Source organism: Truepera sp. (genome assembly GCA_032027045.1).
Lineage (GTDB): Bacteria > Deinococcota > Deinococci > Deinococcales > Trueperaceae > JAAYYF01.
In genome coordinates this window covers 1,716,461-1,773,634 of record JAVSMU010000001.1, presented here as the reverse complement: position 1 = coordinate 1,773,634, position 57,174 = coordinate 1,716,461, and the positions used below count along the sequence as shown (strand labels likewise).

Sequence of the window (57,174 nt, the reverse complement as noted above, 5' to 3'; positions counted from 1 at the left end):
TGCCTGTACGCGGTGCCTAGCTGCGTTATGCGCTCCTCTATGTTGCGTTCGGCGGCGTCCATGGCCGCCAGCCTGGCGGCGTTCTCGCTGGCCTGTGAGGCCGCGAAGGCCAGCACCAGCGCGTGGGCTATGAACTGCCGCACGAGGCCCTGAAGCAGGGCGTAGCCGTCGCCCAGGGCCATCGGCAGGCGGCGTGACGGCCAGGGCCGCGCCCGGAGGCGCTCCAGCCACTGCCTGTCCACCGGCAGTATGCGCACCGCCACCGGCTGGTAGGCGGCGCCGCGCGTTGGGAGGTTGTAGGCCAGGTAGAGCCGGCCCGCCAGGCCCTGGGAGCGCCAGCGGTCCACGTGTGCCAGCACCTCGACAACGGACTTGTCTATGGCGCCCACGTTGCCGGGCGGCGCCACGCGCGCGGCGGGCGCGTAACCGGCGGCGTTCAGCCGCGAATCCACGCGCCGGCCCACGGCCAGCACCGTCGGCGCCTCGCCCTCGGGGGTCCGCGCCTTGAGGAGGCCGGTGGCGTGGCGGATGATGCGCTCGTTGAAGGGGCCGCACAGGCCGCGGTCCGAGCCGAGTATCACGGCCGCCACCGAGCGGCCCGTGGGAGCCGCCTCCACCTCGAGCAGTTCCGGGTGCAGCGTCAGCAGCGCCTGCACGGCCAGCTCGAGCGTCTTGGTGGAAGCCTCCAGCGCCGTCACCGAGCGGCGGTACTGCACTATCCGCACCGAGGAGAGCGTCTTCATGGTCGTAACCACGCTTTGCAGCGTCTCGGCGCTCTTGAGCTGCCGGCGGGTGGTCAGCATGCTGCTCATGGCGTTCCCTCAGCCGGCTCGTCATGAGTCTCGCGCGCGGTCTCCGCATCCGAAGCCTCCGGCCGCGAGGTCCCTGCCTCCGTCGCCTCGACCAGCGTCTCGGCCACGGCCTCACGTGCCGTACCCAGTAGGGCATTGCGATCGGCGTCGGACATCTCCGCCCCGCCCTCCAGGCGGCCCAGCAACTCGGCGTGGCGCTGCTTCGCAAGCGCCGCCAGCCGCCTCTCCACGCGCGCCACGTCCGTGGCCGGCACTTCGTCCAGCAGCCCCTCGCCAACTGCCAGCATGAGCGCCACCTGCTGGCCTGCCGGAACGGCGTCGAGCGCGCCCTGGGCGAACGAGGCCCGCACGCGGCGGCCGCGGCGCAGCGTCTGCTGCGTGGCCTTGTCCACGTCGGCGCCGAAGCGCGCGAACCGTTCGAGTTCCTCGAACTGCGCGTACGCCAGGCGCAGCCTGCCCGCCACGGCGCGCAGCGCGGGGAGCTGCGCCTTGCTGCCCACGCGCGAGACGGAGAAGCCGATGTCGACCGCAGGCAAGATCCCGCGGGCCGCCAGGTCGGGCGACATGACTATCTGCCCGTCGGTGATCGAGATGAGGTTGGTGGGGATGTAAGCCGACAGGTTGCGCTCCTGCGTCTCTACTATCGGCAGCGCCGTCAGCGAGCCGCCGCCGCGCTTCGCGGAGAGCTGCGTGGCGCGCTCGAGCAGGCGCGCGTGCAGGTAGAAGACGTCGCCCGGGTACGCCTCGCGGCCCGGCGGGCGCCGCAGCAGTAGCGAGAGCTCGCGGTACGTGCGCGCGTGTTGCGTGAGGTCGTCGTACACCACCAGCACGTCGTGGCCGGTCTCCATGAACGCCTCGGCCATGCTGGTGGCGGCGAAGGGCGCCACCTGGCGCAGGCCCGGCGGCTCGTGGCTGCTGGCGACCACCAAGGTGGTGTACTCCAACGCGCCCGCAGCCCGCAACGCCTCCACCGTGCGCGCCACTTGCGAACCGCGCTGCCCGATGCTGCAGAACACGCACCTCACGCCCGTGCCCCGTTGCGCCAACACGGACGCCAGCGCCACCGACGACTTGCCCGTCTGGCGGTCGCCCACGATCAGCTCGCGCTGGCCGCGGCCGATGGGGAAGAGCGCGTCTATCACCTTGACGCCCGTCTGCAGCGGCCGCGAGACGGGGGCGCGCTCGAAGATAGGGGTGGCGGGGCGCTCCACCGGTAGGCGCTCGTCGCCGGCCAGGGGCCCCAGCCCGTCCAGCGGCACGCCCAGCGGGTTGATCACGCGGCCGAGGAGCGCCTCGCCCACGGGGACGTCCAGCACGCGGCCGGTGCGCGTGACGCGCATGCCCGCGACTATGCCCTCGGAGCTGTCCAGCAGGGTCACGCCCACCTCGGCGTGCCCGAGGTCGGCGGCGAGGCCCACCTGGCCGCCCTCGAAGCGCACCACCTCGTCCACGGCCACGCCCGGCAGCCCGCTCAGCCGAGCTATGCCGCTCTCGGCCGAGGTGACCGTTCCCACCTCGCCGACGCTCAGCGTGCTGCCCAGCAGCTTGCGCGAGGCGTCCAGCGCCTCGAGCCCGTCCACCAGCGCGCGCGTGAGGTCGTCGGTGCCCTCAGGCTTCACCGCTACCGCCTGCCCTGAGCCTGGCCTCGAGGTCGGCGAGGGCCTGGTCGAAGCCTGCCTCCAGCGCCGCCAGCCGCTCGTCGCCCGAGACCGCCACCCGCACGGCGCCTACGGTCAGCTCGACCCCGAAGAGCAAGCGGTCGTCGATTACGAAGCTCGGCGGCGTGGTGGTGCTCGTGACGTCGTTCACGAGCTCGGCAAGCTCGCGCCGCTGAGGCTCGCCCAGTTCGAACGCGGTGGCGATCACCGGCGCGGCGTCCAGCGCCGCCGCTCGCAGTTCGGCCACGTGCTCCGGCTCCAGCTCGCGCAGCCGCCTGGCGAACACTGCGGTCGTGCGCTGCTCGAGGTCGTCGTCTGCCAGGTCGTCGAGCGTGGCGCGCAGCTCGCTGAGCAGCAGCTCCGCGCTGCGGTCTTGAAGCGCTGCCACCGCCTTCTTCCGACCCTCCTCCAGCGCCTCGCCCTGGCTGACGCGGAAGGCGGCGGTCTCCACCTCCACCTCGCGCAGGCGGCCTGCCCGCAGTCGCTCGGCCTCGGCCTCGACCAGCTCCAGGCGCCGGCGGCGCTCGCGGTCCATGCCGGCGCGCGCCTCGGCCAGCTCGGCGGCCTCCGCCTTGGCCTCCGCCTGCACCCGCTCCGCCTCGGACCACACCAGCGCCAGGTGCTCCTCGCGCTGCTCCATGACGTTCAGGACGGGCTTGTAGAGGAACACCCGCAGCAGCACGAGCAGCAGGGCGAAGTTGATGAGCTGCGCCGCAAGCAAGAACCAGTCGACGGTCACTTCAGCACCTATCCTCCCGTCACGGCGCCCCAGAACGGGTTGGCGAAGATCAGGATGAGCGCGATCACGAAGCAGTAGATGGCGGTCGACTCGACCATGGCCAGGCCCACGAAGAGCGTGCGCGTTATCGAGTTCGTCTCGTCGGGCTGTTGGGCGATGCTCTGCAGCGCCTGCGCTATGGCGCGCGCCTGGCCCATGGCCGGGGCAATGGAGCCGATGGCCATGGTGATCCCGGCCGTAAACACCGAGACCATGCCGATGATTCCTAGGTCGGTCATGCGTTACCTCCTTCTGCTGCGCGGTCGGCGGGGGCGCCGTTCGCCGCGCCGTCCTTGGCGAGTCGCTTCTCGGTCTCGCTGGTGCCGGAAGCTATGTAGACGATGGCGAGCACCGCGAAGATGTACGCCTGAATTACGCCGATCAGCAGCCCGAACGCCTGCATGATCACGGGGAAGAAGAGCGGCGTGATGGCCAGCAGGATCGAGACGATGACGGTTCCGCTCATTATGTTGCCGAAGAGCCGCATGGCCAGCGCCAGCGTGCGGGTGAACTCGCCGATGATCGTGAAGGGCAGCATGAACGGCGAGGGCTCGAGGTAGCCGCGCAGGTAGCCGCGCACACCCACCCGCGCGATCCCGAACCCTGGCACCGCCAGGAACACGGCGACGGCCAACGCGCCGGTGGTCATGAGCGAGCCCGTGGGCGGCTCGAAGCCCGGGACGATGCTAAGCACGTTGGAGGTCACGATGAACAAGAAGAGCGTGCCCACGAACGGGAGGTACCGCTTCGGGTCCTGGCCCGTGACGGCCTCGATCTCGCCGAGCAGGAACGTCACCAGCGCCTCGAAAGCGTGCTGGCCGCGCCCGATGGGCGGCATCACCTTGAGGCCGCGCGTTACCAGCACGCTGACGATGATCAGCAGGAGCATGGTCACCCAGGTGAAGACGAGGGTGGCGCTGACGTTCAGGGGCCCTAGCGTGAAGTAGACGATCTCGTCAGGAGACAGGGTCATTGCGCGCCTCCTTCCCGCGGCCCAGCAGCCGCGTCAGGAGGAAGCGGGCCGTGAGGAAGCCGAGCAGCGCGGCGATCAGGCCGGTGGCTCCCAGGCCGAGCAGGCCGTAGAGGGCCAGCAGCAGCGCCAGCGCCCGCAGCGCGAAGCTGATGAGGATCAGCGACTGGTTGCCCGTGCGGGCGGCGCGCCCCACCGTCCACCACAGCCCCAGCAGGTACAGGGTGCCCAGCACGGCGCCGGCGCCGTAACCCAGTAAGAGGTGCCCCACGTTCATGGCGCCCACCCCCGCCCCTCGAGGCCGCGGCTACTCATCGCCGGTCTCCTTGCGCACCCAGTACCAGGCGTTGAACAGGCCCACCATGAGCCCCGCGATCATGAGCATGAGCGTCCACGAGTAGGGGCTGGGGTAGCGTTTGTCGATCCAGACGCCCAGGCCGATGCCGAGCAGGGTGGGGAGCGCAACCGACCAGCCCACCAGGCCGAAGACGCCGAAGCCGTACGCCAGCCCACGCCTGCCCTCGGCGCGGGAGCGCTCCTTGCGGGCCTGCTTGCGCGCCACCACGTCGACCAGGTCGTCGGCCAGGTCGTCGGCCTTGGCGTGGGCGGCCAGGTCGTCGGCCTTGGCGTTGGAGGCCAGGTCGTCGGCCTTGGCGTTGGCTGCCGGCTCGGCCGCCGCGCCGGCCTTGTCGGGCTCGGGCCTGGGCACGCCGGAGCGGCGGGTCGGATCGCGCTGCTCGTCCGCCACGTCAACGCCTCAACTCCCCGACCCGCTTGAGGATGTCGGCCTCCAAGCGGATGAGGGCCGTGCGGGCGCGCTTCTCCCGCTCGCTCTGCACTTCGAAGCGTTCGAGTACCATCTCCTGCGCGTTCGCCAGGTCGACGGTCACCACCGCCCGCTGGCACGCCACGCGCACCTGCTCGCCGGCCTTCACCAGCACGCCGTGGTCCACGGCGACGAACACCTCGCGGCCGTCTTCCAGGTAGTAGGAGAGGAGCCCCGGCACCAGCAGCACCGCCGTGTCGCCGTGGCGCGGCAGCATCACGAACGCGCCGAAGTCCGACTCGGCCGCTATCTTGACCACGCTCTCGTCGACCAGCACGCCGGAGGGAACCGTGAGGAGGAGTTTCATAGGCCCGCCTCGGCCAGCGTCCCGATCATGTAGAGCTCGCTCTCGGGAACCTCGCCCAGCTCGTCGTTCAATATGCGTTGGCAGTCGCTCAACGCGTCCTCCAGGCCCACGGCGCGCCCCTCCTGGCCGGTGAAGGCGCCCGTGACGTGGAACGGCTGCGTGAGGTAGCGCTCGAGGCGCCGCGCGCGCGACACCGCGCGCTGGTCCTCCTCGGAGAGCTCCTCGAAGCCGAGCATGGCGATGATGTCCTTGAGGTCGTCGTAGACGGCCAGCGTCGCGCGGACCTCGCGGGCTATGCGCGCGTGCCGCTCGCCGACGATGGCGGGGGTGAGCAGCGACGAGGTGGAGCCCAGCGGGTCGATGGCGGGGTAGAGCCCCTGGCTGGCGCGCTCGCGCGAGAGCACCACCGAGGCCGAGAGGTGGCCGAAGATGTGGACTACGGCGGGGTCGGTGAAGTCGTCGGCCGGCACGTAGATGGCCTGCACCGAGGTGATGGAGGCCCCCCGGGTGCTGGTGATGCGCTCCTGCAGCTCGCCAAGCTCGGTGGCCATGGTGGGCTGGTAACCCATCCGGGAGGAAAGCCGGCCCATGAGGCCCGACACCTCGGAGCCGGCCTGCACGAAGCGGAAGACGTTGTCCATCAGCAGCAGCACGTCGCGCCGCTCGTCGTCGCGGAAGTACTCGGCCATGGTGAGCGCCGTGTGCGGCACGCGGAAGCGGGCGCCGGGGGGCTCGCTCATCTGCCCGAACACCAGAACGGTGTCTTGCAGCACGCCGGCGTCTTTCACCTCGCGAACCAGCTCCTCCGCCTCCCGGGAGCGTTCCCCTATGCCGCAGAAGAGGCTGACGCCCTTGTGGCGCGTGGCCATGTTGCGGATGAGCTCGGTGATCAGCACCGTCTTGCCCACCCCTGCGCCGCCGAACAGCCCGGCCTTGCCGCCGCGTTCGATGGGTGCCAGCACGTCGATCGCCTTGATGCCGGTGGGGAGGATCTCCGAGGTGACCGCCTGGTCCTGCAGCGCCACGGGCGCCTGCAGTAGGGGGCGCAGCTGGCTGCCTGGAAGGGCCCCCAGGCCGTCGATGGGCTCCCCGAACACGTCGAACACGCGGCCCTTCAGTTCCGGGCCGACGGGGATCATGAGCTCGCTGCCCGTCGCGCGCGCCACTTCGCCGCGCGCCAGGCCGCTGGTGGACGTGTAGGCCAGGCACCTTACGGTGCGGTCGCCGACCTGCGACATCACCTCTAAGCGCACGTTGCGCGCGGCGCCCGCCATGAGCATCTCGCGGTTCTCCGGCAACGCTTCCTCGAAGCGCACGTCGACGACGCCCCCACGCACGGCGACCACGGTTCCGAGGTTCTCGTGCTTGTGGTCCACCTTCTGGCTCCGTTCCTGGCTCGCGGGGTAGGCGAGGGCGCCTCGGGCGTGGCTGCCTGGGGCGCGGGTGCCTGGGGCATGGTTGCCTCGGGCGTGGGCGCCTCGGGCGTGGTTGCCGAAGCTGCCCGGGCTTCTAGTGCAGCGTAACGCGTGCGGGGCAAAGGCCGGTTGCCCGGAGCCGGCCAGCCTCCTCGACTATCTCCCGCGGGGGAGGCACGCACAACGGTCGAACGCCCCTCGCGAGACTCGGGCTTGCGGTTTTCGGAAGTAGCATCGGCGCGTGAAGGGACGTATCTTCTGATGGATTCACAAGCGAGCAGTACCCCCACCTTGAGCCGCGGCACGCGCTGGATCGTGGGGGCCGTGGTGGCCGCCGGCCTCTTCGCCGGCGGTTACTTCCTGGGCAGGTCGAGCGTGGCGCCGGCCGCTGCCACCTCCGTTCGCGAGACGTCTGGGCCCCTGGGCGAGCAGTCGCGCCGCTCGCCGGGCGACCCGTTCGCGCTCGGCGACCCCGACGCGCCGGTGACGATGGTCGTCTTCTCCGACTACCGCTGCCCCTTCTGCGCCCGGTACGCCAACACCACGGAACCCGCCATCGTGGAACGCTTCGTGAACACCGGGAAGGTGCGGCTAGAGTGGCGCGACTTTCCGATCTTCGGCGACGCCTCCATGCTCGCAGCCCGCGCCGGCCGCGCCGCGGCGGCGCAGGGCAAGTTCTGGGAGTTCAACGCCGCCGTCTACGGCGCCGCGCCGGAGATCGGCCACCACGACCTCACGCCCGCGAAGCTCGTGGCGTTCGCGGCACAGGTCGGTGTGCCCGACCTCGAGCGCTTCGAGAGCGACATGAACAGCGAGCAGTTCGACGCCAGCATAGCCATCGACGCCATCCAGGCGCGCAACCTGGGCATAACCGGCACACCCTCGTTCGTCATCGACGGCAACCCGATCGTCGGCGCGCAGCCCACGTCGGTGTTCGTGGGCCTCATAGAACAGGCGCTCGCCGGCAAATGATCGATATCGGGCTGGCCGGGGCGTTCCTCGGCGGCCTGTTTGCGCTCGTCAGCCCGTGCTCGGCGCTGCTGCTGCCGTCGTTCTTCGCCTACGCCTTCGACGGCTGGGGGAGGCTGATGGGCCGCACCGCGCTCTTCTACCTGGGCCTCGCGCTGGTGCTGGTGCCGCTGGGCGCCGGAGTCGGCGCCATGGGCAGCCTCGTGACGCAGTACCGCGGGACCGTCACGACCATTGGCGGCGTGCTGCTGATCGTCTTCGGGCTGCTCGCGATCACCGGGCGCGGCTTCTCCTTCATCCCCGGCGGCCGCAGCGGCAAGGCGGTCGGCGGGGGAGGCGGGTTCTCGGTACTGGCGCTGGGCGCCGTCTACGGCTTCGCCGGCTTCTGCTCGGGCCCCCTCCTGGGCGCCGTGCTGACGTTCGCCATCGCCGGCGGCGACCCGGTGTACGGCGGCATGCTCATGGCCGTCTATGCCCTCGGGATGGCGCTGCCCCTCTTCGCGCTGGCGCTGGTTTGGAACAATCTCGAACTTGGCCGCCGGCGCTGGTTGCGGGGCAAGGAGCTGGTGATCGGTCCTCTGCGGACGCACACCACCTCGCTCGTCTCCGGCCTCGTCTTCGTGGGCATCGGCCTGCTCTTCATCCTCACCGAGGGCACCGCCAACTTGGGCGGCATCGTGGCCGTCGAGCGGCAGTTCGCGCTGCAGGAGTGGGGCTCCAACCTCGCCAGGCGCGTGCCCGACTTCGTGGTGCCGCTGCTGGTGGTGGCGGTCGTGCTGCTTGCCACCTGGCGCGCCGCAGTGGCGCCCAGGCGTGGTGAGGCCGCCGGGCCGGGGCGCAACCCGAGTGAGGGTGAGCTTCCCGACTGAGCCCGCCATGCGCCGCGCTGCGTAACCGTGTGCGTGCGTTGTGGTGCGTTACGGGCGCCCGGCTACCTCCCACGGGTGCGGAAGCTGTCATGCTGGGGCCGATGTTCGCCATGCTCATCTTCCGCGCCACCGCCGCCTTCGCCGCGTTGCAGATCTTCTTGCTCGTCGTCGTTTGGCCGGACGCGGGTTTGGTCGTCGCTCTGCTCGTAGGCCTCGTCAACGCCGCGGCGATCTTGGCGGTGGGCCGGGTGGTCCTTCGTGACGCTCAAGCCCCTCCGGCGGTCGAGCTGCCGTTCCGTCCCGGGTTCTACCTCATTGTCGTCGCGATCAGCGCGCTGCTGGTCCAGTTCTGGTTGGGCAGTTTATTTCCGGGCTCGGGTGGTGGTCGCAGTACGGCCACGATCGTCATCAACGGCTTTGGCATGCTCTTGGCGCTCTACCTGCTGGTCAGCAACGCGCTCCACTTGAACAAGTTCAGCGGTTCGGGTGACGCGCCTCCATAGGCAGGCGCAGAAAGCTGGACGGCGTCGAGAGGACCGCCGCGTGTGGCATGAGCTCGGGAGAACTTGCGGCGCCGGCGGCGAAGATCGCGCTACTAGGCGGCCATCATGCTGCCGAGCACTACCAGCACCAGGCTGAGCACGCCCAAGAGCGCGCGCAACGCGGTGGCTGCTCGACCGTCCGATGAAGCCTTCATCTGCAGGCGTTCGTCGTCCGGCGCAGCGCCGATCTGCTGCCGCAGCCTGGTCATCCTCCTCGCTTGGGCCACCGCTACCCCCAGACAAACCACCAGGAGAACGGCTATGAGTACGGCCGCGATGGAGAGTACGTCGACGGGACGTTGCCGCAGGAGCACCCCGCCGCTGATGAACCCAACGGCCAGCGCCGCGGCGCCCACGGGCAAGTAGGCGCGGCCGAGCGCGCGGAAGAACGCCACCCTGACGGCCGGCTCCAGGCTCTTGGCCGAGGCGCGGGCCACCACCGCCATGGCCACGTAACCGCCAAGCCAGATGCTGGTAGTCACCACCAGCAGAGCGAGCCAGAACGTATGGGCGGCCACCGGCATCAGCCCTCGCCCTCGCCGAGGTAGGAAGCTCGCGCCCGGCCAGGTGCGAGCAGCTCAGAGGTAGTTGGCGTGCTCACCCGACCAGCCTAACTTCGTTCCCCCGCAACGGCCACCGGCAACGGCACGTAAGCGCCTGGACCGCTCCTCCGGACCTGGTCGGTGATGCGTTGGACATGGGAGCCCGTAAGGTCCAGTGCCTGCAGTGAAGGCGGAGACAATCTGGCTGGGACCCTCAACTGGTTTCCGTGGGCCCCCGCCCCAGCACGTCGTACTCCAGCAGCACGATGCCGCTGTGCTGGTAAACGCGGTGGCGCCTGAGCTCGAGCCTTCGCGCGATGGCCGGGGCCGATAGCAGCGGGCGGCCGGCGCCCAGCACGACCGGCACCACCGCGGGTTCGACCGTGTCGACACGGTCCAGGTCCAGGAAGGCGCGGAACAGCTCGCCGCCGCCGAAGAGCCAGATATCCTTGCCCGGCTCCGCCCGCAGCTCGTCGATCCAATCCCTGCTCAGCTCCCGCAGGATGGTCACGCCCGGATGGTCCTTCTGCCGCAAAGTGCGGGAGAAGACGATGATCCGTTGCTCCCCGAACGCTTCGGTGCCTACCGGCAAGTCTTCGTAGGTGCGCCGGCCCATGAGCAGAGTGTCAAACTGCGCGAAGAGCTCGGCGAAGTCGATCTCGGGTTCATGCGGGATCCAGTCGATCTCGCCGTTGGGGCCGGCGATGAAGCCATCCAGACTGCTAGCGACCTGGTACCTGATACGCCTCATTGACATTCTCCCGTTAAAGCCGCGTCTGCCGGGGTGCCAAGAAATTAGCACGTCCAACGAGCTTCTGGCGCGTGACGGTGGCGTCGTCGAGTGCGACCCACTACCTGCGTCGGGCGAGCGGCGGGTAATGGTGTCGGGAGATGGCCGGCAGACTCGATTTCCCGACAGCGGCGGCACCCGATGCCGCCCCGACTGCGGCCGCATGCAATGAGCGAGGAGAGGCGACGTAGGTGACGCAACCCAACCCGAACACCACGCCGCGGGTGGTGTTGCCAGAAGCGGTGACCTCCAGAACGGAGTACAAGCGCAGGTTCGGAGCGTGGCAGATGTACCGGGCCTTCGCAGCATTGCCCTGGGCCGCCACCAAGCTGATGGCGAACAAGAGGCGCGCTCTGGTAGACGAAGACCTTGTGAGGCGTTTGCAGTTGGCGGTAACCGCAGTCAACGGTTGCCCGGCCTGCTCGTACCAGCACGCAAAGATGGCGCTGGCGCAGGGCATGAGCAACGAGGAGATAAACAGTTTCCTGAGCGGGAGCGGCGACTACATCGAGCCGGAGGAGGCGAAGGCGATATTGTTCGCGCAGCACTTCGCCGAGCACACCGGACGGCCCGACAAGGCCGCTTTCGACCTGATCGCGCAAGAGTACGGCGACGAAGAGGCGCACGTCATGCTCGCCGCCGTTCAATTCATGTTGGCGGGCAACGTTTACGGGATCCCTTACAGCGCGTTCCGGTCGCGCCGCAAGGGGAGACCCTTCAAGGGCAGCTCGCTTGGTTACGAGGTCGGCATGCTTATAGCGGGCATCGTCATGCTGCCCGCGGCCATGGTGCACGGTTCGCTGCGTGGCCTGTTCGGCTCACCCGTAACGTGGGCGCCTTCGGACGCCGATATTCCGCCCGGACCCAACCCAGACGGCGCCGCCCGCACCGGCGTGCCGCAAGCCCAACGGCCCTGAACCGCCCGTCGGCCGGCACTCCCACCTGAAGGCCCGCGCAAGGTTTCCAACTCACCCCCGCGGGTCCCACCAGTCCCGCAAGCCGTCGCCCAACAGGCTCCACCCCAGCACCGTCCAGACGATGGCCAGGCCGGGCACCAGGGCGGGGTAGGGGCTCATGCTCATGAAGCCCTGCGCCTCGCGCAGCATGTTGCCCCAACTCGGCACGTCGGGTGGGGTGCCCAGGCCGAGGAACGAGAGGGCGGCCTCGGCAAGCACGGCCACCGCGAGGCTCAGGCTGGCCTGCACCACCAGCGGCCCCACGGCGCCGGGCAGTATGTGCCTGAAGAGCAGCCGGCCGGGGCGCACGCCCAGGGCGCGGCCGGCCTCCACGTAGTCGCGGCCCTTGAGGCTCAGCACGCTGGCGCGCGCAATGCGCGCGAAGATGGGCACGGTGGCTATCCCGATGGCGATCATGGCCGTCAGCGTCCCCGGCTTGTAGACGGCGGCCAGCAGCAGCGCCATGAGGATGGCCGGGAAGGCGTACGCCACGTCTACCACGCGCATTATCACCTCGTCAGCCACGTTGCCCAGGAAGCCCGCCAGCGCTCCGAGGAGGCTGCCGATCGAGAGGGCGAGGCCGACCGCGATGAAGCCGACGTAGAGGGTGGAGCGCGCGCCCACCAGCACGCGCGAGAGCAGGTCGCGGCCGAAGTGGTCGGTGCCCAGCGGGTACGCCCCCGACGGCGGCTTGAGCTGGCTGGCGAAGTTCATCTTCAGCGGGTCGGTTGGCAGCCACACGAAGCTGAGGAGCGCCGCCAGCGCCACCACGCCCACCAGCACGGCGCCGGTTATCAGGTTGGCGCGCTTGGCGAGCTTGCTGCGCCGCGCCATCAGGCGTACCTGATTCGCGGGTCGAGCAGCCCGTAGGAGAGGTCCACCAAGAACCCGAGCGCCACGATGGTGGCGGCGTACACGAGGATCTCGCCCTGCAGCAGGGGGAAGTCGCGCGTGCCGATGGCCTTGAGGGCCAGGGCCCCCATGCCGGGTAGGGCGAACACCTGCTCTATGACGATGGAACCGATGAACACGTTGGTGAGAGACAGTCCCAAGATGGTGACGATGGTGACCATGGCGTTGCGCAGCGCGTGCTTGAGCACCAGCTTGCCCGTGCCTACGCCCTTGGCCCGGGCCGTGCGCACGAAGTCCTGGTCCAGCACGTCGAGCATGGCGGCGCGCGTCATGCGCGTCATGACGGCCGCCTGGCCGAGGCCAAGCGCCAGGACGGGCAGCACCAGGCTGCGGAACCACTTGGCCGGGTCGGTTTCGAACGGTGTGAAGCCGCCCGCGGGCAACACCCTGAGCTGCACCGCGAAATAGAGGATGAAGATAAGCCCCAGCCAGAAGCTCGGGACGGCCGCGCCCACCTGCGAGAGGGTGGTGATGAGCGGGTCTAACAACGTGCCCCGCCTCATGGCCGCGAAGATGCCCAAGGGGATGGCTAGCAGCGTGGCCACCAGCGCCGCGCCGATGGAGAGGGGTACGGACACCTGCAGCCGGGCGGCGATCAGCTTGCCGACGGGCTGCTGGTAGTTGATGCTCTCGCCCAGGTCGCCGCGGACCGCCTTGGCAAGCCACGTTACGTAGCGTTGCGGCGCCGGCACGTCGAGGCCCAGCTTGGCGCGCAGAGCGTCGCGGGCCTGCGGGCTGGCGTTGAGGCCGAGGATTATCTCGGCCGGGTCGCCGGGCACCGCGATGATGGCCGAGAAGACCACGAGACTGGCGAGCCACACGCTGATCAGGGCGGTGAAGAAGCGCCTAACGGTGAACGCCAGCATTCCGCTCGTGTTTCCTTTCACATGCCCGGATCGGTGGCCGGGTGGCTATCAACCTAGTGTCACTGGAGCGGGGCGGCGCACGACCTGCGCGCGCCGCCCCGCGTAAGCGCCGGCCGGACCCCGAAGGGCCCGACCCGCGGCGCTCAGTTGGTCTTGAACACCTCGGTCACGTCGATGGCCGGGGTCGGCTGGTCCTGCCAGAAGCCGTACACGTTCTGGCGGGCGGCCACCAGGTAAGGCGGCGAGAAGAGCCAGACGTTCACGGCGTCCTCGGCTATCACCATGGCGATCTCGCGGTACGCCGCCGTCTCCGCCTCACTGCTCGTGGCGGCCTCGGCCCGGGCCAGCAGGTCGCCGATGGCGGGGTTGTCGTAGTGGTAGTAGTACCCGGGGTTGGCGTACACGTTTATGTCGCGCGGCTCGGAGTGGCCGATGATCGTCATGTCGTAATCGCCACCCAGGAAGATCCGCTGGATCCAGGTGCCCCACTCCACCACGCTCAGCTCCACGTTGATGCCCACCTCGCGCAGCATCTGGGCCACCACTTCGCCGCTGCGGCGCTCGATGTTGTACGGCTCGGGCAGCTCGAAGTGGATGGTGAAGCCGTCGGCGTAGCCGGCCTCGGCGAGGAGCTCCTTGGCGCGGACCGGGTCGTAGGGGTAGGTGTTCGAGAGGTCGATGTAGTAGGGCTCGGAGGGGCTCATGTGCGAGCCGATGACCGTGCCGAGGCCGAAGAAGGCCCCCTGCACGATGGTGTCCTTGTCGATGGCGAGGTTGATGGCCTGGCGCACGCGGATGTCGTTGAACGGCGCCCGCGCGTTGTTCATGGCCACCGTGATCTCGGTGGTCGCGGTGCCCTCGGTGCCCTTGAGCTCCGGGTTGTCGGCCAGCTGCAGGTACTGCTCGGGCGAGAGGGCCACGCCGATCATGTCGATGTCGCCGGCCTGCAGCGCCGCGAAGCGCGTGTTCGGGTCGCCGATGATTTTGAAGACGGCCTTGTCCAGGTACGGCACGCCCTCGCGGTAGTAGTCGGGGTTGCGCTCGAGGACGACCTCACTGCCCTCCGTGTACGACGCGAACTTGAAGGGGCCCGTGCCGATCGGCTCGGAGCGCTGCGTCTCGGCCTTCTCCGGCGGGTAGATGATCGAGTCGGGGCGCGCCAGGTTGTAGAGCAGGCCGCGGCTCGGTTGGCTGAGCGTGAAGACGACCGTGTAGGCGTCGGGCGCCGCTATCTCGCTGATGGCCGAGTAGTACTCGGGGTGCGTGTGCCCTGACTCCTTGTCGCGCGCGCGCTCGAACGTCGCCACCACGTCGGCCGAGTCGAAGTCGCTGCCGTCGTGGAACTTCACGCCCTGGCGGAGGTGGAACGTCCAGGTAAGGCCGTCCTCGCTCAGGTCGTAAGACTCGGCGAGGGCCGGCACGATGGCGCCGGTGCGGTCGAAGCTGACGAGGCCCTCGTAGACGTTGTTGTACATGACGCGGGGGATCTCTTGTGAGGTGGAGACGGTGGGGTCCCATCCCGGCGGGTCGGCGGTGATCGCCACGGTGAAGGTTCCGCCCTTGACGGGTGCGGGGTCCTCGGCGAAGGCGCTACCCACCAGGAGCGCCAACGTGAGCGCCAGTGCGCCGAAGAGGGCGCCGGCGAAGCGGGTTCGAGGGGAACTGGTCATGTGTACTCCTCCTGTAGGCCGTGACCGCGAAGCCGGTTCACGAGCAGCCGGGCGGCGCGAGGGCGCCCCGGCACTACCTGTCTGACGAGAGATAAGTTACCGCAGCCGCGGCGTAGAGGCGAGCGCTGGCCACCACCTCGCTGAGGCGCACGAACTCGTTCACCTGATGCGGGATGGTGCGGTCGCCGGGCCCGACCGTGACGATGGGGACGTCCTTCCACGCCCATAAGAAGGTGCCGTCGGTGGCGCCCGGCACGCCGCCGTAGCGCGGCGGCGTGCCGAACACGCCCTCGTACACGGCCTCCAGGGCACCAACCAGCGGGTCGTCGGCCCGCGTTTGCGTCCATGGCCTCGACTCGAAGACGTCGAGGTGGACGTGCAGCCGGTCGGTGGCTCGCTCGATGTCGGCGGCGATGCGCCTCAGCTCGGCCTCTATCTCGGCGTGGTCTTGGCCCGGCACCGTGCGGATGTCGAGCGCGGCGTAGGCCTCCTCGGGCATGACGTTCAGTTGCGCCTCACCGGTTGCCGGCGAGCGGATCACCGTGGGCGTAATCCAGGGCAGGCCGAGGAACTCGTGCGGCCCCAGCCGCTCCTGCTCGCGCCGCTCGAAATCGCGCAGCGCCACGATCAGGTCGGCCAGCCCCAGGTTGGGGTTCACGCCTGCGTACGGCATGGCGCCGTGGCTCATGACGCCCACCACCCTCACGTTCACGCGCATGGCGCCCTTCTGGAACAGGCACAGCTCGTTCTCCTCCGGCTCGGCGATGATGGCGCCGCTGACGTCGTCGGCCCACCCCTGCCTGATGAAGTGCTTGATGCCCAGCATCATGCCCTCCTCGTCGGCAACGATCCCGAACCGTATGCGGCCGGTGAGGTCGGGCGCCACGGCCCTGACGGCCTCCAGGGCGGCCAGGCTGGCGGCCACGCCGGCCTTCATGTCGGCGCTGCCGCGGCCGTGAAGCACGTCGCCGTCGACTACCCCCTCGAAGGGAGGAACCGCCCACTTGGCGGGGTCGCCCTCCGTGACCACGTCGGTGTGGCCCTCGAACATGAGGGTGCGGTGCCTGGCCGGGTCGAAGCCCGTGCCCTGCCAGTCGCACACCACGTTCGGGCGGCCCGGCGCCGCCTCCTCGACCACCGGAACAAGCCCGACCGAGCGGAAGTGGTTCGCCACGTAGGACGCCGCGGCGGCCTCGGTGGTGCCGAGTTCGGCGTCGTACACGCTGCGGATGCGCACCAGGTCGTGCGCCAGCCGCGCCACCAGCTCGGGATCCACCGCCTCCGCAGCGCGGCGCGCCAGCTCCGACGGGTAAGCGCTCACAGCGGCGGCGTGAAGCGGCCGTCCTGCGCGGTCCAGCCGCCGTCCACGAACAGCAGCGAGCCGGTCACGAACGACGCGGCGTCGGACACCAGGAAGACGACGGCGCCCACCAGCTCGCTGGGCTGCGACCAGCGGCCCAGGGCGCTCTTCTCGGCGTACGCGCGGTACCACTCCGGTTGGTCCTTGATCTGCTGCGTGAGGGGCGTCTCGACCACGCCCGGCGCCACGGCGTTGGCGCGCACGCCCTGCGGGCCCAGCTCCGACGCCAGCGCGCGGATCATCTGCAGCGTGCCCGCCTTGGTGGCGGCGTACACGCCCTGGCCCGGCTCCACGACCTGGCTGCGGATGCTGGAGAAGAACACCAGGCTGCCCTTGCCCTGTTCGGCCATGCGCTTGCCGGCCGCCCTCATCACGTTGAAGCTGCCCTTCAAGTTCACGCCGATCACGCGGTCGAACTCGTCACCGCTCACCTTCAGGAGCGGCTTGCGTACGTTTATCGACGGCGTGCAGACCACCGCGTCCAGGCCGGCCATGCCGTTCACGAGGTCGTCGACTGCCGCCGCGTCGGTGATGTTCACCTTCGCGGAGCGCGACTCGTAGCCGAGGCCCTTCAGCTCGGCCGCGGCGGCCTTGGCAGCGTCCTCGTTGGCGTCAGCGCAGGTCACCACCGCCCCGAAGTCTGCGAGGCCCTGCGCCGTGGCGCGGCCTATGCCCGAGCCTGCGCCTATGACCAGGACGTTGCGGCCCGTCAGTTCGAACAGTTCGCGGTAGTTCATCTGGTGACCCTTTCGGTCAGCGCTTGGAACGCCGACACTCGCTCCTCGACGACGTCCAGGCTGGCTCGCCAGAACGCCTTGTCTTCGATGTCGATGCCGAAGCTGCGCGCCAGCGTGGCGGCGTCGGCCAGCCCGGTGGAGGCCAGCAGCTCGTCGTAGCGGCCCCTGAAAGCGTCCGGGTCCCGCTTGTACTGCGCGTACAGCCCGAGCCCGAAGAGGAAGCCGAAGGTGTAGGGGTAGTTGTAGAACGACAGGCCGGCCGAGTAGTAGTGGCCCTTGTGCGCCCACATGAGGTCGTGGCGCTCCTCGGGGTTCAGGGCGTCGCCGTACGTGCGCGCCTGCGCGTCGTCCATGATCTGCCTGAACTCCCGGGCGCTCAGCTCGCGCTCGCGGCGGCGCTCCAAGACCGTGGCCTCGAACAGGTAGCGCGAGTGGATATCTATGATCAACTGCGTGGCCTGCGTGAGGTGCTGCTCCAGCGCCAGCAGCTTGGTGAGGTCGTCGGCGCCCGCCAGTACGCCTTCCAGCACGATGGTCTCGCAGAAGATGCTGGCCGTCTCGGCCAGCGTCATGGGGGTCTGCGACTGTAGGAGCGAGCGCCCGAAACGGAAGGTGCAGTCGTTGTGGTAGGCGTGCCCCAGCTCGTGCGCCAGCGTGAACAGGTCGGCCTGCGTGCCCCCGAAGTTGAGCATGATGCGCGACTCGCCCCTCGCCGGCACCGGCATGCAGTAGGCGCCGTTGCGCTTGCCCTTCCGCGGCGGCACGTCCACCCATTCCTCGAGGAACGCGCGCTGCGCGAAAGCCGCCAGTTCGAGGCTGTAGCTGCCGAACTGTTCGACTATGAAGGCCTTGGCCTGGTGCCACGAGTGGCGTGAGGCGGAGGCGTGCGGCAGCGGGGCCCAGAGGTCGTACCAGCCGAGCTGCTGCTTGCCGAGCTGCCACGCCTTCGCCTTGAGGTAGCCGCGGAGCACGGGGAAGCGCTCCTCGGTCGCGTCGTGCATGGCTGCAAGGCTCTCGGGCGTGATCGAGTGCTGGTGGAGGCTCTCGCGGAACGCCCCACCCCAGCCGCGGCGCTGCGCCAGCGTCTCGGCCTGCCCCTTGACGCCGTTCATGGCGGCCGCGTAGGCCACCTCGTTGCGCTGCAGCAGCTCGCGCTCGGCCAGGTAGGCGCGGCGCCTGACGGCCTCGTCGGGGTTCGCCTGGAGCGTGCGCAGCTGCGCCATCCCGTACTCGCCCTCGGAACCGCCGGCCAGCAGGCCGGCGTGGATGGTCGAGCGCGAGATGAGCGAGGAGTGCAGCCGACCCCAGGCGCCGCCGCCGGTGTCGTCGAGCAGCGCCGCCAGCTCCTCGGCCTCCTGTGACATGAGGTGCCGGCCTTCGAGCTGCTCGCGCTGCAGCGGGTACTCGTTCTCGGCTATCAGCTTGGACGCCAGGGCGAGCTGCTCCAGGTCGAGACCCGCGAGCCAGCCCTGGAAGCGGGCGCCCAGCGCCGCCAGCTTGCTCGTGTACGGGGTAAGGGCAGAGAGCTCGGCCCGGGCGGCCTCGTCGAAAGAGTCCACGGAGATGATGGCGCCGAGGAAGCCGCGCAGCGTGACCAGGGGCAAGTAGGCGGCCTCGAGCCGCTCGATCAGGCCTTCCAAGGCGGTGGCGGAGCCCTCGCCGCCCGGGCTCACGCCGTGCGCCTCCATGTAGCGCTCGAGCTCGCGTAGCCGCTCGCGCAGGCGCACCTTGTCGTCCTGGAACGGCCCCGACTCCATGGAGGGGTAGATGGTCGAGAGGCTCCAACGCGGTTCGGCCTCTTTAGTGGTCGGGAGTTGGCTGATGTCGTCCGGCATGCCGTGTCACCTCGGTATCCATCGCGCAGGGCGAGGGAACACCCCGGCGGCTGGCACTGCACCGATTGTAGCCCTAGAGCTCCTCGTTGCCCGGCGGCGGCCAGCTGCCTCCCAGACGCAACCACGCCTCCACCATGTCGGTGGGCACCTGGGCGCTGAAGGTCACGCCGTGGTCGTCCCGGGGGTGCGGCAGGCTCAGGCGGTAGGCGTGCAGGGCCTGGCGGCCGATGATCGGCGACGCGTGGCCGTAGACCTCGTCGCCCAGGATCGGCGCCCCCACGTGCGCCAGGTGGACGCGGATCTGGTGCGTGCGGCCCGAGTGTGGCCGCGCCTTCACGAGCGTGTAGCCCTTCAGGCGGGCCACGACGAAGAAGTGGGTGGTGGCCGCCTTGGCGTTCTCGCCACCGACGGTCATGCTCTGGCGCCTCACCGGGTGGCGGCCGATGGCGGCGTCCACGATGAGACCGTGCTCGACCTCGCCCACCACGATGGCCACGTACTCCTTCTCCGTCAGGCGTTTCTTGAAGGAGCGCGAGAGGTGCCGGTGCGCCTCGTCGTTCTTCGCCACCACCATCACGCCCGACGTGTCCTTGTCGAGCCGGTGAACGATGCCGGGGCGGTAGGCCTCGTCGCTCGGGTCCTGGAGGCGCTCCTTGGAGAGGGGCATGCGCCCCAGCAGCGCGTTCACGACGGTGCCGGTGCGCAAGGTGGCGGTAGGGTGCGCCACGAGGCCCGGCGGCTTGTTGATTGCCACCAGATCCTCGTCCTGGTAGATGACGTCCAGCTCGATGTCCTCGGGCTCCACCAGCATGGGGCGCGGTGGCGGGATGATCACCGAAACGACCTCGTTGCCGAGCATCTTGGAGCTGGCCTTGCCCACGGGGCGGCCGTCCACCGTCACGTAACCCTCGCTCACGAGCTCCTTCGCGTAGGTGCGCGACAGCTCCAGCGCCTGCGCGATAGCCACGTCGAGTCGCTCGCCGGCCGGCGCGTCGAAGGTCCGGAAGTCCACCCCCGAAGCATAGCCTTATGCTGAAGTTGCGCGTAGGCGGCGCTATACTTGCTCCTCATGACACCAGGCAGCGCCCCCGCGGCGGACCCGCGCCCCACCGAAGCTGCCTCCAAGGGCCGAATCGCCATAGACGCCATGGGCGGCGAACACATGCCCCGGGCCGCGGTCGAGGGCGCCGGGGCCGCGCACCTCGAGGGCCACTCGGTCGTGCTCGTGGGCGACGAGGCGCAACTGCGTAGCGAACTGGGGCGCGCCGGGGTGGAGCTGCCGGTGGTGCACGCATCGGACGTCATCGGCATGAACGAGCACGCGACGGACGTGCGGCGCAGGCGCGACTCGAGCGTCATGGTGGCCATGCGCATGGTCAAGGACGGACGGGCCGCCGCGTGCGTGTCGATGGGTCACTCGGGCGCCACGATGGCCGCGGCCATCTTCGAACTCGGGCGGGTGAAGGGCGTGGACCGCGCCGCCATCCTCGCGAACCTCCCGACCCCCAAGGGATTGACCGGGCTCATCGACGCCGGGGCGAACGCCGACTGCAAGCCCGTTTACCTCCAGCAGTTCGCCGTCATGGGCAGCGCCTACGTGCGCAGCATCTGGAACGTGCCGAGCCCCAAGGTCGGCCTCATGTCCAACGGGGAGGAGCCGAGCAAGGGCAACGAGCTCACTCGCGCCGCTCACGAGCTGTTGGCGGCCACGGCCGGGATCGAGTTCTACGGCAACGTCGAGGGCCGCGACCTGTTCACGGGGCTGGTGGATCTGGTCGTCACCGACGGCTTCACGGGCAACGTGATCCTCAAGCAGGCGGAGGGGGATGCCAAGGCCATCTTCTCCTGGGTGCGCGAGGCGCTCGCGAGCAGCCCCCGGGCGCGGCTCGGGGGCCTGCTCGTGAGACCGGCGCTTCGCGGCATCGCCAAGCGCTTGGACCCGGCCGAGTACGGCGCGCAGCCGCTGCTGGGTGTTCAGGGGCACGCCTTCATAGGCCACGGCTCGGCGGACGCCAGGGCCGTGACCAGCGCCATCCGCACGGCTTCCAAGGCCGTGGCGGCGCGCGCGGTGGAGAGGCTCGTTGCGGCCATGGCCGAGTTCGGCGCCGCGCGCCAGGGCGGGGCGGCGGCTGACGGCGAGGGTTAGGGCGCAGGCGGGGGTTAGGGCCCAGGCGGGGGTTAGGGCACCGGAGGGGGCCAGGGCACCAGGGGGTTACGGCGCCGGCGGCTGTTGATTCCACTTATCGAAGCCAGCGTGGCAGCTATACATCGCGCCGCCATCGAGCAAGACATTTTCGGTCTCAATACTCTGCACCATCAATTCTCAATACCTGTGCAGTCTTTACGACGGCTACCTGAAGCCCAAGCTTCTAATTGGCTGACTGTGCGGCCGATCCCTTGAAGAGCGGTCCTACGTTCGCTACACCGCCAGCAACGGTAAGAACGCACTCCGTGCCGCGTTCGTTTACAGCCATCTATGGACCTACCGCTAAGGAGCAAGGCGCCACTCCCGCCTCGGCTACCTTTCACCCCTGGAGTTCGAAGGTAGGCAAACTAGCGTCAAGAGCCAGCAGGTTGATAAGCTCGTAGCTGTTCATCAAAGCGGCTGAACTCCAGAGGACTCCTCGGTAAACTTCGCGTACCTGGTCGCACTCCGCATCGGTAGCATCGCGCCGCTCCTCGCCCTCACCGGCGGGCAGCCGGGCGCCATCACCCACTGGCTCCTGACGCACCGCGAGCCGCGCGTGCGCGCCGCACTCGCCCTTAGCCGCAACATCCCCGTGTGGGCCTACCAGGCGCTCTTCGATGACACCCACCTGCGCGTCCGCGCCACTGCCCAGAAGTCGCCGCCGGCCCAACCTCCGGCGGCACACGCAAATGGTGTGGGCAGCCACTGCGACCCTAGATGCCGGGGTGCCGGCGCCACCCACCGACCCGACAGCACGCGCCGGGCGGTCACCTACCTGTCCTGTTCCAGCGCCCCGTCAGGAGCACCGCATCGGACCGACTGGTGATCCAAGATCAAGCGCACTCCCCGGCCCCGCAACACGCGAACCGGGTGAGACGACGTCCCCTCATCCAAGGACAGGGGGGCCGGCCTCTCGACGCAGTTGTAGCTCAGGTCGACGGTATGCCCCCTATCGAAGCTCGGGTTCGACGCCAAGGGCGTCAGATCGCGGATGCGGTTGAGCGACAGGCCGAGGTGCCCCGGGGGCCTCTCCCAGTCGGCGAGGGCCGTGATGTCCGTCAACCCCGCGTACTGGAGTACCACCGTATCGACCTCGAGCTCGAGGAGAGCCTCGAGGCGCGCGATGCTCACCCCCGTCAAGTACAGCTCCTCCAGAACCGGAAGACTCGCTAACGGTTCAAGGTCCAGCTCGCCCTCGCTCACGATGTTGACGTACCTGAGGTTCGGTAGGCCTCTCAGCGGCTCGAGGCTCTCGACCGCATGCGGCTCGCTCGTACCCGGGATGGGTAACGGAATCATCCGAAGGGTCAAGGCCTCCAAGCTCGTGGCGTACTGCAAACCCTCCAGCGAGCGCACCTTCTGGTGCGGTGTCGCGGCCTCCAAGCGCGTGAGGCGGGCCAGCAGCTCGCAGGGGACGGTGGTGGTCTCATCCGGCCCCTTGAGGTCCCCGACCGCCTCAAAGCCGAACTCCCACCCAAGCGACTCGTGGATCGCCCTTCTCAGGCCAGCGTCGGGGACGTGTAGGAACGCCGAATCGGCACAGGCCCCTCCTAGCACCTGCGCGCTCGCGACGGAGATCCAGAGCGCTGCCACGGCGGCTAAGGCACCCACCGACCACCCTCTCGAAAGATATCGCTCACACCCCAACACCTGCCCGCCTCATACTCAGAATTCCACACGGTCGCAGTGATAGCTTTCACAACGTCTAGTCGTAGCCTTGCGGAGAATCGTACCAAATCACGAGAGCCACTTCGCGGAATGATACTAGGGGGTGCTAATGAGGGGGATTGGTCCAGTCGCGCTCATCACTATCAGCCTTCTGTTCATCGCCTGCACGCGCCAAGACGCGTACGGATTGCCACAAGACGAGTGGCAGGCCGCGTACGACGCGCTCTCTCCGGAGGAACAGGAAGCGGTACGTGCAGGGCGGTTGGTGTTTACCACAGGCACCTTCCACCCTGCACCAGTCTTGCTGCCCTACCCCAGCAAGACAGTCCTTTCCCCTCAGTACGTGGAGTCGTTCGCCTGTCCGGAAGTGCCCCTGGACGAATCCGAGTGGACCAGCTCAACTGACCTAGGTACGTTCTTCGGGAGCGCGATCGCGAACAAGCCCGGCCAGCGGTTCAACGCTGTCCTGTTTCAGTTCATCCTTCCTGCCCCAGAGGACGTCGACTTCTACCTACCCGACGATCACGAAGCACAAGGTGCGTACTTGATGGCGCCGATATGGTCCGCGGATCCTCACCACTATCCCGTAGACGCAGGGCTGACGTACCAGAGGGTGGGCGGCACCTTCGACTGGTTCCCCTTCTCATACGACGCCGTGAACGGCTGGCAAGCAGAAGGTCAATGGCGGCTCAGGAACAAATACAGCGGCACGGACGAGCCGCTGACCGGCGCCTTGGTACTCCGGGTGGCAGACGACGGTCAGCTAGAGCTCGTCATAGAAGCGACCGGCGACACGGAGTGGCTGAACGTCGACACCAACGCCCGCGATACTCAGCGCACTATCCAAGTCCCCAACATCCTAGGCGTGCCAGGCGACGGTGACGACGCGACATTCACAATCCAGATCAACTACGGCAGCCAAAAATTCCCACCTACAGCCAACAACCGCATACCGGACATCGTCATCTACGACATGAAGGTCGCCATGTGGAACCCGGTCAACGGTACCTACAACAACGCCACTCCCTGGGACTTCACAGACCCCAACCAATCGGAATTCCTGATCATTTGCCCGTCTGACGGCATCGAAGAGGCCTACGAGGTCGACGGCGGGTCACCAACTGCAGAAGACCCAGAGAACGGTTTCAACATCAGCATCGACACCGCGACCAGTAACGTGCACCAGCCATGCGTAAACGTACGCCCCACAGGCGACTATCACGTCTTGAACTTCGCCTACCACATGCCCTCCATCGCCGGGTCGTCGCGCACGTTCTTCGACTTACGGAACTGCGGCAGGGCCCCACGGACCATCGACTTCACGATAGACGACTCCTGGGCGTCTCTCAGCCCGCCTACCGTGACGGTCAACGCTGGTCCCCCCGAAAGGGTCTCCATCGTCCGCGCTCACAACCCCTCTGGTGTCGACACCTGGTTCAACTGCGGCCAGTTCGGCCAAGTCATGCAAACCACTACGGTTCGCGCGCTCAACAGCGACACGGAAATACACAGCTTCCCGTTCACTATCGACTGCACCGTTCCAAATAGCCACCAGATGTCAAGCGTCTTGATCAGGTGGGCAGAGGGAGCCTGGAGGCCGCCTACCGGGACGCAGGGCCGCTTCTACAACACCTACTACACCTCGTCCACGCAATCCTGGTGCGACCGCTCCATAACCCCAAACCTCCGTAAGGTACGCAACTACGCCACCTGGACCACCACCGTCGAGTACGGGGTTTACGACATCACTTCCGCGACGTACCTGCCTGGTTACACTTCAACGTATACGGTAAACATCGATGATGAGGATGAATGGACGGACGACGACTTTATCGATGAGACTCTCCAGACAGTCCTGTGGTGGAATGAGGCTGTCGTTTTGTGCTGGAACGACGAACTAGACTGAGCCTCATTCCAACAGGAACGAGGGCGACCATTCGGTCTTGGGAGTGCATCCCCATAGCGGTACTGGTTGTCGCAGAAAGGGGGGACGACGTACCATCCTGCGAAACGCGGCGGGCACGCCGCCGCAACGGGAACGCTCTCTAGGGTCCAGCAGCCATACCGGCTAGTGAAGGGTCCGGCCAGTGTCGAGTGATCGGCCTGGCCGGACTCGCTTGGAGCCGACACCAAGTCCACCTTCAGACACGCATCGCACCATTGACGAGGCCGTCCCCTCCGGCATCACCCAGCCAGCGTACAGTCGAGTTCCGGCGCTTACCTGAGGGTCGGTAGCATTGGTACCACGTTCCTGTCCTCGTCGAGGCCCGTCGAGAGCGATTCCATACGTTGCCCTGGGCAATAGGGCCAAAGGTGGCATAAGCTCGCGTTCCAAGAAGGCACGCCGTCAGCTCCAACAGCAGCGGCGCCAACAACGGCAGCACCAGAAGCGCCTCGCGCAGCACGTCAAGCAGACCGCCAAGAACCGCACGAAGCCCGATCTCACCGAGGAGTAACGGCAATGGGCCAACGAGCGGCTCAGCGAGTTCGCGGTGCCGTGCGGAGGCCTGGGTCAGTACGAGAGGAGGGATCTCAAGCACCTCCTCAAGGAGCTCGCGCCACCCAAGCTCGCTGACAAGCTCACCGCGGCTCAAGACCAGCACCGCAGGCTGCTTTGAAGCGTTTTTCATAGCACTTTTCGGGGGAAGTCGAGCAGCGAGTAGAAGCCCTGGATGTCGGTGAGGGTCACGGCGTCCAGGGCCGCTTTCGTGGCCAGGCTCAGGGCGGTATGGGTGGTGGCCGCCGCCCGCTTCAGGTGCGTCGTGAGCTGCCCGAACATGCTTTCGATCGGGTTATTGCAGAAGTAGGCATGCATGCGGTGTAGACCGTGGAGTCAGCGTGCTGGCTCATCTCATTACTCAAGATCCAATGTTGTGGCTGCACGTTCCTACCTCCGCAGACGTTTCATTACTGGCGGAAGAGGTTCCCGGACAAGCTGGACCGCAAGCCCGCCATTACTGGACCCAACAGCGGCGGTTCCGCGGCCCTCACCCAGTCGATGACGCCCAGCGGTCGGCCCAATGGGCCAACCGGCAGCGTCAMCTCKSTCWCYKWKAMRSMYYYMSAKSKGWAYRRSAGRYMGTAGAGGTCCTGGCCGCTGAGCAGGTCGACGATCTCCACGGCGCCGTTCGTCAGCAGGTAGGCGAAGCGGTTCGCCGGATCGATGGTGGCTGCGGCGGCGTAGTTGGGGATGCTGCCCACCTCGGCCGCGGAGGGGGAGCGGTGCATGGCCACGCGGTTGGCGCCCAGGACGAAGACCTCCGTCGCGGCCCCGAACGGATCCATCACCAGCCGGCTACCCGCGCCGGCCGCCTGCTTGAGTGTGGCGGGCGTGGTCTTGGCCGCCGGGTCGGAGGTGTCGACGGACGTCAGGGTCTTCTCGGAGAGGCCGACGAGCAGCGTGCCGCTGCCGGCCATGTCGAGCATGGGCGAGTCGCCCGACTCGAGCTCCATGCCCTTGTACCAGGCCGCCGGCGTGGCGAAGTCGGTGGAATACACCTGCGCCCGCTGGATGGCGTTGACGAGGAAGTAGGCGCGCTCGTTCACGCTCGCCTGGTCCGTGTACGGGCTGGCGGCCAGGACGTCCGCCGTGGCGCGCAGGGCGCCGGCCGTCAGCGCCTGGGTGTCGAGCAGCCACTGCACCGGCACGTCGCTCAGGCCGCAGGCCGTCGGGTCATCCAGGATCACGGCCCAGCGGCCGGTGCGGCTGACCTGCACGGTGCTCGGGCAGGCGGTGCGGCCGGGCAGGCCGGGGTCGACCAGCGCGCCACCGGGCCCCGTCAGGGTCACGCGCGCGCCCGTGTCCTCCGCGAAGCCGGTTGGCGCGGCGGGGTTCACGGCCTGGGTCGTGAAGCGCTGCAAGTAGGCGCTCACCTGCACCTCGCCGCCCACCGTGCTCTGCGAGCGCGTGAGCACCCAGGCGGCTCCTCGGGAGCCCTCGCGGTCCTCGAAATCGAGTCCCACGGCCGCGCCCTCCAGGCTGCGTTCGCTGCCCGCCACGAACTCGAGGCGCTGCAGCCCAGCCTCGGCGGGGCCGGCGTCCTCGACGAGCGCGAGGGTGGGAACGCCACCCGCGGCCTCGTACCCCACGATCAGGAGCGTGGGTGGCCGCGGCTCCTTGGTGCCGGTGCAGCCGGCGAGCAGCGCCGCCGCTAGTGCGAGGGCGGACCAGCAGGCAAGGCGGTGCTTCACGGTTCCCTCCCGGGGATTATCCAGCCCGTGTCGAAGACGTGCCCCACGCCCTGGGTTGCGCCAGGGGTCGTCAGGGTCACCGACACGGCGCCCGACTTGGAGTCCCACGACCCGTACAGGGCCCAGCAGCAGCGGTTCCATACCACCACGAAGCGTGGCTGCAGGTTGAAGGCCGGGTAGGCGGGATCGCTGCCGGTCAGGTCCCAGACTTCGTTCAGGACGGCTCCCACGTAGAGGTCGTCGAGGGGGCGCGCCATGATGGCCAACTGTTGGAGCGTGAGGCGCCCCGAGCTCACGGCCTCGGCCGCGTAATCGTAGCCGCCCGCGTAACCCACCGTGCCCTGAAGCCCGACGCGCTCGAACAGGTCGACGCCGAAGGTGAGGTTGGCGCGCCGGAGGTAGGTGCTCGGCTGGCGGTCGTCGGCCCACGGCAGCTCCACGAAGCCGTCGACGCTGAAACGCGCCGGGCCGAGCACCTCATCCACCAGCAGGACCCGGCCGGTGAGGGTCGAGTTGCGGAAGCCGTAGTTGGCGCCGGCCGGTGCCGCGGACGGGTCGAGGAGCGTGGCGTAGCGCACCTGCCAGCCGGGGCGGTCGCGCAAGGGTGCGTCCTCCAGCGTGAAGGCGACGGGGCGCGAGTAGGGGGCGGGTTGGGGCAGACCGAGCCAGTCGGTGCGCAGCCACAGGAGCCCGTCGGCCTGGGCGGCCGCCACTCCGGGCCACGCCAGCCTGAGCTTGCTGCTCGCGAGTTGGCCCGTAGGCAGTCGGATGCGCTCGCTGGCATCGAACTGCAGTGGACCCACCGTGGCGGCCGCGTCCACCCCGAAGGCGCTGACGCGGCCCAGGTCGAGGTCACGCGCGTAGGTGACCGCCAGCCCCGGGGTCTGGTCGGTGTGCGCCAGGGTGCCGAGGGTGACCTTGACCTCCAGGTCGTCGAAGTGGTCTGCCGGCTGCCCGGCCGGCGGGGTGGGGGGTGAGTAGCGGTACGCGGTGCTCACGCTGACGTCGACGATGCCGGTCACGCCCGCGGAGGCCTTCACGGAGGTCTGCGACGTGTCGCGCGGCTCGCCCGTGAGCCGATCGGGCGTCATGAGCAGGTCCTGGCTGTGTTCGACGTTCAGCGAGGCGGTCAAGGCGCCGCGCGCGCTCAGGGTGAGCGCGGCGTCCAGGGTGCCGGGGTCGGGGGTCTTCAGGTCGTAACTGTTCTTCAGGGTGAGCGTGATCCAGTCGACGTCGTTCAGCAGCGTGAGGGTCGAGTCGAGCGGCGCCCAGCCGACTTGCGCCTTGTCGCGGTCGTCGACGAACACGTAGCCGCCTGACTGCTCGAAGCGCAGCCACGGCAGCGGGTCGAGGCGCAAGCGGCTGCGCACGTCGGTGCGGTTGCGGTAGGGGAAGAGGTCGAAGCGGAACGGGGTCTCGCCCTCTCGCACGGCGCGGGTGTAGGTGAGTCCAAGGTTACCCACGCCGCCGAAGGACTGCTGCAGGGTGACGTCGCTGAGCCACTCGACCTGCCGCTCTGCCGTGTCGTAGTAGTAGCCGGTGAAGTCCGTGCGGCCGTCGAGGGTGGCGCCCCACCAGAGGTCTATTGGTGTGAGCGAGAGCGCGTGCGACTCCACGGCGCGCCCGGCGGTGCTGATGGGAGAGACCGCCGCCGAGCGGTTGAGGGGGTTGCTGCGGTCCTGGAAGGCGCCGAGGTCGAGGAACAACCGCTCCACCTGGAGCACGCCGAAGTCGAGCGGCACGGCGTCCGGTTCCACGCGTAAGCGGGTGAACGTCTGTAGTGGCACCTGCCGGTTGGCGTAACTGGGCGTGCTCACGCCATCGCTGGGGTCGAGGTCGTAGAAGACCTGCGTCGAGAACGTGCCCCTCACGCCTTCTTCCACCCGCACCGTGGAGTAGCTGCCCTCCCAGATGCGGGGCCGGCGCGTGTCGTCGCGCTCGAAGAGCAGGCTCGTCTGCGGCGGGCCCAGCACCGGTTCGTCGGCATACGAGAACCTCACGCGGAACAGGGGGTCCTGCTTGCCCGTGGCCGGCGCGGCCGTTCCCGTTGGGCCGTAGCTCAAGAAGCCGGGGGTGTAGTCGACCAGGAACTCGCCCTTGCCGCGCTCCGTGTAGTAGCGGTGGTCGAGGGAGCCACCCAGGTAACTTTCGAGCACGCTCCCTCCAAGGAGGGCGTCGCCGAACGCCGAGCCCCCGGGCAGCACGTCGGCGTAGTAGCGCAGGCCGACGTCGCCGTACGCGTCGGCGCCGGCGGCGTACGGCCAGTTGATGGCGATGCGTGCGCGGTTCTTGGCGTCGCCGGTCGCGTACTCGAGGCGCGGCTGCCGGTCCGGCGGCGCCAGCGGCAGGACCATCAACGGTAGGTGCAGCACTTGGGCGCCCCTTATCAGCACCGTGACCTCGTACGCCACCAGCCTGTCACCGGGGTAGATCTCGATCCTGTCGGCCTCGAACGCGTAGTCCTCGAGGTCCTGGCCGCAGCGCGTGCACGGGCTGAAGAACCCCATGGCCACCCTGATGAGGCCCGGCACGCGGCTGGCGCGGTCGCCCTTCACGTCGATGGCGTCGGTGATTATCAGGACGTCGTCCCCCACGAAGCTCTCGGCGCGCAGGTCGATGATCAGGTCCTCGCCCGTGACGGCCTCGTCGCCCGTGGTGAAAGTCCCCGGCCCGATGACCCTCACCACGCGGTTGGTGAGGTCGACCTCGACGTGGTCGGCCAGGAGTTCGTCGGAGTCGATCCGCACCACCAGGCCCTTGCCGGTGAGGACGTACAGCGCCACCTCGGTGCCGCCTGGCAGGGTGATGCTGCGGATCTCGAGGCGGCTGTCGGGATCGGCGCCGGCGTCGATGCTGATCTTGGCGGCCGACGCAGCAGAGCCGAACGCCGCCAGCACGGCGAGGACCGCGAGCCGCCAGCGCCAACGCCGCGTCAACGCGCTACCTCCGCCTTACCGCGGCCAGCAGGACGCCGCTGGCCAGCATGTAGAGGGCCACGGGCGCCCAGCCGGCCGCCCAGGCGGGCACCGTGCCCTGCGCCCCCAGAAGCTTGGCCACGCTCCAGGTCGCGTAGTAGACGAAGGTGAGGAACAGCACCGCCACGAAGCCCAGGTTGGAGCCGCGGCGGAAGGTGAAGAGGCCGACGGCGGCGGCGAACAGCGCGAAGGCGGTTGCGGCGAGCGGCTCCGCCAGCTTGCGGTGCAGGGCCGTCCACTCGGGCGCCTTGTCGGCGGCGTCGCCGGTGCGCAGCCGCTCGAGCAATTGACCCAGTGGGAGGTAAACGAGGTCGGGGGGCGTGGACGTCGTGGCCGCCAGGCCGCGCACGGGCAGGACGGCGCTGTCCGAGCGCACGTCGAGTGCCAGACGGCCGTCACGCAGCACGCGCATGGTTATCCCCTCGAGCCGCCACACCCCGGCGTCGGCGTCGACCTCCCCGCTCTCGGCGGTGATCACCTCGCGCGGTCCGCTGCTGCCGCCGGGGGTTATGACGGTCACGTCGCGGAACTCGCCGCCCGGCAACGCCTGGCCGATGAAGATGCTGCGGCCGAGCGCGTCGGTGAAGAAGGCGCCCGTTTGCACCACCGTCTCGGGGCTCCTGAGCATGATGTCCTTCTCCACCTCGGCCGCCCGCCCCTCGCTCCAGGGCACCACCAGCTCGTCGTTGAAGAGCGCCAGGGCGCTGACCACCAGTCCCAGGCCGACGAGCGGCATGACGAAGCGCCGTGGAGCCACGCCCAGCAGCAGGGCCGCTTTCACCTCGCCGTCCTGACCGAGGCGGGTCATGTTGAGGAGCGCCGCGAACAGTAGCGCCAGGGGCAGGCCCGGTGACGCCGCCGCCGGGAGCTTGAAGAGCAGGTAACGCGCGAGCAGCGAGACGCTCACGCCGCGAGCCAGCACGTCGGCCAGCACGCCCAGGAAGAAGTAGAGGAGCAACAGCAGCACCAGGGCCACCACCCCGGTGAGGAACAGGGGCAGGGTGCCCGCCACGAGGTAGCGGCCCCACCGCGTCATGAGCGCAGCGTCCTCGAGGCGAGCAGCGCCGCGCCGACACCGGCGAGCAGCGGCGTCAGCCAGGCCGCGGCCAGCGGTCCGAGGGCGCCCGTCTGGAACAGGTTGTCGGCGAGGATCCAGGTGGCCCAGAAACCCACCAGCAGCACGATGGTCCAAGCGAACCCCGCCGCTCGGCCCCTCACCCGCAGGCCTATGGCTCCGGCGAACGCCGCGAAGATGACGGCGCTGAACGCATCGGCGATCTTCCGGTGCAGGTCGTAGGTCAGCTCGCGGGTGGCGCCGCCGGCCTTGCCGACGGCCCTGAGCTGCTTCCAGAGCTGGTCGACGGGCAGCTCCGCGGGCCTGACCAGGGTCTCGCTCGGGCCCGACTCGAGCTCGAACGGCAGGCTGACCATGGTGAAAGGCTGGGGGGCCTCGCCGGGTCGGGTGACCTGTCCGTCGCTGAGTTGCCACACGCGCGCCTGAGCGTCCCACAGACCGCTGCGGGCGCTGTATAAGGTGCCGTCCTGCAGTTGGACGATGGCCCCATCCAGGTTTGCCAGGGTCTTGTCGTCTTGCACCGCCCTCACCCGGGCGGCGAAGAAGACCGAGTTGCCGATGCGGTAAGCGGCGTTCACCTGTACCTCGGCAGGTGGACGGGCATAGATAAACGAGTCTATCCGCCGCTGGTATGCCGCCTCGCCGCGCGCCTCGAGGAAGCCGTTGTTGACGAAGGAGAGCGCGCCGACGACGAGGCCGAGGAAGAGGAGCGGCCAGAGCAGGGCCGCGGGCGCGACGCCCATGGCGTAGGCGGCCTTCAGCTCGGAGTCCTTCGCCATGCGGCCCGCCGCCAGCAGCACCGCGAAGACGACGCCCACGGGCAACGCCAGGTGCAAGAACCAGGGGGCGCGGTAGAGGAGCAGCGCCCCAACGTCGAGCGCCGAGGCGTTCTGCTGCACCAAGAAGCGCGCGAGCACGCTCAGGAAATCGATGGATAGCAGCAGGCAGATGGCCGCCACCCCGAGCGGGTATAGTCCCGCCGCCTCGCCAAGAAGTGCTCTCTGAAGGCGTTTCGGCACTGGCGCAGTATACCGGCCGCCCCTGCGCCGCCCTCCCCGCCATCTGCGGAGCCGCAACCCCCGCCATCGGCAGCGCCGCAACCCCCGCCATCGGCAGCGCCGCAACCGGCCGTTCGGCTCACTGGAGATGGGGCGGGGTATACCTACAGCGCAAAAGGGGCGCGATAGGATGGAGAGCGTGACTGGGACGTTAGGACTCTTCTCGCTGGTGGACCTGTTCCAGCTCCTCACTTCCGCCAAGCGCACGGGAAGGCTGTCGGTCGATCATCCGAGCGGCCTGGCGCGCATCTACTTCGACAGGGGCCGGGTGGTGCATGCCGAGTTCGGCGAATTGGTCGGCGAGGCGGCCGTTCACGCGCTGTTCGCCGACGAGCGCGGCGCCTTCGAGTTCCGCATCGGGTTGCCCGCGCCCGCCGACTCGATCGACGTGAACACCGAGAACCTCATCCTCGAGGCCGTCAGGCGGCTCGACGAATCGAGGCGAGGCGGAGAGCCGGCGAACACCCTCTCGCGTGACGCGATTCCGGCCAACCCGACCATGGTCGCGGATCAGGGCGCGGTAACGCTCACGGCCGAGGAGCAGAGCGTGATGTCGATGGTCGATGGTCGCAGGTCGGTCACCCGGATCGCCCTCGATCTGGGCGAGGACCCGGACAAGGTGGCGTTGGTGGTCGACCGCCTCGTTCGCACCGGCGTGCTCAAGCTTCAGAACCGGCGCGCGCGCACCGCCCGCCTGGTCACACGCCTGGCGAACGTGCGGCGGGCGCCGGGTAGCGTCGGGCTCGACCCGCAGATCATCGGTGCCTGGGAGAAGGTTCTCGAACAGCCGGTGCACCAGGTGGCCTGCCGCCGCGAGGACGGCACGGTGCGGCTCTTCCCGGCCCACGCCGCGCCGGGCGCCGGGCCCTACCTCGAGCTGAGCAGGGACACGCTGGTGCGCGCCGACCTGCGCGTGAACGAGGCTCTGCTGGTGCGGCCCTACGTGGAGGAGAGTTGATAGGCCGAACCCGCGAGGGGCCGGCGGCGGCTGTTGCCGAGCGGGCCGACCACGCCCGCATCTTGTTGTCCTGGCGGGCGCTGCCCTTCCCGACGCCGTGGGACGAGGTGTTCTCTTCGGTGGCCGAGCCGCGGGGGCTGAGCGTCGAGATCGGCTTCGGCGACGGGCGCTTCACCGTGGCGTCCGCCCTTGCGGAACCGCACATGCGCTTCGTGGGCCTGGAGGTCTCGTCGGGCAGCCTGCAACGCGCGCTGCGGCGCGTGAGGCGTGCCGGCCTCAGCAACGTGAGGCTCGCGAAGGCGGGGGCGCACGTGGCTATCAGGCAACTGTTCGCGCCCGGTTCCGTCGACCGGTTCGTCGTCAACTTCCCGTGCCCGTGGCCGAAGGAACGCCACGCCAAGCACCGGTTGCTCACGCGCGGCTTCTTCGACCTGGCGGCCTCGCGCTTGCGCGAAGGCGGTGAGCTCAGGCTGGCCACCGATCACCCCGAGTACCTGCGCTTCGCGCTGGACGAGGCCGCCGCCTGCGGCCTGTTCGAGGTGCTCCGGCCGCAGGCACCCGCCGCCGTGTTCGAGACGAAGTACGCCCTCAAATGGCGCGAGCAGGGCAAGCCGCTTCACTACGTGGTGTTCAGCCGCAACGGCGCGCCCGCACCCGCTCTGCCTCCCCTGGAAAGGCCGGCCATCATGCCCCACGCCCTCCTGCGCGGCAAACTGCCGTCAGACGTCCCCTTCGCCAAGGTGGTCCTCCCGTTCGGCGGCGGCCACGTGATCCTTCACGAGGCCATGCGCTCGCTCGGGGGCGAGGACGGGCCGGACCGCGTGCTCGTGCGCGCCACGGTGGAGGAGCCCGACCTCAAGCAGCAACTTCTCGTGCTGGCGCACCAGCGCCGCGAGGACGAGGTGATAGTCCGCATCGAGAGCTTCGGCGATCCGCTGATCACCCCGGCCGCCCGGGGCTGCGTGCACGCCGTGACCGAGTGGCTGCTCGGCGCGTCGCAGCTCGAGGTAACGGCGAGGAACTACTGACGTGGCGCGGCCCGACCCGGCCACCGCGCTGGCGGAGTGGCGGCGCCAGAAGGACGAGTTCCTGGCGCGACACCCGTCCTCGCCCATCTTCGGCGAGTCGGTTTTCAGCGGGCTCAGCTACTACCCGGAGGACCCGGCCGCCCGCGTCGTGGCTCGGGTGGAGCGCACGCCCCTCGCGGCGCGCGTGACGCTGCCAACCAGCAGCGGCGATACGCAGCAGTTCCAGGAGTACGGGGTGGCGCGCTTCGAGCTGGACGGCCAAGAGCTGGCGCTCACGCTCTTCGCCGGCGTCCACGAGCCGGAGGGTCCAAGGCTCTTCGTGCCCTTCACCGACGCCACGGCGGGCGGCGAGACCTACGGCGGCGGCAGGTACTTGGACCCTCGCGTCGAGGCCGCCGAGCCGGACCGACTGCTGCTCGACTTCAACTACGCCTACCACCCTTACTGCGCCTACGCGGAGGGCTACTCGTGCGCCATGCCGCCGCCGAGCAACCGCCTGCCCGTGCCCGTGCGTGCCGGGGAGCGGCTGCCTAGACCCGAGGAGCCATGAACGGCGGGGCGCTACGCGCAGCGGGGTTCGGCGCCTTGCACGGCTTCACCACGCGCGCGGGCGGCGTGAGCGAGGGCGCCTTCGCCGGCATGAACCTGGGGCTGAGCTCGGGCGACACGCCTGCGAAGGTGGAACGCAACCGCGACCTCCTACTCGGCGGCCTCGGCTTCACCCGGGAAGCGGTGGTGGCCTTCCACCAGGTGCACGGCGACCGCGTCCTGGGGGGCGACCCCGGCTGGTTCGAGGAGGAGGCCGACGCCGCCGTCACCAACCGTAACGACGTGCTGCTCGTCGTGAGCACCGCGGACTGCGTGCCGCTGCTCTTCCACGACCCCGTGAAGCGCGTGGTGGGAGCGGCACACTGCGGCTGGAAGGGCACGGCGGCGCTGTTGGCCGCCAAGGTGGTGGCGGCGATGGTCACGAGGCACGGCTCGAGACCGGGCGACGTGAAGGTCGCCCTGGGACCTTGCATGCGCGGCAGTTGCTATCAGGTCGGGCCCGAGGTTATCGAACGCTTCGTCGCCGCAGGCATCCCCGGCGCCTGCTGGCGCGCGGACCCCGGCGAGGCGGACCGCTACCTCCTCGACCTGCCCGCGGCCAACACTCATGCCCTGGCGGCGGCCGGGGTTCCCGCCGAGAACGTGAGCGATCTCGACCTCTGCACCCACTGCCGGCCCGAGCTCTTCTACAGTCACCGGCGCGACCGGGGTGTCACGGGCAGGCACTGGGCGTACGTGTCGCTGCGCGAGCCCGGGGGTAGCATGGCCCGCATGACACGAGGGGCGGGCGAGACCAGGTGAACGCGGTCGAGCTGTCGGTTCGCGACGTGAGGGAGCGCTTGGCGGCTCATGCGGCCCGCCGCATGGACATAGAGGGCTTCCGCCGCGCGGCCGTGCTCGTGCCGCTCCTGGAGCGCCCCGACGGGCTCCAGATGCTCCTCACGGTGAGGTCCCCGGAGTTGCGCTCGCATGGGGGCCAGATCGCCTTCCCCGGCGGGCGTCTGGAGGCCGGCGAGGACGACGTCGAGGCGGCCCTCCGCGAGACCCTCGAGGAGGTGGGGGTGGTCGTGCGCCCCGAACAGGTCGTCGGGCGGCTCTCGGATCACCCCTCGCCTGCCGGTTACGTGGCGACCCCGGTGGTCGCGGTGCTGCCGTGGGTCACGGAGTTCACCCCGGACCCTAGCGAGGTGGCGGAGGCCTTCACCGTGCCGCTCGCCGACCTAGCGCTCATCGAGCCGACCTCGCGCATCGGCGAGCTGCAGAAGTACCGGCGCCGCATCTACTCCTACAGGTGGCGAGACCGCGACATCTGGGGCTTCACGGGCAACGTGGTCCGAGACCTGCTAATGGCGCTCTACGAGCCCGATGTCGCGGACGGCGCCAAGGACCCGTACGAACCATGAAGCCGCGGGACCTGCGTGTGGTGCGCGGCGACGAGCGCTACCCGTTCTCCGCCGGCGCCCTGGTCGAGGCCCTGCAGAGCGCGGGTGTCCCCACGGAGGATGCCATCAGCCTCACGCAGGAAGTCGAGGGCCACCTGAGGGAGGGCACGTCGAGGCGGGTCGAGCTCAATCACCTCATGCGGCTGCTCGCGGACGGGGTCAGGCGCCGAGTTTCGAGCGCCGCCGCCACGCGCTTCTTACGGCAAACGCCCCCCTTCGTGCCGATCGTCGTGCTGCAACCCCCCGTAGCGGCACCGGCCGTTGCGGCGCCGCCGCGCACGGGTGAGCGCTTCTCGCGCCGCCGGCTGACGTCGTCGCTCGAGAAGGTCGGGCTCGGCTTCAAGGAGGCCTACGTGGTCGCCTCGCAGGTGGAGCAGGGGATCAGGAGCGAGGGCCTCGAACACCTGGAACGAGGGGAGCTCGCCAGGCGCGTCGCCCTGGCCCTGGAGGGGCGCTACGGGCGCGACCTGAGGCTGCGGTTCGAGGGCATCACGTCCAGCAGCTTCGAGGTGCGCGTCCAGGAACCGGGCGGCATGGCGCTACCGTTCTCCCGGGGCATCCTGGCCCAATCGCTCATGGCAGTCGGGCTCAGCCCCGACATGTCACACAACCTCGCCAAGCGCGTGGAGGAGGCGCTGTACGCGCTGCACGTGCCGGTAGTGAAACGCAGCGACGTGAGGACCCAGATCGTCAAACTGCTGAGCGCGGAGGCCGGGGACGAGTTCGCGCGGCGCTACTCGATGATGCGCGAGGCCCGCAACCGCGCCCGCCCCATCGTGGTCCTCTTCGGCGGCGCTCCCGGCGTGGGCAAGTCGGCCATCGCGTCGGAGGTCGGCTACCGCCTCGGCATCCCGCGCATCGTTTCCACCGACTCGGTGCGCCAGGCCCTTCGCTCCCTCATCGGGCCGGAGCTGAGTCCGATCCTGCACGCCAGCACCTACGAGGCCTGGCGCGCCGAGCTGCTCCCCAGCGAGCGCGAGACGGCGCAGCCCGAGCGCATGCGGGTGCTGCGTGGCTTCCTCGCGCAGGTCCACCAACTGAACCCGGCCATCTCGGCCATCGTCGACCGCAACATCATCGAGGCCACGTCCATCGTCATGGAGGGCGTGCAACTCGTGCCCGGAGTGGCGCCGGCGCGCGAGTTCCGCGACGCGACGGTTATAGACATGGTGTTGGCGGTAGAGGACGAAGAGGACCACCTCAAGCACTTCGCGGCTCGCGAGGGACAGACGGGCCTGAAACGCTCGAAGCACCCCTACCTCGACCACTTCTTGGAGATCCGCATCATCCAGGATTACGTCAAGCAGGAGGCGCAGTTGCGGGGCGTGCCCGTGGTGGAGGCGGCCGACTTCGACCGCGCCGTCGAGCGCTGCGTCGACCATGTCCTCGACGTCATGCTCGTCGAGCAGATGGAGGGTGCGGCGGGGCTGGCGGGTGGCGGGCCGTCCGCTTCCGCATGAAGAATGTTATCGCTGCTCCCCGGAGGGGCTTCGTAGACTGCCGCCAGGAGGCCCATGTCGACACCTGCCATCGCTAGCGAGCGTCTCACCAAGAACTACGGCAAGCGACAGGTGGTCAAGGACTTCACCTTCCGCGTCAACCCGGGTGAGGTCTACGCTCTGGTCGGCCCGAACGGCGCCGGCAAGACGACGGTCATCCGGCTGGTGTCGGGCCTCGCGTTCCCCAGTTCCGGCACGGTCAGCATCCTGGGCAAGAACCCGCACCTGAACCCGGAGGTTCGCCGTCACCTGGGCGCGGTGGTCGAGGCCCCGGCGGCCTTCTACCCGTACCTGACCGGCCGCGCGAACCTCGAGCTGCACGCGACGTTGGCCGGCGGGGTGGCGAGCAGCCGCATAACCGAGGTGTTGGGGCTCATGGAGCTGGCGGACGCCGCCGACCGCAAGGTGGGCGTCTACAGCCTGGGCATGAGGCAGCGCCTGGGCGTCGCCGCCGCGGTGCTGACGCGGCCCGACGTCCTCATCCTCGACGAGCCGGCCAGCGGCATGGACCCGCTCAGCCTGCACCTGGTCCACACCGTCCTGCGGGAAGCGGCGGAGGAGGGCACGGCCGTGCTCCTCTCCACGCACCACCTCGACGAGGTCGTGGCTTACTGCACCCGCGTCGCCATCTTGGAGGAGGGTGCCCTCATCGACGAGGTGAACCTCTTCGACCGCCGCGAGCGCTACCGCCTGCGGCCCACGGCAATGGAGCAGGCCGTGCGGCTTCTCGACGAGGCGCCCTTCATCAAGCACGTCACGGTAAGGGGCCACGAGCTCGTCTTCATCCCGAGCAGCGCCGACACCCTGGGGCAGGTAACTCAGAAACTTGCCGAGGGGGGCGTCGGGGTGCTCGAGATGAACCGTGACGTGTTCGACCTGCGCGCCTACTACCGCGAGCGCGTCAGCGCGGAACGCGCCCGGCGCACCGGCGTGGTCGAGCCGCCGGCCGTCCCGTCTTTCCCGGGTGAGCCATGATCAGCGTCCTGCTGCGCATGGAGCTGAGCAAGCTGTGGCGCCTGACGAGCGTGCGCGTGGGCCTGCTGCTGCTCGTGCTGTTCCCGATCTTGTGGTCGTACGCGCCGGGCATCTTCGAGGTGTACGGCTTCTTCCTCGTTTCCGGCTACCAAGTGCCCGCTTTAAGCCTGCTCTCGTCGATGCAGTTCCTGCTGCCGCTGCTCACGGCGATCACCGCCGCGGAGCTCCTGGGGGTCGAGATCTCGAACGGCACGCTACCGACGGTGTTACTCAGGCCGGTGACGCGCCCCAACTGGTTGGCGGCGAAGCTGGTGGCCGCGGCCGTGTACCCGTTCTTGATGCTGGTCGTGTTCCTGTTGGCGTCGTTGCTGGCCGGTGCCCAGTTCGGCTTCGGCAGCTTCGTTGGCGGCACCGGTCTTGGGGAAGCCGGACTGCTTGGCACCGGCTCGCTTTCGGCCGGCGCCGCGCTCCTCGAGCTTGGCCGCGGCTACCTGCTGGCGGCCCTGGCGCTGGTACCGATCGCGATGCTCGCGGTCATGTTCACCGTCATCTTCATGAACGCGGCGGGTGGCGCGCTGGCCACGCTGGCTACGCTCATAATCATGCAACTCCTGGTGGTGTTCCCCAACCTCGAGCGTTTCCTGCTCACCACGCAGCTGAACGCCTACTCCGTGCCTAACGCGGAGCTGTCCTGGGTCGTGGCACTCATCGCCCTGTACGGGGCGCTGTTCGCGGCCGTGGCCGTAATTCTCTTCGAGCGAAAGGACTTCTAGTGCTTGGCGGCCCGTGCGCGCGCCCGCGTGCTCGCGGTGCGCGGTCAGCAGCCACGCTGATGGCGGCGGCAGCTCTCGCCCTCGGCCTGGTGCACTCGGCGTGGGCCCAGAGCATCAACTACACCGTGCAGGTCGTCGCGTTGTCTGACCGGGACGGCGCCCTGTCGGTCCAGAACGACCTGTTGCGCCAGGGGTTCCCCGCTTACGTGGTCCGCTCCACGTCGGCGCAGGGCGACATCTTCAGGGTGCGGGTGGGCGCGTTCGCGAACCGCCCGGCGGCGCTCCACTACGCCAACGCCATGCCCGAAGTGAGCGGTGGCCGCGCCGTGCCTGCCTTGGCCGAGGCCATTCCGGCGGGCATCACGCCCCTCGCCCCCCGCCTGCTGTTCGAGCAGGACGTTAGTGGCAACGAGCTTCGCCTCCTCGCGTTCCCCGAGGGGGGCCTCGCGCTGCGCTTGCAGTGGCGCGTGCCGCTCGGCCAGGCAGAGTACGTGATCTTCCGCGGCGGGACGGTGGAACGCGTGAAGGCCTGGCAACTGGTGGACGGGCCGGACGGCCAGCGCCTCCGCGTGCGCGACATGGCCCTGTGGGCCGATACCTGGCAACAGGACCCGCAGGAAGTGCGGGACGCCTACGAGGCGAACGTCCTCGCGCTGGTGGCCGAGCGCCTGGGCGTCGGCGCCGCGAAGGTGGCGGCCGCGAGGTACGTGCCCTCTGGCGACGAGGTGCCTCGCTTGATCGTGGTGGAGAAGCTGACGCCGAGGCTGTCCGACGTGCCCGAGTTACTCGGCGTCGGCCTGCCGGCCAGCGGCATGACGGCGGCCGGCCCCATCGCCTACCTGGGCATCGACCCGGGGCTGCTGCCGGGCGTGCCCGAGAGCGCACGCTTGGACCTCGCCACTCGCAGCGTGACCGGCACGCTGGCCAGGGCGACCTGGTCGGGGTTCGAGGATGGGGCCGAGGCGCCAGAGAACCAGGGGTCGGCCGGCCAAGAAGGGGAGACGGAGGGGCCCGGCACCCCGCCCGAGGCCCCGACCGAGCCTGAAGGCGAGCCCGAAGCCGCCGGGTCTGGCGCTGGCCCTGAAGACGCCGGGCCTGGCGGTGGCCCCGAAGACGCCGGGCCTGGCGGTGGCCCCGAAGACGCCACGCCGGCACCCGCGTCGCCCGCGCCGGGGGCCGCCTCGTCCGCGCCCGGGGTCGTCATTGGTGACGACTGGCAAGCGGTGGCCGATGGGGCCTTCGTGCGCCTGACGGCGGTCGGCCAGGACGGCGCGGCGCTGACGAGCTGGCGCGCCTGCGTCGGCCTGCCGATATGGAGCGACGGACATTACCTCCTGGCGCTCCAAGACGGTGCTTTGTTGGTCTACGACTTCCTGCCGCGCTGACTGCCAGGCGCGGCGAATCCTCGGCTTCATTCGCGGCGGTTCGCCACCGCCTCGCGGTCGGGTCAGGCGGCGGCTTCCGGGGTCGGTTCCTGGGGCGCGCCTTGCCCGATGGGCTCCACGCCGTGCTCGACCAGCCACTTCTCCAGGGCCATCGCCGCGCGCGTGCCGGCGCCCACCGACGTGCCCAACTGGCGGTAGACCTCGTCGGAGACGTCACCGGCGGCGAAGACCCCCGGCATGCTCGTGTAAACCTCGTTCCGCACGTCGACGTACCCGCTGGGCCTCAAGTCGACGGTGCCGCTAAGGTAACCGGTGTTGGGTTCGTGCCCCACGTAGATGAACACCCCGTCGGCGCTTATGTGCCCGTGCTCACCGGTGAGCGTGTTGGACGTGTTCACGCCGACCACCTGCCCGTCGTCGCCCAGGACTTCGGTCACCACCGTGTTCCAGACGAACTCCATCTTGGGGTTGGCGAAGGCGCGCTCCTGGGCCGCCTTGTTCGCCCGAAGCTCGTCGCGTCGGTGAACGACGGTGACCTTGGAGGCGAACTTCGTGAGGAAGAAACCCTCCTCCACGGCGGCGTCCCCGCCCCCGACGACGACGACCTCCTTGCCCCGGTAGAAGAAGCCGTCGCAGGTGGCGCAGGTGGAGACGCCGCGGCCGTAGAGCTCGTCCTCGCCGGGAACGCCCAGGCGCCTCGGGTTGGCGCCCGTCGCGATGATGACCGCGTTCGCGTGGTAGTCCGCCTCGGAACCGGCCACCAGGAAGCCACCGTCGGGGTGGCGCTCCAGGCCCAGCGCCTCGTCCATCACTATGCGCGCCCCGAACTTCTCGGCTTGCGCGACCATCCGTTGCGACAACTCGGGGCCCGTGACGCCGTCCGGGAAGCCGGGGTAGTTCTCGACCTCGTCGGTCTGGGCGATCTGCCCGCCCGGAAGGCCGACCTCGAGAATGACGGTACCCAGTTGCGCGCGGCCGGTGTAAACGCCGGCCGTGAGACCGGCGGGGCCTCCTCCGATTATGACCACGTCTTGTCGATGAACCTTCTTGGGCATCCGAGCCTCCATGACGCCTGAATCTAGCACCGGTGAGCGCCGGGCGGGGTCGCCGGGATACCCATACGGGGTATCGGCGGTGGCCGGCGCTGGTGGCTCGGCGGGACGGGCCGGCGCGTCGGCCGCCGGTGGGGCGGCTAGGGTTAGCATTCGAGTATGGCGGAAGCAGGAGACGCGGGTAAGGGGGCTGAGCTCTCGGCCTCGGTGGGCGATTACCTCAAGGCGGTGTGGCAACTCAGCAACGGCGGCATGGCCTCGCCCGGGGAGATCGCCAGGGAGCTCGGTGTCACGGCGCCGTCGGTGACCGCCATGCTGCTCAAGCTCCAGCGCGACGGGCTGGTGACCTACGTCCCGTACCGCGGCGCCGACCTCACCCCGACCGGCCGCAGCGAGGCGCTCAGGCTGGTGAGGCGTCACCGGCTGTTGGAGACCTTCCTGATAGAGGACTTGGGCTTCGGTTGGGACGAGGTGCACGAGGAAGCGGAGCGGATGGAGCACGTGATGTCAGACCGCTTCACCGAGCGCCTGGCGCAGCACCTGGGGCAACCGGCGTTCGACCCGCACGGCGACCCCATCCCGAGCGTCGACGGCACGCTTCCCGCGGGTCCCGACGTGCAGCTCGCCGATTCGAAGGTCGGCACGCGTTTCGTGGTGCAACGGGTCAAGACGCAAGACAGCGACGTGCTCTTGCACCTGACCGAGCTGGGGGTGGCGCCGGGCAGCGAGGTGGTGGTGTTGGGGCGGGAGCCGCGGGGCAACCTGCTCTACCTCGATCACGGCGACGGCCAGGACTTCGCGCTCTCGCGCGACCTGGCGAAGCTGATCCTCGGGTACCCCAAGGAGTAGCACCAGCAGCGTCCGCAAGAGGTTGCCTAGCGGACGTCGATCTGTACGAGCCCATCCAGATTCGCAAAGCCCGCATCATCTCTGCTGACGACGGCGAAGCCGTGAGCGAGCGCCGTAGCAGCGATCATGCGATCGAGCACATGTGCACGGGCGCTACCGCCGCGCGCGACTACATGGCGCAGCAGATCATCATGGGCGCGGACGCAGGCATCGTCGAACGCCACACCACTCCCGAATGCTTCACGAAGGGCAGTGAAGCGCGCGAGCCGCGCCTTGAACTCCACGAGCCTGGTCGTGGCGTGCAAACCCCTGATCAGTTCAGACCAGCTGAGCGAACTGACCACCAAACCCTCGTAGCCCGAAAGGTCCGGCGCAGGCTCGCCCTCGGCCTCGCGAGCGATAAGGACATTCGTATCGAGGAGGGCGATCACGAGGTCTGCGACCAGGCGTCCCTACCGTCAAAATCGGCTGCGGCTTCCCTTACTTCCGCCGCCCAGTCATGCGCCAAGGGTGTAGCGCGCAGCAATTCCCGGAACTGCTCTGGGGTCACCGTTGCCTTCGGTTGCGGCGGCACTAGTCTGGCGACTTCACGGTCATGGCGAGTAACGATGTAGGTTGCGCCCCGCTCGACCTCATCCAGCGCCTGCGTAGGGTTTTGTCTCAGCTTGGCGACCGGAATCACCTTCATGTCTAGATAATAGCATAAGTAGACTAACGACGAATAATGGTTGTTGACCCGCCGGGCACTTTGTCGCCCAGCCGGCGTAACGCGCTTGACCCGGCGCCGAGCACCACCTATATTAGACAAGACGAAACTATGAAGATTTCCTCGACTAAATTCCACTCACGCCCCCGACGCTCCCCGCGTCGCTGGGGTCTGACTCTGCTGGTTCTGGCAACCTTCTCGGCCTCCACGGCGCTGGCCGCGAGGCCCATCCAGGTGCTCACCACCATCGGCATGCTCGGTGACGTCGCCGCCGAGGTCGCCGGCGAGTGCGCCGCGGTGGAGGCCATGATGGGGCCGGGAGTCGACCCACACTTGTACCGGGCCAGTGCCGGTGATGTCACCAAGCTGGCACGGGCCGACCTGATCCTGTACGCCGGACTCGGCCTCGAGGGGCGACTCTCCGACGTGTTGGCGAACTTCTCGCGCCGCAAGCCGACGGTGGCCGTGGCGGAACTCGCCGTGCCCGCCACCGAGCTTCGGTACGTAGGTACCAGCACGATCGACCCGCACGTCTGGATGGACGTGGCCCTCTGGCGGGGCACCGCCGCCGTCATCCGCGACGCGCTCCTCACCCACCCTGACATCGATCCCGAGTGTGCCGCCGGCATCACCGCGCGCACGTCGGCCTACGAGGAGCAACTTGCGGTCTTGGATGCCTGGGTTCGGGAGGCCGTCGCCTCGATACCGGAACGCCAGCGCGTCCTGGTGACCGCACACGACGCCTTCCAGTACTTCGGTAGCGCGTACGGCCTGGAGGTGGTCGGGATCCAAGGGATCTCCACCGACGCCGAGGCCGCCGTGGCCGACATCCGCCGCGTGGCCGAGGTGGTGGCCCAGCGCGAAGTGCCGGCCATCTTCGTGGAGAGCACCATCAATCAGCGCACGGTAGACGCCGTGATCGACGCCGTCAGGAGGCGCGGCGCCTCCGTAACCCTCGGCGGGCAGCTCTACTCCGACGCCATGGGGGCGGACCGCACCCCCGACGGCACCTACATAGGCATGCTCGTGCGCAACGCGACCAACGTGGTGGCCGCTCTGGGCGGCGCCGTGCCCGCGTTGCCACGCGGCCTGTCCGAGTGGGAAGGGCGTTGGCAGTGATGGCGGCGTTGGAGAGGCCCGGTGTGCTGCAAGTCGACCGCCGCCAGAGCGTGGCCGCCGCGGCCGCGCCTCCGGCGATACGGGTGCGGGGGCTCAGCGCCGGCTACGGCCCCGACCTCGTGCTGGAGGCGGTCGACCTGACCGTTCCCAGCGGGGTGATGGGCGCCATCGTCGGACCCAACGGGGCCGGCAAGAGCACGTTGGTCAAGGCCATCCTCGGGCTGCTGCCGCTCCGCTCGGGCGGCGTGGAATTGCTGGGGCAGCCGATAGCAAAGGGCCGCCGCCACGTGGGCTACGTGCCGCAGCGCTCCAGCGTCGACTGGGACTTCCCGGCAGACGTCCTCGACGTCGTGACCATGGGCCTCTACGGGACGCTCGCATGGTGGCAACGCCCCGGCCGAGCCGCCCGCGAGCGCGCCATGGAGGCGCTGGAGGTGGTCGGCATGGCCGACCTGCGCCGGCGTCACATCTCCCAGCTTTCCGGTGGCCAGCAGCAACGCGTGTTCCTGGCGCGGGCGTTGGTCCAAGACGCCGACCTCTACTTGCTCGACGAGCCACTTGCGGGCGTCGACGCGGTGTCCGAGGCGGCGCTGGTGAGTACCCTTAGACGCCTGCGTGACGAGGGCAAGACGGTCCTCGCCGTCCACCACGACCTCAACACCTTGAGCGACTACTTCGAGTGGTTGACGCTCGTCAACCGCCGGGTGCATGCGAGCGGCGCGATGGCGGAGGCGTTCGTGCCGGAGGAGTTGGCGAAGGCCTACGGCAGGGCGCCCATCAACCTGCAGGCCGGCGCCGCTAGCGCGTGGTAGCTGCGCTCGGCTCGCTGGCCTCGTTGCTGGGAGACCCTACCGTCCAGACTGTCGTCCTCGGCTCGGCGCTCCTCGGCGCCACCTCAGGCGCACTCGGGACCTTCGCCGTGCTGCGCCGGCAGAGCCTTCTGGGCGACGCCATGTCGCACGCCGCGCTTCCGGGGGTCGTGATGGGTTACTTCGTCTCCGGTGGCAGGCACTTGGGCGCCATCCTGATCGGGGCCCTGCTCGCCGGCCTTGCGGCCGCGCTGTTCGCCCTGTTCCTCAGCCGCCAACCGCGGATCAAGGAGGAGGCGGCGCTCGGGGCGGCACTCAGTCTGGGCTTCGCCCTGGGTGTCGTACTTCTCACCGTCGCCCAGAAACAGGCGACCGCGTCGCATGCGGGCCTCGACACCTTCCTCTTCGGGCAGGCGGCGGCCACGCTGCGCAGCGACCTCGTGTGGCTGGGTGGCCTCGCTGCCGTGGCGGGCCTGATCCTGGCCGTGTTATGGCGCCAAGCAAAACTCGCGACCTTCGACCGCGACTTCGCCGCGGTCTCGGGCGTGGCCGTGCCGCGCATCGAGGCCCTGCTGACGGCGCTGCTGGCGTTCGCCATCGTCATCGGCCTGCAGCTGGTGGGCGTGGTGCTCATGTCGTCCCTCGTCGTGGCCCCGGCGGTGGCGGCGCGGCAGTGGAGCGGAAGCCTCGCCGGCATGGTGCTGCTGGCGGGCGCCATCGGGCTGGTCAGTGCCGTCATCGGCGCCGTGCTTAGCGCGCTCTCGCCCGGCCTTTCGACCGGGCCGCTGGTCGTCCTGGTGGCAACGGCGGCGGTCGCCATCTCCCTGGTGTTCGGCCGGCCCTCGGTAAGGGGGGCCAACTGAGTGGCCGCATTGTTCCAGTCGGTGCCGTTCGCCATTCTAGGTACGGGCGTGCTCGTGGCAGTCGCCTCGGCACTGGTGGGCACGCTGCTCACGGTGCGTGGGCAGGCCATGCTGACGGACGCGATCAGCCACGGCGTGGTCCTTGGCATCGCGGTGGTCTACCTCGCCCTCGACGTGGTCGGCGGCCCGTGGCAACTGCTGGGCGCGGCCATAACGGGGTTGATCACCGTGTTCGTCACCGAGGCCCTGAGCTCGGGCCGCCGGGTGCGCCGTGACGCCGCCATCGCCCTCGTATTCCCGGCGATGTTCGCCGCCGGGGTGCTGCTGCTGGCGCTGTTCGCCCGCAACGTCCACGTGGACCAACACACCGTGCTGCTTGGCGAGATCGGTTTCGTGTGGCTCGATCAGGTCTCGGTGTTCGGGTTCGAGTTGCCGCGGGCGATGGCCACCCTCGCGTTGGTGTTGGCGCTGGACCTGGCGTTCTTGGGCCTCCTCTACAAGCAGCTGGCCGCGGCGGCCTTCGACCCCGTTCACGCGCAGCTGCAGGGCCTCAGGCCGAAGCTCGTCGGCGGCGTCCTGCTCGCGCTGACGGCGGTCACTGCCGTCGCCGCCTTCGACGCGGTCGGCGTGGTGCTGTTCGTGGCGTTCGCCATAGTGCCCGCCGTCACGGGTCAGCTCCTGGGCAGGCGCCTGCCGGGCGTGCTGCTGATAGCGGCCGGGATCGGCACGGCGGCGGCCCTGGGGGGCTATCCGGTGGCGCTGGCCCTCGACATCTCCATAGGCGGCACCATGGCCCTGTTGACCGGCGTGCCGCTGGTGATCCTGCTGTCGTGGCGCCTGCTACGTGCGGTCGTTCACACTCGCACGCCGTCCCTGACGCGCGAAGGAGATATGTCATAAGCCGTTCCGGGTGCTAGTGCTAGCGTTATCCCTCGGAAGAAGGCGGGAGAGCCACCGTTTTTAGCGCCGTGCGGCTGGGCCGGGAACCCTGCCCGGGCGACCGCGGTCACAGCGACCGTTGGCGGCTCCTCGGCTAGACTGCCAAAGGAGGCGCGTAGACGCCATGGGATCTCAGCGAACCGAGCTCAGCCCCGGATCAGAACCGCCCCCGGAACCCGTGGGGACGGGCACGACCGCCGTCGTGGAGACCACCGCACGGCTGTTCGGCGACGAGTGCTTCTGCATCTCCGACCTAGGCGCCGTTGGTCACCCCATAGTGCACGCCTCGGTCAAGTTCGCCGAGTTGACGGGCTTCCAGGCCGACGAGGTGGTCGGTCGCAACCTCGGGTTCCTCATGCGCAACGACACCTACCAGGAAGGCGAGCGCCTCCTGCGCGAAGCCGTGGCCGCAAACCGGCCCGTGACCACCACCGTTCGCACCTATCGGGCCGACGGCAGCCTCATGTGGCTCGAACAACGCCACTACCCCGTCCATGACGGGGGAGGGGAAGCGTCGCACCTGCTCACGCTGTTCCGCGACGTCACCGGCGAGGTGCACGTAGAAGGCGCCCAGGCCATGCAACTGGAGCTCTCCGGCTCGCTGGAAGGAGACGGGCGCTTCTTCAGCTACGCGCTACTGCTCCACGACGACGGCCGTAACGAGGTCGCGTGGGCCTCCGAGGCGTGGCAACAGCTGACGGGTTACGGCGTTGCCGACCTCCAGAAGCAGGGCATGGAACGCTTCGTGCACCCGGAGGACCGCGGCCACTTCCGCGAGCGCCTCCAAGGGTTGCGCGACGCCGAACGCCGCTCCGATCAGTACCGCGTGGTCACGCTCCAGGGCAAGGTCATGTGGGTCGAGGACTTCGCCAGTCGCAGGTGGCGCAGCGACGAGGCCGGTATAACGGCCGTTTACGGCATGATGAAGGACGTGAGCAACGCCCGCCGCGACCACGCGAACCTCTGGCACCTTGCTCACGTGGACTCGCTGACGGGCCTCCCGAACGCGCACCTGCTCGAGGACCGCATCCAGCAAGCGCAGCTCCAGGCGCGCCGGAACGGCACCAGCGTGGCCCTGGCGATCCTCGACCTGGACAACTTCAGGTTCGTGAACCAGACGTTCAGCCAGCGGCATGGCGACCGGGTGATAGCCGAGGTCAGCCGCCGTCTGCGCCGCACGCTCAGGCGCACCGACACGCTGGCGCGGCTCGACGGCGACGCCTTCGCCCTGCTCCTGGCCGACCTGCCTGCGCCGCGCGACGTGCTGCCGGCCCTCGACAAGGTCCTCATGGCCGTGCGCGAGCCTTACGCCGACGGCAGCCTCACCCTGAACCTCTCGGCGAGCATCGGCGTCGACATGCAGCGCAGCAGCGTGAGGGCCGCCAACCAGGTGCTCGAGCGGGCGAACGCCGCCCTCGTGCGCGCCAAGGAGACGAGCCGCGGCGGTTTCAGGTTCTTCGATGACGAGACGGACGTGGCCATGCGCTCGCGCGTGGCGATAGTGAGCGAGTTGCGGCGCGCCATCGCCGAGGACCAGCTCGTGCTGCACTACCAACCGCGGGTGCAACTCGACGACGGGGCCATCCACTCGGTGGAGGCCCTCGTGCGCTGGTTGCACCCAGTGCGCGGCCTGCTCAAACCGGTCGATTTCGTGCCCCTCATCGAGGAATCGCAACTCGGCCCGCAGCTCTTCGAGTGGGTCGTCGAACGCGCCTGCCGCCAGGCCAAGCGTTGGCAGCGCCAGCGCACGCCGCGGCGCGTGGCGGTCAACGTCAGCCCCTCGACCCTCGCCCATGCGGACATCGGCGGCATAGTCCAGAAGGTCCTGGCGCGCTACGACCTTCACCCCGGACTGCTGGAACTGGAGATCAGCGAGCGCACGGGGCACGACACCCTCGCCATGAGCGCCGACAAGCTCGACGGCATGCGGGCCATGGGCATGCAGGTGGCGCTGGACGACTTCGGGGTCGCGCACTCGTCCCTCACGCAACTGCGCGCGCTGCCGCTCGACGGTCTCAAGATCGACCGCTCGTTCGTCACCAAGCTCGACGCGCGGACCCCCGGGCAGGAGATCGACCTGCTTAGGGCCATCATCGCGCTCGGCAAGAGCCTGCGGCTGCGGGTCACGGCCGAGGGCATCGAGACCAGGGAACAGAACGACATCATGCGCAACCTGCACTGCGACGACGGTCAGGGCTTCCTCTACAGCCATCCCGTCCCTGCCGAGTACCTGCCCGCATCGGCCTGAAGGCAATACCGTCGACTTACAGGCTGCTAGTCATGTGGTCGTGGCGTGAAGCGATACCCCACACCCCATACCGTGTGGAAGTAAACGGGCTTGGCTGGGTCGGGCTCGAAGTAGCGCCTTAAGCGCATGACGAAGTTGTCGACCGTGCGGCTGCTAGGGAAGGTGTCGTTGCCCCACACGGCGTCGAGGATCTCGTCCCGGCTGACGACCTCATCAGCGCGGCGATGCAGGAGCCTCAGAACGCCCATCTCGCGTTCGCTCAGGTTCACCTCTTTGCCGCTCCGCAGCGTCGCCGTCCACGCCAAAACGTCCACCACGTTGCCGCCGAACTCGATCTGCTCGTTGTCGCGGCGAGCGCCGTTCCTCCTGGCGCCGGTACTACGGGCCAGGAGCTTGCGCACCCGCAGGAGGAACTCGGGTAGGTGGAACGGCTTGGCCAGGTAGTCGTCCCCGCCCGCTTCGAGGCCCTCCACGCGTTCCCACGGGAGACCCTTGGCCGATAAGAAGAGGACAGGCGTGTCGTCCCCAGCCGCGCGCCGTTCACGACAGAGGGTGTAACCGTCCTTGTGCGGCAGCATGACGTCGAGCACCACGAGGTCGGGCGCGCCGGTCCTCCAGGCCTTGGCCCCAAGCAGCCCGTCCGGCGCCTCCACAACAGCCAACCCTTCCGCCTCGAGGTTGTCGGCGAGTACCGCTGACAGAACCGGTTCGTCTTCGATGACCAAGACTTTGGCGGACATCAGTCTGCCGCTTTCAGCCTGAGGGTCGGCTGCTGCTCGCTAAGCTCCTGCAAGGGAAGGGAAACCACCACGCGCGTGCCGCCGCCGCGTACGCCCTCGATGCGCACCTCACCTCCGCGCGCCGTCGCGGTGCCGTGCACCAGGTGGAGGCCCAGGCCCAGGCCCGAAGTGGAGCGGGTGAGCTCGTTGCCGATGCGGTAGAAGCGTTCGAGTACGCGCTGCCGCTCATGTGCGGGGATGCCGCGACCCCGGTCCTCCACCACCAGCTTGGCCGCCGACCCCTGCCTGAACAGGCGGACCGCAACGAACTTCTTGACGTCGGGACTGTACTTGACGGCGTTGTCAAGGAGGTTACCCACGAGGATGGAGACATCCTCGAGGTCGGCTATTACCGGGAGGTTCTCGCAGCTGAGCTCGACGACCAACTCGGCACCGCGCGCCTCCAGTCCGGATCTGGCGCGGGAGACGACCGTGTGCACCAGGCTCCTCAGGTCGTGCAGCCCCGGTTGGTGTTCATCGCTGCCCGCCTCCATGCGGGCGGCCGCGAGAACCTGCTGCTCGGTCTTCTCCAGGCGGTTGACCTCCACCGTCATGCGCTGCAGGTATTCCTGCTGCTTGGCGGCCGGCAGAGTGCGGAGCTGAAGCGTCTCCAGGAGGAGCCTAAGCGTACTGATCGGGGTCTTGAACTCGTGACCCATGGCGTCTAGGAAGTTGCTCTGGCGGCGCTTCAGTTCACGCTCCAGCCGCAAGCTGCGGCCGATGATGAAGAGCCCGCCGATGATGACCAGCGCGAAGAACGGCCCTTCGAAAGCGAACATGCGCACGGTGGCGCGCTGTTTGGCGGTGAACTCCGCGTAGGAGCCGGCATCGACCTCCACTTCAGCCGCGTTGGCATCTAGGCGCAGGTGCGGAGAGGCGGTGAGGAGCGCCTCGACCTCGGCGCGGGCGCCCTGCTTAAGCAGCGCGCTCAGGGCGTGAGCCTCGCGTTGCATTGAGGCGACGCTGTCGCCGGTCACCTCGGCCACGTAACGTTGCTGGAAGTAGATCCACCAGCCCATCTGCGCCAACACGAACACGACGATGACTATGAATGCGGCGCGGGTGGCCGCGGGCGACGTGAGGGACTTGCGCGTCAGCATGACCCGCTCAGCCTATCGCCGGCGAGCCGCGAGTGGGTGTTGCCTGGAGCTGATCCAAGGGGGCAGGCGGAGCGCGCTGCTGCTGGTTGCTTGCGTGGTGGTCACCAGCTTCCTACTCCCCGTCCGCGGCCTATCAGCCAGAAGAAGAGCGGCCCGCCGATCACCGTCATCAGCACCCCGAGCGGCAGCTCCATGGGGGAGACGAGGTTGCGGGCGGCGGCGTCACCGAAGGTGAGCAAGCTAACCCCGCCCAGCAGTGTGGCCGGCAGCAGCACGCGGTGATCGTCGCCGAGCAGCCGACGCAGCAGGAACGGCACCACCAGCCCCACGAAGGCGATGCTGCCGCTGTAAGCCACCACCGTGCCGGTGGCCACCGCCGCCAAGGCGCCGGTCATCAAACGCGTACGACCGACGTTGACCCCGAGCGAGCGCGCCGCGTCGTCGCCCAGCAGCAGGATATTCAGCTCCGGAGCGCGCCGGAGAAGCAGCGCAGCTACGACGATCACGACCGGCGCTGCTACCGCAACGTCGCGCCAGAAGATACCCGTGAGCCCGCCGAGGGTCAGGAACGACGCGTCGGGCATCCCATCGCGGACGGCGCTGACCAGCAGCGTGACTACGCCCGCTAGGAACAGCTGCAGCGCCACGCCTGACAGCACCAGGGTCAACCGGTCGGAGCGGCCGTGGCGGCGGGCGAAGCCGATGAGCCACACCACGCTCACGGTCGCTGCCAAGCAGGCGGCGAGAGGCAGCACCCAGCGGCCGAGCCCGACCGCACCGAACAGGTACGCCATCACCACACCCAGGGTCGCCGCGCCGCTGACGCCTAAGAGGGTCGGGTCGGCGAGCTGGTTCCCGAACGTCACCTGCAGAGCGGCGCCCGCCAGAGCCAGCGCGGCGCCCACGGCGGCCGCCATGAGCACGCGCGGCAGGCGGATGTTCCACAGCACGATGCTCTGCTGTGGAGTGAAGTCGATACCGCTGGCGACGCCCGCCTTATCCAGCAAGATGCCGGCGATCTGGTCGGGTCGGATACTTACGGCGCCCCAGCCGAGCGAAAGGATCACGCCCGCTGCGGCAAGTAGTGCGAGTAGCAGGTAGATGGTGCGCGTGCGCGCTACCCGAGGGGAGCGCGCACGGCTGTCGGCGGTCGCGGAGTTCGCGCCTGGGCGCGCGAGCCTCACTGCAGCGAGTGCAGGTAATCGACCAGTTCCGCGAGGGCATCACCGCTGCGCAGTCCGAGGCCTAGGAAGTAGAGGTCTTCGAAGACGATCACGTTACCCGCTTTGGCGGCCGGCGTCTCGCTCACCCCGGGGATCTTGAGGACCTCGTCGACGCTGCCTACCGCCGCGATGCCGCGCTCGGTGACGATGATGACGTCGGGCGCCGCCGTCACGATCGCTTCGGGCGTGAACGGGACGTTGCCTACGAAACCGACTTCCTTACCTACGTCGATGCCGCCCGCGGCTTCGATCATCACGTTGGAGGCGGTGTCGGCGCCGCCGGCGAACTGCATGCTCCGGGCACCTAGGTAGAGGAAGAGGACGCGCGGCTTGGGCTCGAGCTCCGCGCCCCGCGCCGCCACCGCGGCGATCTTGGTGCTCAGCTCGTCAGCCAGCTTCTCGCCCTGCTCCTTTTCGCCGATGAGGCCGGCGATGAAGCGGACGTTCTCAACCGGAGTGTCGAGTGACAGGTCGCTGCCGATGTGCACAACCTGCACGCCGGCGCCTTCGAGTTGTGCGAGGACCTCCGGCGGCCCCGCTTGGTTGTTGGCGATCACCAGGGTGGGTTCGAACGCCAGCAGCGCCTCAGCCGAGAGGCGACCGTGGTAACCGACGTTAGGTAGGTCGTTGGCCGCGGCGGGGAAGTTCGAGGTGGCGTCGACCGCCACGAGCTGATCCTCCGCACCTAAGGCGAAGATGACCTCGGTGACCTCCCCAGCCAAGGAGATGATGCGCTGCGCGGCTGCCAACGGAAACAGTAGTAGCGCAGCGGTGAAGAGCGTGACGAGGGTGGTGCGTGGCTTCATCTGTGACTCCTTCATGCTTGGGCTCTCGCACGCTGCCGCTGCACGACGCCGAGTCGCGCTGGGCGGTTGGCTCGAGCCTTCTAGGGCGCATTATGGTTGCGCGCCCGGAAGGAGTTGTCATAGAACTGTCAGCGGCGCCGCGGCTCGCTCTGGCAGCTACCGGCGTTGCCGGCCCCTGGTGACCTCGACCCAACCGAACGGCCGCCATTACTCGCTTACTGCTGCTGCGGACGTTCGGGGAGCATGACAGGGCGTCCTCACCACGTGCCTAGGCGCTACCACCACCTACCCTGATGCTCACCCTGATACGCCCTTCGAGTTCCTCTGGCGGCTATCATCGGCCTCGTTGGCAGGTTGGTGTTCGGCCGTCTGCCCGCTACGGAAAGGGGTGGTGAGGTGATCGTGCTCGATGGCGTCACCAAGCGTTATGGTCGCGCCTTGGTGGTGGACGACGTCAGCGTGCGGATCGCACGGGGTGGCATCACCGCCATCATCGGTCCGAACGGCGCAGGCAAGTCGACGCTGTTGTCGATAGCTTGCCGCTTGTCGAGGCAGGACGCCGGCAGCGTGAGCATCGACGGTGATGACATCGCCAGGTGGCCTAGTGACGAGTTGGCGCGCCGCGTAGCGGTACTGAGGCAGGACTATCACTTAGCCGTCAGGCTCACGGTAGAGGACCTGGTGGCGTTCGGGCGTTACCCGCACTCCAAGGGCCGACCGACGGTAGCGGACCGTAAGCAGATCGAGGCGGCGATCGAGTATCTCGAGCTGGGTGAGTTGCGCAAACGTTTCCTGGACGAGCTGTCCGGCGGCCAGCGGCAGCGCGCGTTCGTGGCGATGGTCTTGTGTCAGGACACCGATTACGTGCTGCTCGACGAGCCGCTGGCGAGCCTCGACATGCGTCATGCGGTGGCGATGATGAAGCGCTTGCGGCGCGTGACGAGCGAGTTGGGTAAGACGGTGGTGTTGGTGCTGCACGATATCAACTTCGCTTCTGCGTACGCCGATTCGATAATCGCCTTGAAGAACGGTCGGTTGGTGCATCACGCTGCCCCGAACGAGGTGATGACTCCAGGGGTGCTACGTGAGATCTACGACATGAGCGTGAACGTGCACGAGATAGACGGGCAGCAGGTAGGCGTGTACTTCAGGTGAGTCGCGGCCAACCAGCCGCGAGGGTCGCTGCCGACCACCCACCCCGGTCACTGGACCCGTCGCCCGGGTTGCGGGCGAGCGTGGCCAGGTACGGATAATATGCCGTGTTCGCCCGGTCGCCCGGGTTCCCGGCGCCCCTAGAACGCGTGAGGAGAAGGATGTCCGAGAACCCGCTGCTATCGCCAGAGTTCGAGATCCCGTTCGACAAGATCAGGCCCGAACACGTCGCCCCAGCCATCCGCGAGGCGCTGGCCGAAGCCCAGAAGAGGCTTCCAGAGCTCAAGGCGCGTTGCGCCGGCGAACCGCTCACTTACGAGATCACGCTACAAGCGCTCGACGACCTGGTGGAGGGCGTGGTGCACCCCTACCGCCTCGCGCGCCACCTGCTCGGCGTCATGAACGGCCCCGAGCTGCGGCAGGCGTTCAACGAGGTTCTCCCGGAGGTGACCGCTTTCCTCGCGCGCCTGGCGACGGACCGCGACCTGTGGCAGATCGTCGCCCGTTACGCCGAAACGCCCGAGGGCGCTGCCTTGGAAGGCGTGCGGCAGCGCCACCTGCGTAAGACGGAGCAGGCGTTCCGCCGCGCCGGCGCGAGCCTCCCCGAGGCCGAGCGCAAGCGCGTCGAGGCGCTCAACGTCGAGCTCGCGCAGCTGAGCACCAAGTTCTCAGAGAACGTCCTGGACGCCACCAACGATTACGAGCTCGTGATCACCAGCGAGGAAGCGCTGGCGGGCTTGCCCGAGAGCGCGCTTCGCAGGGCACGTGCCTCCGCGGCGTCGCGCGGGCTCGAAGGTTACCGCTTCACCCTGCAGGCGCCTTCTTACCTCCCCTTCGTCAAGTACGTGGAGGACCGCGAGCTGAGGCGCGAGCTCCACGAGGCGTTCCTCGGGGTCGGTGCCGCCGAACCTTACGACAACCGCGGGATCATGCGCGAGATCCTGGCGCGGCGCCGCGAGCTTGCGCAGCTGCTCGGCTACGCCGACTTCGCCGACCTTCAGGCCGATGACCGGATGATCGGCACGGGCGCTCACGCGGCGGCCTTCGAGCAAGACCTCGAGGCGAGGACCCGCCCGTACTTCGACGCGGAGGTGGCCGAGCTCGAACGTCACGCGCGGACCGAGCTGAACCTGGAGCGCCTTGAAGCCTGGGACGTGCCGTTCGTCTCGGAGAAGCTACGCAAGGAGCGCTTCTCGCTCGACGAGGAGGAACTGAGGCCCTACTTCCCGCTGCCGCAAGTGTTGAGCGGCCTGTTCGACCTGACGGAACGCCTCTTCGGAGTGAAGGTGACGCCGGCCGACGGCGTTCCCACCTGGCACCACGACGTCGACGTCTACCACTTCCGCCACGAGGACGGCACCTTCCTGGGAGCGCTGTACGCAGACTGGTTCCCGCGCGAATCCAAGCGCAACGGCGCCTGGATGAACGGCCTCAGGACCGGGGGCCCCGGGCCCGCCGGGTTCGAACCGCACGTGGGCATCATCGCGTGCAACTTCACGCCCCCCGAGGACGGCCGGCCGGCGCTGCTCACTCATTCCGAGGTCGAGACGGTGTTCCACGAGTTCGGGCACCTGCTTCACCACGTCATGTGCCGCGTCGAGGTGAGGGCGCGCTCGAGCATGAACGTGGCCTGGGACTTCGTTGAGTTGCCCAGCCAGATCATGGAGAACTGGACCTGGGAGAGGGAGGCCCTCGACCTCTTCGCCAAGCACTTCGAGACGGGCGAAGCCCTGCCGGCCGAACTCTTCGAGGCACTGGCAGGCAGCCGCAACTTCCTCGAGGCCACCGCCCAGATGCGCCAGCTCATGCTGGGCACGGTCGACCTGGCCATCCACCGCGACTTCGACCCGCAAGGAGGCGACGACCTGCTGGAGTTCGGCCGCCGCACAATGGCGGGCCTGGAAGTGCGGCCGGACTTCGCGAAAGGCGAGCGCCTCGCGCGCTTCACGCACATCTTCTCGGGCGGTTACGCGGCCGGTTACTACTCCTACAAGTGGAGCGAGGTACTCGACGCCGACGCCTTCAGCCGCTTCGCCAAGGAGGGCATCTTCAACCCCGAGACTGGGCGCGCGTTCGCCGCAGCCGTGCTCTCGAGGGGCGATGCCGACGACCCGGCGCAACTGTTCCGCGACTTCATGGGCCGCGAACCGGACATGGACGCCCTCATCCGGCGCAGCCTGGGTGACGCCGCCCTAGGTGGCGCCCTCCCCGACGCCGCCGGCGGGTCCGGGCAACAGTCGCAGTCGGGACAACAGCTCTAGCGCGAGCTGCGTGCCGCGGTCGTACTCCCGCAAGCCTTCCTTGCCGCCCTGGGCCCTCAGGTACGCGTCGTACACGGTGTTGGCGCCGCGTGTGAGCAGCTCGACTCGGTAACGGGCCGTAGCCTCGGCGGCGGCCTGTGCGTCCTGCTGCGCCCGAACCGGCCAAGCCGCGGCGAACGCGTCGCCCGCCTCGGGACCGAGTCCGGCGCGCACCGCGGTGGCCAGGCGCAGCGTGGCCGCGTACCGCACCGACGGGTCGTCACAGGTGAGCCCCGCCAGGATGCCGACCGCCTCCGCGTCGGCCTCCTGCGCGAACCCCGCCGTGTGCGCCAGCTCGTGAAGCGCCACCGCCAGCGCCGAGGCCGACGGTAGGCCCGCGTCCACGTGCGGCTCGAGCAGCCACGGCGATATAACGCCCGCATACCCCATGCGCATGAGCGTGCCCGCCGGCAGCGCCTTGACGCGTTCCGGGAGGGCAAGGCCGGCCGCCTCCGTTTCGGGCAGGTAGGCCTCGCGAAGTTCCAAGGCGGTGGTCCTGACGCACCTGGAGGCGGCTGCCTGCGTGGCTGCGGACGGCAACCCGCTGCCGGCCGCCAGTGCGCCGGCCGGCAGCGCCGCAGCGGCCTCGTTGAGGCGGGCGAGCAACCACGCGTCGGGGGCCTGGGAATCAGGTCGCGACGGGCCCGCACC

General features: G+C 68.9%; 54 protein-coding genes and 1 pseudogene (1 of these 55 running past the window's edge). 23 read left to right on the top strand and 32 right to left on the bottom strand.

Features of this window, described 5'->3' with window-relative positions; all coding sequences use genetic code 11:
- The 9 genes in view from ROY82_08180 to atpD are tightly spaced (at most 30 nt apart) and all read right to left on the bottom strand, a layout consistent with a single transcriptional unit that may run on beyond the window.
- A protein-coding gene (locus ROY82_08180; GenBank protein ID MDT3682436.1) for a F0F1 ATP synthase subunit gamma crosses the window boundary here: on the bottom strand, positions 1-812 show its 5' portion. Its footprint begins 67 nt before the window's first position; only the first 812 of its 879 coding nucleotides appear in the window; the start codon lies at positions 810-812; its stop codon lies off the left edge, out of view.
- Positions 809-2,431, bottom strand: coding sequence for a F0F1 ATP synthase subunit alpha (locus ROY82_08175; GenBank protein ID MDT3682435.1), 1,623 nt, complete (start codon positions 2,429-2,431; stop codon positions 809-811). Before ROY82_08175 ends, ROY82_08180 begins: the two co-directional genes overlap by 4 nt.
- Positions 2,421-3,209 (bottom strand): hypothetical protein, encoded by a 789-nt coding sequence (locus ROY82_08170; protein ID MDT3682434.1) that lies wholly within the window; start codon positions 3,207-3,209, stop codon positions 2,421-2,423. The genes ROY82_08175 and ROY82_08170 overlap by 11 nt, the downstream gene beginning before the upstream one ends.
- Before the next feature lie 8 nt (positions 3,210-3,217).
- Positions 3,218-3,487, bottom strand: coding sequence for a F0F1 ATP synthase subunit C (locus tag ROY82_08165; GenBank protein ID MDT3682433.1), 270 nt, complete (start codon positions 3,485-3,487; stop codon positions 3,218-3,220).
- Positions 3,484-4,221, bottom strand: coding sequence for a F0F1 ATP synthase subunit A (locus tag ROY82_08160; protein MDT3682432.1), 738 nt, complete (start codon positions 4,219-4,221; stop codon positions 3,484-3,486). Before ROY82_08160 ends, ROY82_08165 begins: the two co-directional genes overlap by 4 nt.
- Complete coding sequence (locus tag ROY82_08155) at positions 4,205-4,495, bottom strand: ATP synthase subunit I (protein MDT3682431.1); 291 nt, start codon at positions 4,493-4,495, stop codon at positions 4,205-4,207. Before ROY82_08155 ends, ROY82_08160 begins: the two co-directional genes overlap by 17 nt.
- A 30-nt stretch (positions 4,496-4,525) precedes the next feature.
- Positions 4,526-4,966: an AtpZ/AtpI family protein gene (locus ROY82_08150; protein MDT3682430.1), complete on the bottom strand. Its 441-nt coding sequence runs from the start codon at positions 4,964-4,966 to the stop codon at positions 4,526-4,528.
- A gap of 1 nt (position 4,967) precedes the next feature.
- Complete coding sequence (locus ROY82_08145) at positions 4,968-5,351, bottom strand: F0F1 ATP synthase subunit epsilon (GenBank protein MDT3682429.1); 384 nt, start codon at positions 5,349-5,351, stop codon at positions 4,968-4,970.
- On the bottom strand, positions 5,348-6,727 hold the full coding sequence (gene atpD, locus ROY82_08140; protein MDT3682428.1) for a F0F1 ATP synthase subunit beta: 1,380 nt from the start codon (positions 6,725-6,727) through the stop codon (positions 5,348-5,350). The genes ROY82_08145 and atpD overlap by 4 nt, the downstream gene beginning before the upstream one ends.
- A gap of 300 nt (positions 6,728-7,027) precedes the next feature.
- Between atpD and ROY82_08135 the strand changes: the two genes are divergently transcribed.
- From ROY82_08135 to ROY82_08125, 3 genes are all read left to right on the top strand, one after another.
- On the top strand, positions 7,028-7,738 hold the full coding sequence (locus ROY82_08135) for a thioredoxin domain-containing protein (GenBank protein MDT3682427.1): 711 nt from the start codon (positions 7,028-7,030) through the stop codon (positions 7,736-7,738).
- Entirely contained in the window at positions 7,735-8,604 is an 870-nt protein-coding gene (locus tag ROY82_08130) for a cytochrome c biogenesis CcdA family protein (GenBank protein MDT3682426.1), read from the top strand. The genes ROY82_08135 and ROY82_08130 overlap by 4 nt, the downstream gene beginning before the upstream one ends.
- Before the next feature lie 89 nt (positions 8,605-8,693).
- Complete coding sequence (locus ROY82_08125; GenBank protein ID MDT3682425.1) at positions 8,694-9,107, top strand: hypothetical protein; 414 nt, start codon at positions 8,694-8,696, stop codon at positions 9,105-9,107.
- A 92-nt stretch (positions 9,108-9,199) separates the two neighbouring features.
- On the opposite strand, the gene ROY82_08120 is transcribed toward ROY82_08125, so the two are convergent.
- Both ROY82_08120 and ROY82_08115 read right to left on the bottom strand, forming a co-directional pair.
- A complete protein-coding gene (locus ROY82_08120; protein MDT3682424.1) occupies positions 9,200-9,670 on the bottom strand; it encodes a hypothetical protein in 471 nt (156 codons plus the stop codon).
- Positions 9,671-9,902: 232 nt separating this feature from the next.
- Entirely contained in the window at positions 9,903-10,439 is a 537-nt protein-coding gene (locus ROY82_08115) for a dihydrofolate reductase family protein (protein ID MDT3682423.1), read from the bottom strand.
- Positions 10,440-10,669: 230 nt separating this feature from the next.
- On the opposite strand from ROY82_08115, the gene ROY82_08110 reads away from it, so the two are divergent.
- Positions 10,670-11,395 carry a carboxymuconolactone decarboxylase family protein gene (locus ROY82_08110; protein MDT3682422.1) on the top strand — a complete coding sequence of 242 codons (726 nt, stop codon included), beginning with the start codon at positions 10,670-10,672 and terminating at the stop codon, positions 11,393-11,395.
- A gap of 51 nt (positions 11,396-11,446) precedes the next feature.
- Here the strand turns inward: ROY82_08110 and ROY82_08105 are convergent, their stop codons facing one another.
- From ROY82_08105 to ROY82_08075, 7 genes are all read right to left on the bottom strand, one after another.
- A complete protein-coding gene (locus ROY82_08105; GenBank protein ID MDT3682421.1) occupies positions 11,447-12,268 on the bottom strand; it encodes an ABC transporter permease in 822 nt (273 codons plus the stop codon).
- The gene (locus tag ROY82_08100) at positions 12,268-13,212 is read right to left on the bottom strand and encodes an ABC transporter permease (protein MDT3682420.1); all 945 of its coding nucleotides are present in this window, start codon (positions 13,210-13,212) and stop codon (positions 12,268-12,270) included. Before ROY82_08100 ends, ROY82_08105 begins: the two co-directional genes overlap by 1 nt.
- Positions 13,213-13,355: 143 nt before the next feature.
- A complete protein-coding gene (locus tag ROY82_08095; protein MDT3682419.1) occupies positions 13,356-14,882 on the bottom strand; it encodes an ABC transporter substrate-binding protein in 1,527 nt (508 codons plus the stop codon).
- 73 nt (positions 14,883-14,955) lie between these two features.
- Entirely contained in the window at positions 14,956-16,203 is a 1,248-nt protein-coding gene (locus ROY82_08090; GenBank protein ID MDT3682418.1) for a M20 family metallopeptidase, read from the bottom strand.
- Entirely contained in the window at positions 16,200-16,979 is a 780-nt protein-coding gene (locus tag ROY82_08085) for an SDR family NAD(P)-dependent oxidoreductase (protein MDT3682417.1), read from the bottom strand. The genes ROY82_08090 and ROY82_08085 overlap by 4 nt, the downstream gene beginning before the upstream one ends.
- A complete protein-coding gene (locus ROY82_08080; protein MDT3682416.1) occupies positions 16,976-18,814 on the bottom strand; it encodes a M3 family oligoendopeptidase in 1,839 nt (612 codons plus the stop codon). The genes ROY82_08085 and ROY82_08080 overlap by 4 nt, the downstream gene beginning before the upstream one ends.
- A 73-nt stretch (positions 18,815-18,887) precedes the next feature.
- The gene (locus ROY82_08075; GenBank protein ID MDT3682415.1) at positions 18,888-19,826 is read right to left on the bottom strand and encodes an RluA family pseudouridine synthase; all 939 of its coding nucleotides are present in this window, start codon (positions 19,824-19,826) and stop codon (positions 18,888-18,890) included.
- Between the two features lie 57 nt (positions 19,827-19,883).
- Here ROY82_08075 and plsX point away from each other — a divergent pair, with 57 nt between their 5' ends.
- Positions 19,884-20,960: a phosphate acyltransferase PlsX gene (plsX, locus tag ROY82_08070; GenBank protein MDT3682414.1), complete on the top strand. Its 1,077-nt coding sequence runs from the start codon at positions 19,884-19,886 to the stop codon at positions 20,958-20,960.
- An 813-nt stretch (positions 20,961-21,773) separates the two neighbouring features.
- Here plsX and ROY82_08065 read toward each other — a convergent pair.
- On the bottom strand, positions 21,774-22,595 hold the full coding sequence (locus ROY82_08065; protein ID MDT3682413.1) for a hypothetical protein: 822 nt from the start codon (positions 22,593-22,595) through the stop codon (positions 21,774-21,776).
- A 184-nt stretch (positions 22,596-22,779) separates the two neighbouring features.
- Here ROY82_08065 and ROY82_08060 point away from each other — a divergent pair, with 184 nt between their 5' ends.
- The gene (locus tag ROY82_08060) at positions 22,780-24,576 is read left to right on the top strand and encodes a hypothetical protein (GenBank protein MDT3682412.1); all 1,797 of its coding nucleotides are present in this window, start codon (positions 22,780-22,782) and stop codon (positions 24,574-24,576) included.
- Between the two features lie 720 nt (positions 24,577-25,296).
- Here ROY82_08060 and ROY82_08055 read toward each other — a convergent pair.
- The 5 genes and pseudogenes from ROY82_08055 to ROY82_08035 all read right to left on the bottom strand — a co-directional run bounded on the left by ROY82_08055 (position 25,297) and on the right by ROY82_08035 (position 31,930).
- Complete coding sequence (locus ROY82_08055) at positions 25,297-25,485, bottom strand: hypothetical protein (protein MDT3682411.1); 189 nt, start codon at positions 25,483-25,485, stop codon at positions 25,297-25,299.
- Between the two features lie 92 nt (positions 25,486-25,577).
- Positions 25,578-26,861, bottom strand: a pseudogene (locus ROY82_08050) (hypothetical protein).
- Complete coding sequence (locus ROY82_08045; GenBank protein ID MDT3682410.1) at positions 26,858-29,797, bottom strand: hypothetical protein; 2,940 nt, start codon at positions 29,795-29,797, stop codon at positions 26,858-26,860. The pseudogene ROY82_08050 and the gene ROY82_08045 overlap by 4 nt, the downstream one beginning before the upstream one ends.
- Positions 29,798-29,801: 4 nt before the next feature.
- Entirely contained in the window at positions 29,802-30,872 is a 1,071-nt protein-coding gene (locus tag ROY82_08040; protein MDT3682409.1) for an LptF/LptG family permease, read from the bottom strand.
- The gene (locus tag ROY82_08035) at positions 30,869-31,930 is read right to left on the bottom strand and encodes an LptF/LptG family permease (GenBank protein MDT3682408.1); all 1,062 of its coding nucleotides are present in this window, start codon (positions 31,928-31,930) and stop codon (positions 30,869-30,871) included. Before ROY82_08035 ends, ROY82_08040 begins: the two co-directional genes overlap by 4 nt.
- A 178-nt stretch (positions 31,931-32,108) precedes the next feature.
- Here ROY82_08035 and ROY82_08030 point away from each other — a divergent pair, with 178 nt between their 5' ends.
- Genes ROY82_08030 through ROY82_07990 form a run of 9 tightly spaced genes read left to right on the top strand, consistent with a single transcriptional unit; the run spans position 32,109 to position 40,578 of the window.
- Positions 32,109-32,927 (top strand): DUF4388 domain-containing protein, encoded by an 819-nt coding sequence (locus tag ROY82_08030; protein ID MDT3682407.1) that lies wholly within the window; start codon positions 32,109-32,111, stop codon positions 32,925-32,927.
- Positions 32,924-33,955, top strand: a complete 1,032-nt coding sequence (locus ROY82_08025; GenBank protein ID MDT3682406.1) for a hypothetical protein — start codon at positions 32,924-32,926, stop codon at positions 33,953-33,955. Before ROY82_08030 ends, ROY82_08025 begins: the two co-directional genes overlap by 4 nt.
- 1 nt (position 33,956) lies before the next feature.
- Positions 33,957-34,505, top strand: coding sequence for a DUF1684 domain-containing protein (locus tag ROY82_08020; GenBank protein ID MDT3682405.1), 549 nt, complete (start codon positions 33,957-33,959; stop codon positions 34,503-34,505).
- Positions 34,502-35,305 carry a peptidoglycan editing factor PgeF gene (gene pgeF, locus ROY82_08015; GenBank protein ID MDT3682404.1) on the top strand — a complete coding sequence of 268 codons (804 nt, stop codon included), beginning with the start codon at positions 34,502-34,504 and terminating at the stop codon, positions 35,303-35,305. Before ROY82_08020 ends, pgeF begins: the two co-directional genes overlap by 4 nt.
- On the top strand, positions 35,302-35,907 hold the full coding sequence (locus tag ROY82_08010) for a CoA pyrophosphatase (protein ID MDT3682403.1): 606 nt from the start codon (positions 35,302-35,304) through the stop codon (positions 35,905-35,907). The genes pgeF and ROY82_08010 overlap by 4 nt, the downstream gene beginning before the upstream one ends.
- Positions 35,904-37,406, top strand: coding sequence for a hypothetical protein (locus ROY82_08005; GenBank protein MDT3682402.1), 1,503 nt, complete (start codon positions 35,904-35,906; stop codon positions 37,404-37,406). The genes ROY82_08010 and ROY82_08005 overlap by 4 nt, the downstream gene beginning before the upstream one ends.
- A gap of 54 nt (positions 37,407-37,460) precedes the next feature.
- Positions 37,461-38,420 carry an ABC transporter ATP-binding protein gene (locus ROY82_08000; protein ID MDT3682401.1) on the top strand — a complete coding sequence of 320 codons (960 nt, stop codon included), beginning with the start codon at positions 37,461-37,463 and terminating at the stop codon, positions 38,418-38,420.
- The gene (locus ROY82_07995; GenBank protein ID MDT3682400.1) at positions 38,417-39,193 is read left to right on the top strand and encodes an ABC transporter permease; all 777 of its coding nucleotides are present in this window, start codon (positions 38,417-38,419) and stop codon (positions 39,191-39,193) included. Before ROY82_08000 ends, ROY82_07995 begins: the two co-directional genes overlap by 4 nt.
- A gap of 59 nt (positions 39,194-39,252) precedes the next feature.
- Positions 39,253-40,578, top strand: a complete 1,326-nt coding sequence (locus tag ROY82_07990) for an SPOR domain-containing protein (protein ID MDT3682399.1) — start codon at positions 39,253-39,255, stop codon at positions 40,576-40,578.
- Between the two features lie 62 nt (positions 40,579-40,640).
- Here the strand turns inward: ROY82_07990 and trxB are convergent, their stop codons facing one another.
- Positions 40,641-41,633 (bottom strand): thioredoxin-disulfide reductase, encoded by a 993-nt coding sequence (gene trxB / locus ROY82_07985; protein ID MDT3682398.1) that lies wholly within the window; start codon positions 41,631-41,633, stop codon positions 40,641-40,643.
- Between the two features lie 156 nt (positions 41,634-41,789).
- On the opposite strand from trxB, the gene ROY82_07980 reads away from it, so the two are divergent.
- Complete coding sequence (locus tag ROY82_07980; GenBank protein MDT3682397.1) at positions 41,790-42,479, top strand: metal-dependent transcriptional regulator; 690 nt, start codon at positions 41,790-41,792, stop codon at positions 42,477-42,479.
- Positions 42,480-42,505: 26 nt separating this feature from the next.
- Here ROY82_07980 and ROY82_07975 read toward each other — a convergent pair whose 3' ends face one another.
- Entirely contained in the window at positions 42,506-42,910 is a 405-nt protein-coding gene (locus ROY82_07975) for a PIN domain-containing protein (protein ID MDT3682396.1), read from the bottom strand.
- Positions 42,907-43,167 (bottom strand): type II toxin-antitoxin system Phd/YefM family antitoxin, encoded by a 261-nt coding sequence (locus tag ROY82_07970; GenBank protein MDT3682395.1) that lies wholly within the window; start codon positions 43,165-43,167, stop codon positions 42,907-42,909. Before ROY82_07970 ends, ROY82_07975 begins: the two co-directional genes overlap by 4 nt.
- Positions 43,168-43,419: 252 nt before the next feature.
- Between ROY82_07970 and ROY82_07965 the strand changes: the two genes are divergently transcribed.
- The 5 genes from ROY82_07965 (at position 43,420) to ROY82_07945 (ending at position 49,163) form a co-directional block, all read left to right on the top strand.
- Positions 43,420-44,304, top strand: a complete 885-nt coding sequence (locus ROY82_07965) for a zinc ABC transporter substrate-binding protein (protein ID MDT3682394.1) — start codon at positions 43,420-43,422, stop codon at positions 44,302-44,304.
- Between the two features lie 23 nt (positions 44,305-44,327).
- On the top strand, positions 44,328-45,116 hold the full coding sequence (locus tag ROY82_07960; GenBank protein MDT3682393.1) for a metal ABC transporter ATP-binding protein: 789 nt from the start codon (positions 44,328-44,330) through the stop codon (positions 45,114-45,116).
- Positions 45,110-45,976 (top strand): metal ABC transporter permease, encoded by an 867-nt coding sequence (locus ROY82_07955; GenBank protein ID MDT3682392.1) that lies wholly within the window; start codon positions 45,110-45,112, stop codon positions 45,974-45,976. The genes ROY82_07960 and ROY82_07955 overlap by 7 nt, the downstream gene beginning before the upstream one ends.
- Entirely contained in the window at positions 45,977-46,876 is a 900-nt protein-coding gene (locus tag ROY82_07950; protein MDT3682391.1) for a metal ABC transporter permease, read from the top strand.
- Between the two features lie 163 nt (positions 46,877-47,039).
- Positions 47,040-49,163 (top strand): EAL domain-containing protein, encoded by a 2,124-nt coding sequence (locus ROY82_07945; GenBank protein MDT3682390.1) that lies wholly within the window; start codon positions 47,040-47,042, stop codon positions 49,161-49,163.
- Positions 49,164-49,189: 26 nt separating this feature from the next.
- On the opposite strand, the gene ROY82_07940 is transcribed toward ROY82_07945, so the two are convergent.
- The 4 genes from ROY82_07940 to ROY82_07925 form a co-directional block, all read right to left on the bottom strand.
- Positions 49,190-49,903 carry a response regulator transcription factor gene (locus ROY82_07940; GenBank protein ID MDT3682389.1) on the bottom strand — a complete coding sequence of 238 codons (714 nt, stop codon included), beginning with the start codon at positions 49,901-49,903 and terminating at the stop codon, positions 49,190-49,192.
- Positions 49,903-51,042 (bottom strand): HAMP domain-containing sensor histidine kinase, encoded by a 1,140-nt coding sequence (locus ROY82_07935; protein ID MDT3682388.1) that lies wholly within the window; start codon positions 51,040-51,042, stop codon positions 49,903-49,905. The genes ROY82_07940 and ROY82_07935 overlap by 1 nt, the downstream gene beginning before the upstream one ends.
- Positions 51,043-51,143: 101 nt before the next feature.
- Positions 51,144-52,226, bottom strand: coding sequence for an iron ABC transporter permease (locus ROY82_07930; protein MDT3682387.1), 1,083 nt, complete (start codon positions 52,224-52,226; stop codon positions 51,144-51,146).
- A complete protein-coding gene (locus ROY82_07925) occupies positions 52,223-53,071 on the bottom strand; it encodes an ABC transporter substrate-binding protein (protein ID MDT3682386.1) in 849 nt (282 codons plus the stop codon). Before ROY82_07925 ends, ROY82_07930 begins: the two co-directional genes overlap by 4 nt.
- Positions 53,072-53,467: 396 nt before the next feature.
- On the opposite strand from ROY82_07925, the gene ROY82_07920 reads away from it, so the two are divergent.
- Complete coding sequence (locus ROY82_07920) at positions 53,468-54,226, top strand: ATP-binding cassette domain-containing protein (GenBank protein MDT3682385.1); 759 nt, start codon at positions 53,468-53,470, stop codon at positions 54,224-54,226.
- Between the two features lie 158 nt (positions 54,227-54,384).
- A complete protein-coding gene (locus ROY82_07915) occupies positions 54,385-56,484 on the top strand; it encodes a M3 family metallopeptidase (GenBank protein MDT3682384.1) in 2,100 nt (699 codons plus the stop codon).
- On the opposite strand, the gene ROY82_07910 is transcribed toward ROY82_07915, so the two are convergent.
- The coding region (locus tag ROY82_07910; GenBank protein MDT3682383.1) for a DUF3810 family protein at positions 56,416-57,174 on the bottom strand (759 nt) is incomplete at its 5' end. The genes ROY82_07915 and ROY82_07910 overlap by 69 nt on opposite strands.

Bases quoted from the DNA above. Each gene is read 5' to 3' on its own strand.
- ROY82_08080 (MDT3682416.1), bottom strand. From the start codon at position 18,814: ATGCCGGACGACATCAGCCAACTCCCGACCACTAAAGAGGCCGAACCG.
- ROY82_07970 (MDT3682395.1), bottom strand. From the start codon at position 43,167: ATGAAGGTGATTCCGGTCGCCAAGCTGAGACAAAACCCTACGCAGGCG.
- ROY82_07995 (MDT3682400.1), top strand. From the start codon at position 38,417: ATGATCAGCGTCCTGCTGCGCATGGAGCTGAGCAAGCTGTGGCGCCTG.
- ROY82_08040 (MDT3682409.1), bottom strand. From the start codon at position 30,872: ATGACGCGGTGGGGCCGCTACCTCGTGGCGGGCACCCTGCCCCTGTTC.
- ROY82_08085 (MDT3682417.1), bottom strand. From the start codon at position 16,979: ATGAACTACCGCGAACTGTTCGAACTGACGGGCCGCAACGTCCTGGTC.
- ROY82_08125 (MDT3682425.1), top strand. From the start codon at position 8,694: ATGCTGGGGCCGATGTTCGCCATGCTCATCTTCCGCGCCACCGCCGCC.
- ROY82_08060 (MDT3682412.1), top strand. From the start codon at position 22,780: ATGAGGGGGATTGGTCCAGTCGCGCTCATCACTATCAGCCTTCTGTTC.
- ROY82_08135 (MDT3682427.1), top strand. From the start codon at position 7,028: ATGGATTCACAAGCGAGCAGTACCCCCACCTTGAGCCGCGGCACGCGC.
- ROY82_08055 (MDT3682411.1), bottom strand. From the start codon at position 25,485: ATGCATGCCTACTTCTGCAATAACCCGATCGAAAGCATGTTCGGGCAG.
- ROY82_07925 (MDT3682386.1), bottom strand. From the start codon at position 53,071: ATGAAGCCACGCACCACCCTCGTCACGCTCTTCACCGCTGCGCTACTA.
- ROY82_07945 (MDT3682390.1), top strand. From the start codon at position 47,040: ATGGGATCTCAGCGAACCGAGCTCAGCCCCGGATCAGAACCGCCCCCG.
- ROY82_07940 (MDT3682389.1), bottom strand. From the start codon at position 49,903: ATGTCCGCCAAAGTCTTGGTCATCGAAGACGAACCGGTTCTGTCAGCG.
- ROY82_08120 (MDT3682424.1), bottom strand. From the start codon at position 9,670: ATGCCGGTGGCCGCCCATACGTTCTGGCTCGCTCTGCTGGTGGTGACT.
- ROY82_08155 (MDT3682431.1), bottom strand. From the start codon at position 4,495: ATGAACGTGGGGCACCTCTTACTGGGTTACGGCGCCGGCGCCGTGCTG.
- ROY82_08145 (MDT3682429.1), bottom strand. From the start codon at position 5,351: ATGAAACTCCTCCTCACGGTTCCCTCCGGCGTGCTGGTCGACGAGAGC.
- ROY82_08000 (MDT3682401.1), top strand. From the start codon at position 37,461: ATGTCGACACCTGCCATCGCTAGCGAGCGTCTCACCAAGAACTACGGC.
- plsX (MDT3682414.1), top strand. From the start codon at position 19,884: ATGACACCAGGCAGCGCCCCCGCGGCGGACCCGCGCCCCACCGAAGCT.
- ROY82_08130 (MDT3682426.1), top strand. From the start codon at position 7,735: ATGATCGATATCGGGCTGGCCGGGGCGTTCCTCGGCGGCCTGTTTGCG.
- ROY82_07990 (MDT3682399.1), top strand. From the start codon at position 39,253: ATGGCGGCGGCAGCTCTCGCCCTCGGCCTGGTGCACTCGGCGTGGGCC.
- ROY82_07980 (MDT3682397.1), top strand. From the start codon at position 41,790: ATGGCGGAAGCAGGAGACGCGGGTAAGGGGGCTGAGCTCTCGGCCTCG.
- ROY82_08165 (MDT3682433.1), bottom strand. From the start codon at position 3,487: ATGACCGACCTAGGAATCATCGGCATGGTCTCGGTGTTTACGGCCGGG.
- ROY82_07915 (MDT3682384.1), top strand. From the start codon at position 54,385: ATGTCCGAGAACCCGCTGCTATCGCCAGAGTTCGAGATCCCGTTCGAC.
- pgeF (MDT3682404.1), top strand. From the start codon at position 34,502: ATGAACGGCGGGGCGCTACGCGCAGCGGGGTTCGGCGCCTTGCACGGC.
- ROY82_08005 (MDT3682402.1), top strand. From the start codon at position 35,904: ATGAAGCCGCGGGACCTGCGTGTGGTGCGCGGCGACGAGCGCTACCCG.
- trxB (MDT3682398.1), bottom strand. From the start codon at position 41,633: ATGCCCAAGAAGGTTCATCGACAAGACGTGGTCATAATCGGAGGAGGC.
- ROY82_08160 (MDT3682432.1), bottom strand. From the start codon at position 4,221: ATGACCCTGTCTCCTGACGAGATCGTCTACTTCACGCTAGGGCCCCTG.
- ROY82_08095 (MDT3682419.1), bottom strand. From the start codon at position 14,882: ATGACCAGTTCCCCTCGAACCCGCTTCGCCGGCGCCCTCTTCGGCGCA.
- ROY82_08115 (MDT3682423.1), bottom strand. From the start codon at position 10,439: ATGAGGCGTATCAGGTACCAGGTCGCTAGCAGTCTGGATGGCTTCATC.
- ROY82_08105 (MDT3682421.1), bottom strand. From the start codon at position 12,268: ATGGCGCGGCGCAGCAAGCTCGCCAAGCGCGCCAACCTGATAACCGGC.
- ROY82_07935 (MDT3682388.1), bottom strand. From the start codon at position 51,042: ATGCTGACGCGCAAGTCCCTCACGTCGCCCGCGGCCACCCGCGCCGCA.
- ROY82_08100 (MDT3682420.1), bottom strand. From the start codon at position 13,212: ATGCTGGCGTTCACCGTTAGGCGCTTCTTCACCGCCCTGATCAGCGTG.